Here is a 57,671-nt window from a genome sequence, read left to right as displayed (position 1 = left end):
CCGGCAAACCATGCCGCCATCGAGGACGCCTTGCAACAGCCTTCGCCAGAGGCGGTGGGCCGCCTCGCCGAGCTCCTCGAACGGGAGTCGCGCCGCGACGTGGCCTTCGGAGCCGAGCTGCGATCGCGGTGGTCGCAGGTCGAGGCCACCGTCGCCGAAGGTGTCGGCGGTGTAGCCAACTCGGTCTCGGGTGACGTGGACGGGCCGGTGGTGCAGGCACGTGACGTCCACGGCGGGATCCATCTTGGCGAGCGTCCCGCTCGGCGCTGACGCTGCGTACTGAGCTGATATCTTCCTGTGTTGTGGCGAGTGAACGTGAGCTGTCTTCCATGGACGATCTCCTGACCGAGACGCGTCGGGCGTTGGAAGCCGTGGGGTCCGGCCGCTCGGAAACCTTCGCCGATTCCCACGAGGTCCCTGCCGCCCATGGCAGCGCCGCAGATGGGCTGGTCACCGCCACCATCACCGGCGGCAGACTTGACTCGTTCATGATCGACCCGCGACTGATGCGCTTGCCCTCGTGGGAGCTGGCCGAGCATGTGATGACCGCCGTCAACGAGGCACTCGACGTCCTACGAGGAGGCCGGCCTGCCATCGGGCAGCCCGTCGACGTCGACGCCTTGGCGGGCGGCCTGCACAAGGTGCAGGACCAGTCGATCCGGCAGATGGCCCAGATGGGCCAGGCTTTGCAGGACGTTGTGGCGCTGCTACGTGAGCCGCGCCGATGAGACCGCTGGACGTCGACCCGGCTCAGCTACGGGAGGCCGGTGAGGCAGTGCGGACGGCGGCAGGTCAGCTCGGCGAGCGGTGGCAGCAACTTCGGGGGACGGCCGACGCGATGGGAGACATCTTCGGTGCGGACGATGTCGGTGGCTTGATTGGCGTGTCCTACCAAGCCGCCCACCAAATCGCAGAGCGATCGGTCACCTCCGTTCTCAACGCGCTGACCGGCTTCGCTGACGGCCTTGTCGGCATGGGCAACGCCTATGATCAGGTCGAGGAAGACAATGCCGATCTGTTCCGTGCGTTGGGCTGACCCACGATGGGCATCCAGATTCCGGGGGAGCTGTCCGGCCTGCTGAACGAACTCGGCTACATCTGGCCGGAGAGCGACGAGGAACGGCTTTTCGAACTGGGCCAGGCGTGGATCGCCTTCGCGGCGGAGGCCGACAGCGTCGCCTCCGCCGCAGGTCAGGCCGCCGCGATGCTCAGCGACAACCACGGGGAGGCGTTGGAGGCCTTCCGTGCCCAGTGGGCCCACACCGACTCGGCGCCGGAGGTGCTGCAGGGCATCGGAACCGGAGCACGCGCAGTCGGAGCCGCGCTGTTGGTGTGTGCCATGGCGGTGCTCGCTCTGAAGGTCAACGTCATCGTCCAGTTGGCTCTGCTGGCCATTGCGATCGCTCAGGCTATCGCCACGGCTGGGCCAACCCTGGGCGCCTCGTTGCTGGAGATCCCTATCTTCAAAAAGCTGATCGACATTGCCATCGACTTTCTGATCGGACAGGCGCTGGAGATCGTCCTTGGGTAGGCGCGGCCGGAAGGCGGGAAGCGAGGTCGCCTCCGGCATCATCGCCAAGGCCGCGTCAGCGTCGATGCGCGAGGCCAGGGAGGTCGGGCCGGGGGCCGCCGATGACGCAATTGATGCGGCCCGAAGAGCCATCCCCGGTCCAGCCGGCAAGATCCCTCTCAAGCCGCCGCATCCGCGGCACAATCTCGACAGCATCCGGCCAAAGAATCCCTCGAAGGAAGTCAACACCGTCGTCCTGCCCGGCACGGACGTCGCCAAGGACCTGGATGACATCGGAGCCGGTCGTGCCACCTGGGACCCAGAACGACAGCGCTATCAGGTCAACGGCCGCACCTACGCGGTCGAGCCGAGCGGCACGGTTTTTCCTGAGGCAGGTCCCGGCCTGGCGCAGTTGAACCGCGCCGAGTACGGCGCACTGAAGGAGTACATTGCCGCTGGCGGCGACATCGAGAAGGCAAAGGGCGCGATGGCCCGCAATCCGTTCCTGACCGAGGCCGCGCAGGAGCGGGCGCTGGATGTCTTCCGCCACCACAAGAGCTACCGGGGGTAAGTGTTGCGCTATCAGATCCACTTCGAGAAGGAACTGCCCGCAGCCGCTCTGCGGCGGATCCTCAAAGAGGATTACGGCATCTCAGCCGACGCCGTCTACGTCGGTCGAATCGAAGACCGAGCGGTCGATGACCCGCGGCCGATCGCCATGCTCAATCCCCCCGACGAGGATGAGGGATTCGGATGGATCCTGACCGGGGACACTGAGCTCGCCGACGCCACCGGCCAGGCGGAGCGGGAGTTTGCGGCGACACTCGCCCGAACCTTCGGGGTGCGTGCGCTGGTCGATGACGGCAGCATCCACCCCGACCGGTGGTTGCTGGTCAGCACCGACGGCAGCAGTGGGCGGGTCGTCACCGACGAGGACGCCGCAGCCGACGGGGACCTGCGGGTGATCCACGCCCTCGAACCCATCAGCGGTGAGCCGCAACTCGCCGTAGTGCCGCCACCCGACTGGGCCCGCGACTGGTGACCGACTAGCTCCAATCTCTCATTCGGGTAACCCTGCACGCCCGCTGTTCGACGGACCGGGTTCGCGACGCGTATGACGGTGTGCTGGCATGCAGACGGCCTGGGCTTCGGGGATCGGGTCGGTAAGTTTGGGGATTCCGCCTGCCTCCGATGACGCCAACCGGGTCCTGCCGGCTGTCAGACGATGACCGTGGCCACATCGGGCAGTAGGACGGTCAGATCGATCAATTCGACGCGAGCGGCGGGGCCGGCGGTGAAGTCGCGAATCGGAACGTCCAGCGGTCCGAACCGTTCCTCGAAGCGCTGCCGCAGTCGGGGCGAAGACCTGTTGAGTCCCCACGCCGCAGTGCTCCTCGCACCCCTCAGGAAGTGGATGGCTGGCGGTCCGGCGACGTAGAGCTGGGGTCGGCGACCTGACGTGTCGAGTGCCAGGTGGACCAGGTCGGCAAAGACGCCGCGCTTGCGCATGGCGTCCGCACCCTTCCATACCGACATCTTGAACTCGGCGATCCTCCGATCGGTTTCCAGATCATAGGGTCTGCTCAGGTCGTTGCCCGCCGCAAGCGACGGCCGGCAGACGACCCGTTCGCCGGCCTCCATGATTTGTGGCAGCACCAGGGTGATCGCCGCAGCGTGGATCACGTCGCTGAGACGGCCGGCGTGCTGGCGTACCAGGAGCGCGGCGCGCAGCAGCTCCGAGCCCATGCCCGCCTCCTCAATGAGCGAGGACGCCGCTCGACGGTCGGCTCCGTCGAGTTGCGCTTCCAGGTCGGAGATTCGGCCGGTCAGGTCAGCGGAACCGAGAAAGGCGAGCAGCATCGCGAAGGCTGCCGCCAGGTCTGGTCGAACCTCGGATGAGACCGACGACGGGTTCGTCCCAGCACGTGCATTGCCCTTCGTGCGAATGCTGGTCGGGAGTTCCAACGCGTGGAGGTGCCGCAGGGCGGTGTGTGAGGTGAAGGCGCTTCGGTGCAGACCCGTGACAGCGCCGAACACCTGCTTCACAGGCCAGCGGATGCCGTCGATCTCGACCCAGTGTTCGCGCAGGTCCTGGCGGTTCAGGTCTGCCAGCGCGACCCGGACTGCCTCGACATTGAGCGAGTAGGTCCGGCCGTCGAGCCGGAAGGTGTGAGTCTTCACGCGCGATACCGACGAACCAGGTCGAGGAAGTTCCGCAGCTTGGCCACGTCGGTGGGCTTGACCGGGTCGGGATTGAAGTGCATGACGTTGTTGCGGACGCGGCGTAGCCGATCGAGACGCTTGATGAAGACCTTCCGGTCGAGCGGCCACCCCAACTGCTTCCAGCAGTCCGGGTTGTCAAGCACCGCCTGGTACTGCCCGACGGACATCGACTCGAAGGATTTGAACGACAGTCCGGCCGACAGGCACGCCTGTTTGACGGTCTCCTCGTCGAAGGTGTTCTGCAGGAGCTGCCGCAACTCCTGGTCGATCTCTCCGATGAGGAAGAACGGAGTCGCCGTCTCGTCATACTTGCGCACCACGTCTGCGGCGGTGAGAATTCCGGTGATCTTGCGCTGGTCGTCTCGGACGAAGATGAATCCATCCTGCTGCAGTGTTCCCAGCACGTCGAGCAACCGTACGTCGTAGTCGAAGACTCGGGTAGCCGCGCGGCGATCGATCGCGTCACTGAACGTGGCAGTCCCGTCGCGGTGCTTGGCGGCCGCGATGGACTCCCAGCTCACCGCACCGTGCAGCGTGTACGGGTTGGCGAGCACCGCGATCTGGGAGAAGTCGTCGACCTGCATTGCAGTGATCGCCTCCTCGAAAGAGGCAGCCGGGGACACCCAGGTCAGTGACATGTCGTCGGGCAGGAGGTTACCCAGCGTCAACCCGACGTCGACGCTTTCCTCATCACTGGCGGAGGATGGCGGCTCGCTGTTGTCGGCACCGGGCTCGACCGTGACCGTGGGGTGGTCGCCTTCCGGCACCATGATCCGGATCGTTTTGTCCAAGCTGACGGTGCGGAAGTCGGGGACGGTCGTCAGCCCGTGGTTGGCCAGGTCGGCGTCGATCTGCACACTCGCGGTGCGGTCGCGGTCCTCGATGCCCCAGTGCTTGATGAACTCGCGGACGGTCAACGTACGTGGTCGACCCGCTTCGGCATCCGCCCGTGCCTCCTCGAGCAGCGTGAAACGGCGTCGTACCGCCTCCGCCTCCTCGTGCGGACGCGCGTGATCCGCCCCGACCTCCTCAGCGACATCCTTGAGTAGCTGTACCCGCAACTGGTGGAGCGTCTGCCCGCTGGGCTGGACCCGCCAGACCGCCCACCCGGGCACCGCGACGAGACCTGAGACCTCGACGGCGGCACGGGAGGGAGTGGCGAACTCTCGGCCGTCGGGAAGGCGAAGCTGTCCACGGGTTGTCACGGTGGCCCGGTACGGGGTCTCGCCGATCCGTTGTTGAAAGGTCAGCTCGGTGCCCGGAGATAGCAGCCCCGCGTCGAGCAGGTCCGAGATCCGGACACGGCGCCCGTTGATAAGAAGCTCTCGACGGCTTTGTCGGTACGGGTCGTTCGACATGTTGTCGCTTTCATCATCAGGGGTGGATGAGCCAGGGGTGGATGAGCCAGGGGTGGAAAAACCGGAGCCGTGGTCCTCGGAATCCTCACTATCCTCCGAGGTGTCGGAGTAGGAAACCAAGATTGGCTCAGCGTCAAGGGCGCTACTCGCGACCGCGAGCGCTCGTTCGCTCGCCGAGATCTTCGTGAGTTCGCTGGCACACCACTTCCATCCGAGGACGGAGAGTTCGTTGGCGGCGCGACCGAGCACGGTCTCCTCATAGCCATCCACCAGCCGTACTGCCACCCGATCGGCGTGTTCGTGGACGCGGGGCGCCAGAAACATCAACTTGGCCTTGCGCCCGGAGGTTCGATCAGAGCGGTCATAGCCGGTTGGGGCCGCAGTTAGGTCCCCCTGACGCCACGCGTTGACCACTTCAACGATGGCCGGGTAGTCAGTCACAACGGTCACCCGGTAGGTCGGCATGAGCCGGTGTAGCGCCCAGAACAGCGCCCGTGCCTCAGCCGCCAACTCACCGTCGCCGTCGAAGCGCCGCTGAGTGGTGGTCGCTCCGAACCCATAGTGGCCGTCGTCTGCGACGTAGCCCCAGCCTCGAGGATGCTGGTGTTCACTTGTCTGTAGCTGGTAGCAGCCGACAATGGCGACTTCGACCGGGCTGTCGGCGGGCAGGACGAGCTGCCGTAGCTGGGCCTCCCGTATCCATCGGTCGCGCCGGACGAGCTGCATACCGCCACGCTTCGCTTCCTGCGGTGTCGCCGGTCGCAGTGGCTCTGGCCCGTTACAGATTCGCCGGACCCTCAGACTGCGCCAGGGCTCGGGATGGATCCACCGATCGCCGTGCTGAGTGCAGATGACGCCACAGTGACGGCAGATGTGCTCGTCGGCGGTGATCGCGTCCGTCACGGAGGAGGCGCCAATCCCTCGGGTTCAAGTCGTCGCAGCGTAGGTGATGGTCGAGAGTGCAGGTGTCGCGAATCTGACGCGCGTGTGCTTCAGGACTGTCGGGCAGATCAGCCCGGAAAGGGTTTGGCGACGACTGCGGCCGGTGCTCGCGTACCCTCGCCCGGTTCGAAGTGGCCGGCGCGGCCTGCCGACCGTCGGGTACGGCTGCCCTGGTCTGCGACAGCGCCAGGAAAAGGACGAGTCGCGATCCGCCGCACCGGCGGGTAACCAATTGATACCCCCGACCCGGCGGTCTCAGCTGGATCGGGCCCGTACGGCCGGGGCCATCCCTACTGGTCGGGTGACCGCTAGGCTGGCCCTCCCTGGTCTCCCACCTGGAGAAACGCCCATGTCCGACAGCGTCTTCGCGCAGTTCACCGCCGACGACGACCAGCTCGAAGTCGGGCTGCTCGTGCAGCCGGCGATCAACGCAGCCCTGGTGCACAACCGGGTGCCGTTGGTGCGTCACCTCACGCTCGTCAACCGAGGTGCGGTGCCGCTGACCGATGTCACGTTGACGCTGGAGCTGCGAGGCCCGGACGGGGCGCTGACCGAGCCGTGGACGCGTACCCTCGCTGCGCCGTTGCGCCCTGGGGCCAGCACGAGCTGGGACGACTTCCGCGACTTCACGCCCGACCGCGTGCTCCTGTACCGCACCGATGAGGCGTTCCCGGTCGACTACACCCTTCGGGTGCAGGCGCAGGAGGAGGCACTGCGGCTGGTCGCGCCGTCACGAGTGTTGGCGCACAACGAGTGGTTCAACAGCCCTGCCCTGTACGACAGCTTGGCGGCCTTCGTGCAGCCGAACACGCGGGCTGTGGAGGCGGTTCTGCGGGCAGCCGCCCAGCTCCTGCTCGCGCGGACCGGCTCCGGCTCTCTGCAGGGCTATCAGGAGGGTTCGGAGCGGGCGGCCCTGATCGCCGGCGCCGTGTACGAGGCGCTGCGCCAACTCGAGATCACCTACCAGACCCTGCCGGCGTCCTTCGAGAACACCGGCCAGAAGGTTCGCACGACCGCGGCGGTGCTAGACGGCCGGCTCGGCAACTGCCTCGACCTGTCCGTCACGTACGCCGCGTGTCTGGAGGCGGCGGGGCTGCACCCGCTCATCTTCGTCAGCGCGGGGCACGCCTTCGGTGGCTTCCTGCTGGAGGAGGAACGGCTGGGCTCGGCCGCCGTGACCGAGACCAACCTGCTGATCTCGATGGTGGACTCCGGCCGGGCCGTGCCGGTCGAGCTGACCCGCATCGGGCCGGGCACACAGTCGGCGGCCTTCACCGAGGCTGTCCGCGTCGGGCTCGGCCACTTCCGCGGCGACGGCGAACGCACGCAGGGCGTCGTCGACGTCCACCTCGCCCATCGGTCGGGGATCCGCCCGCTGCCGTCAGCCGACGAACTGATCGTGCCCGCCGCGGTCGACGCCGAGGCGACGGCAGAGATAACAGCGTCCCTCGACCTTCCGCCCGGCGTCGCCGCCGCGAAACTGCGCCAGTTCGCCGACGAGGGCGAGGAGGTGCCGCAGCAGTCCGACGGGTCGCCGGCGCGCGTCCAGCAGTGGAAGAAGTCGCTGCTCGACCTGAGCCTGCGTAACCCGCTGCTCAACCTGCCCAAGCGTGGCCGTGGCCTGGATCTGCACGTGCCGGCGGGTGCGCTGGCACTGCTCGACGACCTCATTCACGACGGCCGTCAGGTGCAGGTCATTCCGCAGGACGACATCAGTCACGTTCACGAGCTGGCCGGAACGCGTCGGGCGCAGGACCTCGACGCCGAGATCCTGACCCGGGAGCTGCGAACCGATCGGCGTGTCTACGGCGCGGTCACCGACGCCCGCTACAAGACCGCGATGCGCGCGCTGCAGCGCGAGGCGCGCACAATGGAGCAGGAGACCGGCAGCAACTACCTCTACCTGACCATCGGCACCCTGGTCCACACCAAGACGACCGGGGGAGAGGCGTACGCGCCGCTGTTCCTCCTACCGGTACGCATCGAGGGCGGCAGCGGCCGTCGCCCGTACGCGATGGTCATCGACGGCACCGAGGTCGCCAGCCCGAACTACTGCCTGATCGAGTGGTTGCGGGTCAAGCACAGCGTGCGGATCCCGGAGTTGGAGCGACCGGTCCTCGACGAGCACGGCATCGACATCGCCAAGACCCTGGCCGCGATCAACACCGGGCTGCTCGACAACCGGCTCAACTACCGCATCGATGAGACCGCCAGCCTTCGGCTGGTGCAGTTCTCCACCTTCCAGATGTGGCGGGACCTCACCGACCACTGGCCTCGGTTCATGGAGAACCCGGTCGTCCGGCACCTGGTCGAGTCCTCCGGCGCCACGTTCGACGATCCCGCCCGCCCGGAGCACGACGTCGAGATCGCCGTCGACGAGGCCGACCTGCACCTGCCCATCCCGGCCGACGGGTCGCAGATGCAGGCCATCGTGCGCGCCGAGCGGGGCCACTCCTTCGTGCTGGAGGGCCCGCCGGGCACCGGCAAGTCCCAGACCATCACCAACATGATCGCCCGGGCGGTCAGCGCGGGCCGGTCGGTGCTGTTCGTCGCCGAGAAGCAGGCCGCCCTGGAGGTGGTCAAGCGCCGCCTCAAGCAGATCGGCCTCGGCCCGTTCGCGCTCGACCTGCACGGGCGCAAGCAGTCCCTCAACGCGATCCGCCAGCAGTTGCGCGACGCGCTCGACCAGTACGACCAGGGCGGCGACGGCACGTGGACGGCCGTCGAGACGGCCTACCGGACGCGGCTCGCCCCACTGACCGAGTACCCGGCCCAGGTGCACACCACCAACCCCGTCGGGATGTCGCTCTGGTCGGCCTACGAGCAAACCCTGGCGTACGGGGACGGACCGGTCGCCCCGATCCCGGTGGCCTACCTGCACGCACCCGCCCCGGCGCGCGCGCAGGTCGAGACGACCCTGCGGGAGTTCCCGGCGGCCGCACGATCGGCCCGACTCCGGGCGGCGCACCCGTGGGCGATCAGCGGCTGCCGCACCCTCGACGGGTTGCACGGCGCCGCGGTCACCGAGATCGCCGGTGAGCTCGAACGTCTCCGCGCCGACCTCGCCGCCCACCCGTACCTGGTCGAGTTGCTGCGGACGCTGCCCGCCCCGGAGACCGTGAGCGAGTTACAGGCGGGTGCCTGGCTGGCCGTACGCGGACTGCTGCCGGACCGGCAGACCACCCTGCACGCCAGCGACCGGCGGTGGGACGAGGCGGTCAATCGTCTTCAGGCGGACCTGGCGGCCTTCCGGCAGGGCTTCGCCGGTGAGCTGGCCACCTTCCGGCAGGACGTGTTCACTCGGCCGGAGCTGACCGCCTGGCACGGTGAGGCCCAGGAAGCGGCGAAGAAGCTGATCGGTAAGCGCAAGCGTCGGCAGGCCATCGTGGATCGACTGGCGGTGCACCTGGTTGCCGGTGCGACGCTCGACGTGGAGCGGGTGGAGGTTGCCACCGGTCGGCTGGTGGCCGCCCAGGCGCAGGCGGCGACCCTCTACCAGCATGTCGTTGCGGTGAGCGGGCTGCGGCTGTCGCAGTGGCAGCCCACGGATCCCCACGCGCAGGAGCGGCTGACCGAGGCGATCGAGGCGACCCGCGTCGGCCGGACGCTCCTGGCTCGGCACCCGCAGGCCTGGGAGCTGTTTCACGGCGGGTTCACCGATGTGGATGCGGTGCTCCTCGACCGGTTCGCCTCGCGGTGGCGGGCCTGGCGCGGAGTGCTGCGTTCCGGTGGGGCCGAGCTGGCGCTGTGGGCCGCCGGTTCGCACTGGACCGACGCCTGGCAGCGCGACGGCGCGGCCTGGCTGCACGAGTTGCAGAGCGAGGAGTTGTTCCCGCTGCGCCGATGGTCGACCGTCCTGGCCCACGCCGACGTTCTCGCCTCGGCCGGTCTCGCCGACTATCGGGACCAGCTGCTGCGCACCGAGGTGCCCGCGCATCTCGCCGAGGAGGTCTACCGGCGGGGAGTCGCTACGGCGTCCCTCGCCGAGCGGGTACGGGCCGGTGGCCTGCAGTACTTCGACCCGGAACTGCACGACGACGAGATCAGCCAGTTCGAGGCGGCCGCCAGTGAGCTGCGGTCCGCGCTGCCGACGCAGCTGCCGTCGGTGCTGGTGCGCCGCCGCCCCTTCAGCCCGGCCGACCGGCGTGGGCGCTTCGCTGACTTCGCGGCCGAGCTCCGCCGTAAGCGGGGCGGGCGGTCCTTCCGGGAGTTGTTCGAGCAGTACGCGGACGCGGTGCTCGCACTGACCCCGTGCGTGCTGGTCAGCCCCGCGTCCGCGGCGAACTTCCTGGCGCCGGGGAGCCAACGCTTCGACCTGGTCATCTTCGACGAGGCCTCGCAGATCCGCGTGGCGGAGGCGATCGGCGCGATGGGTCGGGGCAGCGCCGTGGTGGTGGTCGGCGACTCCCGGCAGATGCCGCCGAGCAGCATCATGCAGGCCAGCCACGGCGTGGACGAGGTCGACGAGGGCAACGGCCCGGTGCCGGAGGACCTGGAGAGCATTCTCAGCGAGGCCGTCGAGTCGGGACTGCCGCAACGGTGGCTCTCCTGGCACTACCGCAGCCACGACGAGTCACTCATCGCCTTCTCCAACCGCTACTACTACGACAACAAGCTCTCCAGCCTCCCGTCGCCCGGCGCCGCCAGCTCGGCGGGCGTCAGCTGGCGGCGCGTCGAGGGCCGGTACGACCGGGGCGGATCCCGCACCAACGAGGTCGAGGCGCGGGCGATCCTCGCGGACATCACCCGGCGGTTACATGATCCGGCGACCGCCACCCAGTCCGTCGGCGTGGTCACCTTCAACATCCAGCAGCGGGACCTCATCCTCAACCTGCTGGAGGAGAGCCCCGACCCGATCATCCGCGAGCACCTCTCCGGCGCGGTCGCGGAGCCGATCTTCGTCAAGAACCTGGAGAACGTGCAGGGCGACGAACGGGACGTCATCCTGTTCTCCCTGGCCTTCTCCACCAGCCTGGAGACCGGCCAGCTCCCACTGAACTTCGGCCCGCTCAGTCAGGTCGGCGGCGAGCGGCGGCTCAACGTGGCCATCACCCGCGCCCGCCGTCAGGTCGTCCTCTACTCGTCGTTCGACCCGTCCGACATCGACCTGTCCCGCACGTCCGCAGTGGGCACCCAGCACCTGCGGGCGTACTGCGAGATGGCCGCCGCCGGCGCGGAGCGCCTGGGTGACCTCGCCACCGACCGCACCGAACGGCGCAGTCGGATCCGCGAGGAGGTGGCCGCGGCGCTGCGCGACCGCGGCCACGAGGTCCGTACCTCGCACGGCCTCTCCGACTTCACAGTGGACATCGCCGTACGCAGACCAGGCTCGCCACGGTGGCAGGTGGCCGTCATGCTCGACGGCCCGGACTGGAGCGCACGCCCGACGGTGGCCGACCGGGACTCGGCACCGACGCTTCTCCGCTCGATCATGGGTTGGCCGGAGGTCGTGCGGTTCTGGCTGCCGGCGTGGATCCACGACCGATCGGCGCTGCTCGACCGGGTCGACGAAGCGGTCACCCGGGCCGACGCCCCCACCACCGCCGAGCCCGAGTCGTCACCGGTCGCAGCGGCGCCCGAAGCCGTCGAACTGCCGCAGCCACGCTCCGCAACGGATGCGGAGTCGCCGCGCCCGACACCGACCGCGGAGGTGCCGCAGCCGCGCCTCACGGTGGACGAGGAGCCCTTCCGGGGTCAATCGTCGACACCCGTCACCGCACTGGCCACCACGACCACGGCGACGTCGGACGCAGACACCATCACGGTGAGCCCATTCATCCCGTACGTCCCGACCCCGCTCGGCGACCAGGCCGACCTCGACCTTCTGGCCACCGACCGGCGCGTACGTGACCTGATGCGGAACGCGCTTCGCGAGATCATCGAGGCTGAGGGGCCCATCGAGCAGCACCGGCTCGCACGCCTCGCCCTCGCCCGGTTCGGTTTCCTCCGGACCCGGGAGGACCGGCGTACCGCCGTACTGTCGCTGGTCGACTCTCGCCGCGTGTACGCGCATCCGACCGTGAGCCGGTACGCCTGGCCCGAAGGCGCCGACCCGCAGAGGTACCGCGCGTACCGGGTCACGCAGGCCAGCAACGACCGCGCGTTCGAGGAGGTGCCACCCGAGGAGGTGGCTAACGCCTTCGTACACGTGCTCCAGGGCATGCCGAGCATGGACGAGGAACGGTTGCTGCGCGCCGGCCTGGAACGGCTCGGCTACCGCCGCCGCACCGAGAAAATCGACAAGCTACTCCGGTACGGGCTGCACGTCGCCGTGACCAGCGGTCGTCTGCGCTTCGACCAGGAGGGCCGCCTCACCCACGGCTGACGAGGGTCACCACTCACTTCGGCAAAAGGCGCGAGGTCTGGGCCGCTTCAGCCCAGGCCGTGCTCGTCAGATCGGGTGTTGAGGACCCAGGCGAGCGGCATGGTCGCACGGGCGACGTACTGGTCGCCGTCGAGACGGTGCATGGGGACGGTCTGCGCCGCGTCCTGGTCGACCACCCAATATTGGGGGATGCTGGCGGCGGCGTATTCACTGCGCTTGGTCACGGTGTCGACACCCTCGGAGTCGGGTGAGACGATCTCCATAACAAGGAGTACGTCGGCGACCGGCAGCCACACCGTCGGCCTGAGCCTTGCTCCACACGACTAAGTCGGGAATGCGTCCGCCGACGCCGCCGTCACGGCCCGGTATGCGTAGCCCGACTGCTTGGGCAATGTGTTCCGCTGGGACACCGCCCTGAGCGAGCCACACCATGAGCCGGGTCGCGATGATCGCGTGGTTGTACCCCGGCGGCGGCAGGATCGAGACGACTCCCTCGGGGCGACGCCCAGCACCTGCGGTGATGGGACCGTGCAGTGTCAGCGCCTACCAGGATTGCTCGATCCGGGGAACCCTGCTGAATAGGTTGCATCCACCAGTTCCTGAAGATGGCGGATGACGTCGACCTTGTGCTCGGTCTCCGGCAGTTGCCGCTCGCCAGCCGTCACCAGGTCGTTCCGCAAATGGGTGACGATCTCCAGCTGTGCTGCTGCGGACAGGTCGTCGATCCACAACGACCCGAGGTTGTTGTCGACAATCTCCTGCAGGTGGTTGGCGGTCTGCCTGTCCGCGAGGCGGGAGATCAGGAACTCCAGCGTCCAGTCGAACAACCCTCCGGTTGCGGTCCAGTCGACGCCGGGTTTCAGCACGATGAGGCCAGCCATTATTTCCCCACAGTGAATACTCGCGGACCGAGGCTCCGGTCCGTAATGAACTGCTCGATACGGGCAACCTGTTCCGGGTTGAACTGACCGACGTCCACCGGCACCAAGTCTGCTTTGTCTAGATGTCGCTCAATCTGATACTGCAGTTGCGGCCACTGACGGTCAAAGAACCGGGCCGGGAAGTTGCCCACCGCATCGTAGGTCCGTCCGGCCTCGTCGACCCAGTCGGCAGAGGAGTCCGCCGCTGCGCGCTGCAGCCTCACGCCCAACTCCTGCTCCAAGCTAACCGCCGTCTCCGCCTCGCCCGGACGAAACCTCCCGGTAGCGGGATCCATACCGAGATCGTGGACTCGTTGCTGCTCCGTCACCGCATGGCCTGGGGTCTCGTGAGGCAGCTCAGGCTCAGGGGTGTTCCGGCTCGGCGGCGATTCACCTCTCTGGAGCCGCCCGAGCGCCTGCTTGAGTTTCTCGATCAGGTCACCGAGCCGGCGCACCTCCGGCATCAACCGCCGCAGGCTGGCGAGCAACCCTCGCAGCAGCCGCGCGATCCGCGCCGCCCACGAAGCCACCAGCGTCGTGACCTGTTCCACGACCAGCGGTGCGGCCAGTCCGCCGGTGACGACGAGTTCGCCCGCGTACACGATGAGGCGGGACACGCAGGTGGCGATGGCGTCGCGGACCAGGAGTCGGACGGCGGCGACCAGGCCGGCGGCGCCTTCGGTGATCGCGGCCATGGTGTCGGCGCCCTGGGCGAGGCCGGTGATGGCCTGCTGTTGTTCGGCGGCCCAGGCGCGGTAGGCGGGGCCGGCGCTGCCGCCCCAGCCGGCGACGTCGGTGCGGACGGCGCGGGTCAGCGCGCCGGCCTCGTCGCGGAGCGAGGCGGCGACGTTGCGCCAGGTCTGGGCGTGTGCGGTGATCTGCGCCGGGTCGCCGGCGAGCCAGTCCAGCGCCTCGCTGAGCGGCTTGACGTGCTCGATGAGCCAGGCGATCCCGTACTGGAGCAGGGCGCCGACCGGGTCGGAGACGAACGCGAGGGCGTCCAGGCCGGCGCTCACCACGCCGAGGCTGCCGTCGATCCAGCTGCCATTTTGTACGCCCTGGGCGATGAGTTCGATGTCCTCGCAGATCCAGATGCCCGCCCAAGCGCTGGGTGGGCTGTCCGCTGCTGCGGCGACGAGGGGATTGGACGTCACTGGCGCTGCCGCACCTCATCAAGGTGCTGCTGCCGTACCCCGTCGAGCAGTTGCTGCGCGCGGGCGTCGGAGCTTCGGTAGCGGTCTGCCCCGACCCGTAGCTTGCCTGCGGTGTCCCGCAGGGACGCGGCGGCCGCGCCGATGCCGTCGACCAGGGTCCGCTGGAGGCCGTCGAGCAGTGTCGGCATCAGCGCGCAGAGCTGACCGTAGGCGTCGGCGCCCAACCGGACGTGCTGGCCTGCCTGTCGGGCGGTGTCGAGACTGCCGGCGCAGCGGTCGAGACGGGTGGCGTGGGCGGTCAGCTCGTCCGGGTCGACGTGGATGCCGTCACCGGTCGGCATCGTTCGAACCCTGGTCACCGGCCAGTCGGCTGCGGTACGAGTCGATGATGGCCCGGGCGCTCGCGTCGTCGCCGAGGGCCTCGACGGTCAGTTCGCGGACCTGGCGCAGCAGGTCGGTGCGCGCGGCTGCGGTGGTCTCGAGGATCTGCTGGGCGGTGCGCGCCGCGGGTTGCTGCCGGATGCGTTCGTCGAGCCACAGGCCGATCAGCAGGCCGGAGCATTCGACGGTGACGCCGACCGTCCGGTCGGTGTTGGTGGCGGTGCCGGTCAGCTCCTGCATCCTCGCCGAGAGCGTCTTGGCCCGTGCCGCCCGTTCGGCGAGCGACGACTCCCACTCGTCGAGCCGGCGTCCGGCGGCGTCGAGCGCAGCGTCGTCCGCCCACATGTCGACCCTCCCCAGGGGACCGCCGCCGACGACAGCCGGCAGGATCACCCGCACGTTACCAACCGGTGGCGCTCCGTGTATGCCCGCCAAGTGGTCGGTGCCTTTCTGAAGAAGGGCGGGCCGGCTGGTCCACCGCCGCCACTGGGGGGCTGCCGTCCGTATCATCTCGGCATGGTGCTGACCCCGCAGGTGCGGTTCAGCCGGCGGGCGGCACTCCTGGCCGCCGGAGGGCTGCTCGTCGGCTGCTCACCGCAACCGGCGCCGGAGAGGGTCCACCTGCGGCTGGCCACCGGGCCGGCGGGCGCGGTCTACCGGCGCATCGGTGGCGCGCTGGCCGCACACATCTCCGCGCAGGTGGCCGGCGCGACGGTGACCACCGTGCCGAGCGGGGCGTCCACCGACAACATCCGGATGCTGCGGGCCGGCGAGGTGCACCTGGGGTTGACCAGCCTGGACGCCCTGATCACGAGCGATGGCAGTGCGCCCGGGGGGCTCTCGGCGATCTGCCGGCTCTACGACAGTCACCTGCATCTCGTGGTGATGGCCGGGTCGGCGATCGGCGAGTTCCGGGACCTTGAGGGCAGGCGCGTGTCCCTCGGCGCCCACGACTCGGGCACCGAGTTCACCTCGCTGCGGGTGTTGAAGCTCGGCCCGGTGAAAGCCGACGGCCGGTACCTCAGCCAGGCCGAGTCGGCGGCGGCGCTGCGCGACGGCACGATCGACGCGATGTTCTCCCTGACCGGCGTTCCGACGCCCGCCATCACCGAGCTGGCGCGGCGGCACCCGATCCGGCTGCTTCCGCTGGACGTGGAGGCGGACGGGCTCTTCGCGGCGTACCCGGGGCCCTATGCTCCGGCCACCATCCACGCGGCTGCCTACGCCGGCGTTCCGGCCACCCGCACGGTGGCCGTGCCGAACGTGCTGCTCGCGCGCAACGACCTGCCCGACGACCTGGTCTACGCCATCACCGACACGATCTTCACGCACACCAGCTCGATCACCTCCGCCGGCCGCGACGACGCCGAGGCACTTCCCGAGGCGTGGCAGATCAACGTTCGCACCGGGATCTCCACCGCGTCGGTGCCGCTGCACCCGGGCGCCGCGGCCTGGTTCCGCGACCGCAAGCGCTGACCCGGGACGCGGGTCGTCACATCGGCGCGGGAGCGCCGGACCGCGCCGCGACCCGCGGGACGACGGGCAACGCCACCACCGCGGCGAAGCCGTGCCCGGATCCGTCCGGACGCGGCAGGCCCTCCTCCAGCCGCAGTTGGCCCCCGGCCGCACCGATCAGGTCGGCGCAGATCGCCAGCCCCAGGCCGGTCCCGGGCACGTTCTGGTGCCGCGGCGACCGCCAGAACCGTCGCAGCGCCTGGGCGCGCTCGGAGACGTCCAATCCCTGGCCGTCGTCCCGAACGGCGACGGTGACCACGGCTCCGTCGCCCACACCAGCGCGCGCGACGACCTCCACGACCTGCGCGTCGGACAGCCGTAACGCGTTGCTGACCAGCTCGTCCAGGATGCTGCCCAGGCCGCCCGTCGGCTCCAGCAACCGCAGCCCCGGCGGCACGTCGACCGTCAGTGTCTGCCCGGCCGTGGCCGTCAGGGCCCGCCACCGGTCGACCCGGGTCGCCAGGACCTCGTCGAGATCCACCGGCGACGTGGTCCGGATGCTCTCCATCCGCGCACTGGCCTGTAGTGAGTTCAACATCCGCTGCATCGCCTTCAGCTCGTCGACGGCGATGTCGTACGCCTGCCGCCCGTCGCCGTCGGGGCGCAGGTGCGGTGCGAGGCTCTCCACCGCGAGCCGGAGGCTGGTCAACGGGTTGCGTAACTGGTGCGACGCGTCGGAGACGAACGCCCGCTGCCGCTGCACGGCGTTCTCGACGGCGTCCATCATGGTGTTGAACGACTCCGCCAGCCGCCGCAGCTCGATCGGGCCGGCCTCGGCGTCGGCGCGGATCGTCAGGTCGCCCTCGGAGATCCGCGAGGTCGCCGCGTCCAGTTTCCGCACCGGCCGCAGCACCCACGCCGACACCGGCCAGGCGACGGCCGACAGGGCGATCAACGGCAGCAACCCGAGCCCGGCCAGACGGGCCCAGCGGACGAGGATGGCGTCGCGCGTCTTCGACAGGTCCGAGATCGTCACGACGGCGCCGACGACCTCGCTGTCCCGTCCCACCGGCTCCGCCACGACGAGTGCGGAGTCGTCCCACGGCGCCCACTCCCAGGACGGTTCGGAGCGCGCGCCGGCCAGTGCCGCGGTCACGATCCGGGGCAACGCCGGCTCGGCGCGCGCCGCCTGCTCGTACGCGTCGGTCGGCCCGAGCAGCACCGTGCCCGACGTGTCGATCAGCGCGACCGGAATGCCGTAGAGCTCGTGGTATCGCGTCAGCTCCTGCTGGAGCGCCTCGGTGCGCCCGGTCGACAGCGCGGTCTCCGCCAGCGAGGCGAATCGGCCGACGTCGCCCAGCCGGTTGACGTACGTCTCCTGCATCTCCCGTTCGGCCACGGTGACACTGAGCGGCACCCCGAGGGCCGCGACGAGCAGCACGGCGAGGGGGACCAGGACGACGAGCAGTCGGCGGTGCACGGCGCGTCAGCCGATCAGCTCCGGCTGGTCGGCCAGCAGCCGATAGCCGACGCCGTGGACCGTGCGGATGACCACGTCCGGCCCCAGCTTGTGCCGCAGTGCCGCGATGTGGGTGTCCAGGGTGCGGCTCGACGACTCCCAGGTCGCACCCCAGATCTGGTCGAGGATGACGTCGCGGCTGACCACGTTGGGCGCCCGCCGGGCCAGGAGCAGGAGCAGCTCGAACTCCTTGCGGGTCAACGGCACGGGCGTGCCGTCGACGGTGACCTCGCGGGTCCCGACGCCGATCCGCATCGGGCCGAGGAGGATCGGCTCGTCGGCCTGACCGAGGGCACGAGCGGCCCGGGTCCGGCGCAGGACGGCGTCGATCCGGGCGAGCAACTCCGGGATGCCGAACGGCTTGACGATGTAGTCGTCGGCGCCGGCGCGCAGGCCACGGACCCGCTCGTGCTCCTCGGACCGCGCGGTCACCGCGATGACGGCGGTCTCCGGGTGGTCACGCAGCCTGCGGATCACGTCGAGCCCGTCGCCGTCGGGCAGACCCAGGTCGACGAGGACCACGTCGGACGGCGCGGCGCGAACGGCTTCCGCGGCGGTGGCGACGCGGTGGACCTCGAAGCCCGCCTGGGTCAGAACGGTCACCAGACCCCGCGCCACGCGGTCGTCATCCTCGATGACGGTTATCCGCATACCAGCGGATTGTACGGCCCGGGCCGGCGCTCGTGCCGGCCCTGCTTCTTGGGATTTCTCTGACACCATTCGCGCCCCGACCAACCGAGACTGGGGGCCACCCACGCACCGATGAGGGTCCATGCGCTGACAGGGAGGCCGCCGAATGGGAACGACCAGCAGGTACCGGGCCACCGCACGGGTGATCGCCGCGATCGGCGTCGTCTCGCTCGTCGCCGCCTGTTCCGGTAACGGAGGTGGCGGAGGCGACGCCGCCAGCTACCCGGACCAGAACATCACGATCGTCGTGCCGTTCAGCGCGGGCGGCCCGACGGACACGGTCACCCGCATGATCGCCGAGCCGATGGCCGCGAAGCTCGGCGGCAAGATCGTCGTCCAGAACGTCGAGGGTGCCGGCGGCACGGTCGGCGCCGGCGATGTGGCACGGGCCAAGCCGGACGGCTACACGGTGCTCATGCACCACATCGGCATGTCCACAGCGCCCGCCCTCTACAAGAGCCTGGGCTACAAACCGCTCGACGACTTCGAGACGGTCGGGCTCGTCACCGAGGTGCCGATGACGATCGTCGCCCGCAAGGACTTCGCGCCCGCGACGCTCCAGGACCTGGTGACCCACGTGAAGGTGAACGCCGGCAAGGTCACGCTGGCCAACGCCGGCATCGGTGCCGCGTCCCACCTGTGCGGCCTGCTGTTCCAGAGCACCACCGGTGTGAAGCTCCAGGAGGTCCCGTACCAGGGCACCGGCCCCGCGCTGACCGACCTCGTCGGCGGCCAGGTCGACTTCATGTGCGACCAGACGACCAACACCAGCGGCCAGATCGCCGCCGGGAAGGTGAAGGCGTACGCGGTCACCACGCCCGAGCGGGTGAAGAGCCTTCCCGACCTGCCCACCACGGCCGAGGCCGGGCTGCCGCAGCTCAAGGTCAGCGTGTGGCACGGCCTGTACGTCCCGGCCGATACCCCGCAGGAGATCGTCCAGAAGCTGTCCGAGGCGCTGAAGGTGGCGCTGGCCGACCAGGGGGTCATCGACCAGATGGCCAAGCTCGGCACCGCCCCGGTCCCGGCGCAGGACGCGACCCCGGAGGCGCACCGGGCCAAGCTCGACGAGCAGCTCGGCACCTGGGCGAAGATCATCGCTGACTCCGGGGTCAAGGTCTCCTGAGGTGGAGCGCCGTCGGTCGTTCCCGGACGTCCTCGCCGGGGGAGTCTTCGTCCTGATCGGTGGCGCATTCGTGGTGGGGGCGCTCGGCTACGAGCTGGGCACCCCCACCCGGATGGGCCCCGGCGCGTTCCCGCTGCTGGTCGGCGCGTCCGTGGTCGCCCTGGGCCTGGCGATCGTCGGCAAGGGACTCGTCGCCGGTGAGGTGATCTCGTTCGGGCCGGTCCCGTGGCGTGCGGTCGCCGCCATCGTGGTCGCCGTCCTGTTCTTCGGGTTCACCATCCGGCGACTCGGGTTCGTACCGACGACGGCGGTGACCGCGCTGCTCACCACGCTGGCCAGCGCACGCGTACGGCTGCTCACGGCGCTCGCCGTGGCCGCCGGACTGACCGTGGCCAGCACCCTCATCTTCGTCGTCGGACTTCAGCTGCGGATCCCGTTGTGGGGCCCGTGGCTCGGGTTCTGACGCGGCACCCGGATTGAGACATGGAACTCCTCGACAATCTCGCGCTGGGCTTCTCGACGGCCCTCCTGGTCCAGAACGTCCTCTATTGCTTCGTGGGAGTGCTGCTCGGGACCGCGGTCGGCGTGCTGCCCGGCATCGGGCCGACGGCGACGGTGGCGATGCTGCTGCCGATCACGTTCAGCTTCGAGCCGGTGACGGCGTTGATCATGCTGGCCGGTATCTACTACGGCGCGCAGTACGGCGGTTCGACGACCGCCATTCTGATCAACCTGCCCGGTGAGTCGTCCGCGGCGGTCACCGCGCTGGACGGGCACGAGATGGCCCGCCAGGGCCGCGCCGGCCCGGCCCTGGCCGCCGCGGCGATCGGGTCCTTCGTCGCGGGTACGGTGGCCACTGTCGTACTGGCCGCCGCCGCCCCGCCACTGGCCAGCGTCGCGTTGAAGTTCGGCCCGGCCGACTACTTCTCCCTCGTGCTGTTCGGCCTGATCGTGTCGATCGCGCTGGCGCGGGGCACCGCGCTCAAGGCACTGGCGATGATCGCGCTCGGCGTGCTGCTCGGCACGGTCGGCCAGGACATCTACACCGGAACGCCCCGCTTCGTGTTCGAGCAGCGCGAGCTGTACGGCGGCATCGACTTCGTGTCGGTCGCCGTGGGCCTGTTCGGGGTGGCCGAGATCCTGCGCAACCTGGAGAACGAGCAGACCCGCACGGCGATCGTCAGCAGGGTGACGAACCTCTGGCCGACCCGCGAGGACCGGCGTCGGATCGTCGCACCGATCCTGCGGGGCACCGGTCTCGGCGCGGCGCTCGGTGTCCTGCCCGGCGGCGGGCACGTGCTCGCCTCGTTCACGTCGTACGCCGTCGAGAAGCGGATCTCGAAGCGGCCGCAGGAGTTCGGGCGGGGCGCGATCGAGGGCGTCGCCGGCCCCGAGTCGGCGAACAACGCCGCCGCGCAGACGTCGTTCATTCCGCTGCTCACCCTGGGCCTGCCCGCCCACCCCGTCATGGCACTGATGATCGGCGCGTTCATCGTCCACGGCATCACGCCCGGCCCGAACGTCATCAACGACGAACCGGCGCTGTTCTGGGGCCTGATCGCGTCCATGTGGATCGGCAACGTGCTCCTGCTGCTGCTGAACCTGCCGCTGATCGGCCTCTGGGTGCGGATGCTGCGCATCCCGTACCAGGTGCTGTTCCCGATGATCATCCTGTTCGCGGCGATCGGCACCTACTCGCTGAACTCCAACGCGTACGACGTCTACGCGATCGTGTTCTTCGGGATCCTCGGCTATGTCCTGATCAAGTGCGGCTGCGAGCCGGCGCCACTGCTGCTGGGCTTCGTCCTCGGCCCGCTCCTGGAGGAGAACCTGCGGCGGGCGCTCATCATCTCCCGTGGTGACCCGTCGGTCTTCGTGACCCGACCGATCTCCGCGGCGCTCCTCGCTCTGGCCGTGGCGGCGCTCGTCGTCGCCGTCCTCCCGACGATTCGTCAGCGCCGCGCGGCCGTGTTCACCGAGGAGGAGTAGGACAGCGCACAACCGGTGCTCGGATCGGCCGGTCGCCATGTGCCCAATCCGAACCAACCGGCGACCAGGTCAACGAAGATTGTCCCCGTGACCAGCGACAACCCGCACCGGGGATGGACGAGCCGAACCGCCTGGGAGGGTCGGTTCAACGCTCCGCTGCGCTCGTTCCTGCGCACCGAGACCGGCGGCGCCCGGGTGGTGCTCGTCGCCGCGGTGGCGGCTCTGGTGTGGGCCAACCTGCACGTGTCGTCGTACGAGTCGGTGTGGGGGACCTCGCTCTCGGTTCGGCTCGGCCACTGGTCCGTGGCACACGACCTGCGTACCTGGGTCAACAGCGGGCTCATGACGTTCTTCTTCCTGGTCGCGGGGCTGGAGCTGCGCCGGGAGTTCGACATCGGCGAGCTGCGCGAGAGGCGTCGACTGGCCCTGCCGATGCTGGCCGGGTTCGGCGGCATGCTCGTGCCGATCGCGATCTATCTCGCGTTCAACGCCGGGCAGACCACCGCCGCAGGCTGGGGAGTGGTGATGGCCACCGACACGGCGCTCGCGCTCGGCGCGCTGGCCGTCTTCGGGCCGCGTTTCTCGGATCGGCTGCGAGGCTTCCTGCTGACCGTCGCCGTCGTCGACGACGTGGTCGCGATCGCGGTGCTGGCACTCGCGTACCCGCATCATCCCTCACTGTCGGCGCTGCTCGTCGCGGTGCTGATCTTCGGTGTCGTCCTGCTGGTCCGGGCCCTGGGTGTGCGGTTCGGGCCGGTCTACGCGCTGCTGGGGGTGGCGGCCTGGGTCGCGGTCTCGGAGTCCGGTGTCGACCCGGTCGTGGTGGGTCTGGTGATGGGGTTGCTGACCTACGCCTACGCTCCCGGCCGCGGCGACCTGCAGCGGGCAAGCGACCAGTTCCGCCTCTTCCGGGAACAGCCCACGCCGCAGCTGGCCCGGATGGCCCGCGCCGGGCTCACCTCGGCGCTGTCGCCGAACGAGCGGCTACAGACGCTCTACCACCCGTGGGCGAGCTACGTGGTCGTACCGCTCTTCGCGCTGGCCAACGCCGGCATCGTGATCGACGGGGACCTTCTGGCCAGGGCCGTGGTCTCCCCGGTCACGCTCGGCGTCGTGGTCGCCTACGTCGTCGGCAAGCCGGCCGGGATCGTGGCTGTCTCCTGGCTGGTGGCCCGGCTGAGCGGTAACCGGTTCCGGCCACCGGTCGGCTGGATCGCCGTGGTGGGGGTCGGCACGGTCTCCGGCATCGGGTTCACCGTCGCGCTCCTCATCGCCACCCACGCCCTCAGCGGCCCCGCCCTGGACGAGGCGAAGCTCGGCATCCTCGTGGCGACGCTGGGGGCGTCCCTCGTCACCTGGCTGGTGTTCCGCTCGGTCGGGCGACTGTCGCCGGCACGGCGGGCACGCGCGCTGCTGGGCGTCACCGAAGGGATCGTCGACCTGATGCTGCCGGTCGACGCGGAGCGCGACCACATGCGCGGGTCGCTCGACGCGCCGGTGACGGTCGTGGAGTACGGCGACTTCGAGTGCCCCTACTGCGGGCAGGCCGAGCCGGTGGTCCGGGAACTGCTCGCCGACTTCGCCAACGTCCGCTACGTCTGGCGGCACCTGCCGCTCACCGACGTCCACCCGCACGCCCAACTCGCCGCCGAGGCCGTCGAGGCGGCGGGGGAGCAGGGCGCGTTCTGGGAGATGCACGACCTGCTGCTCGCCCACCAGGACGCCCTCGACCCCAACGACGTGCTCGGCTACACCGAACAGCTCGGCCTGGACGTCGACCAGTTCCGGGAACACATGGTTAAGCGCATGGGCGTCGACCGGATCGCCGAGGACGTCGACTCCGCCGACCTCAGCGGCGTCACCGGCACCCCCACCTTCTTCATCAACGGCCGGCGGCACTACGGCGCGTACGACATCACCGCGCTCTCGGCGGCGGTGAAGGGGGCGTTCGCCAGCGCCAAGCTCCGCCCCGAGTACCACCCCCGGGATCCCGGGCCGCGCGAGGGCGGGTCGGCCAGCTGACCGCGAGGGTGCGTTGCCACCACGCGCCCGTCGTCCCGGGTGGTCCCGCCCAGTCGTTCAGTTGGCGGGGATCGCGGCAGGCCGGCCGCTGCGACGCCCCGCGACGACCACGGCGACCGCCAGGGCCAGGGCGATCAGGAAGAAGACGTCCGCGCCGGTGAAGGCCGCGTGGAAGCCGGCGGTCGGGTCGGAGGCCGAGCTGGCCCGGGTGTACGCGATGGTGAGGATCGCGATGCCGAGCGAGCCGCCGAGTTGGTGGGCGACGTTGACGAGGCCGGACGCGGCGCCGGCGTCCTGCGGTTCGACTCCGGCGACGCCGCCCTGGGTCATCAGGATGATCGCGATGCCCTGGCCGATTCCGATCACCAGCAGTGGCAGCAGGACGTCCGGGACGTAGCTGGAGCCGGTCGAGATCCGGGACAGCCACGCCATGCCGACGAGTGCATTTCCCCGCGCCGAGCAGCGCGATCACGTGCTCACCATCGCGTTGGACGGCTTCCGGGCGCAGCCGGAGCGGCCTGCCTGACGCGGTGTGTCCGACATGGATCAACATCGCGCCGTCTCCGTGGGATCACGATCGACGCCGGGTCTTGACTCTCGGGAAACATGCGGCCACGATCTGACAACGTTGTCTCAGACCCCGTCGGACAACGTTGTCATGTCTGGAGGCAAGATGTCCGAGCTATCGCCCCTGTCGCGGCGTACCTTCCTCTCCGCCGGTGCCACGCTGCTGGCCTCGGTCGGGGTGGCCGCGGTCCTACCGGACGCCGCCGCGGCCGCCGCTCCGGTGACGCCGGCTGCCACCCCACCGACCGCCGACCTCGCCCGGTACCGCCCGGTCGCGGTCTCCTCGACCGACTACGCGCCGACGCCCGGCACCTTCGCGGTGGATGGTCTGCCGCAGGTCGGCGTCCGGGGGAGCGGCTGGCGGGCCGCCGCCAATGACGATCCACAGTGGATCTCGGTGGATCTGCAGGCCCTCTGCCGTGTCGAGGCCGTCACCCTGGTCTTCGAGGCCACGCTCACCGACGGGCCGTTCGACGGCAACTACACCGACACCGACGGCGACGAGATCCTCTCCAGCGCCGCCACGGCGTACCGGATCGAGGTCTCCACCGACGGCCGCGACTGGCGGTCGGTGTACGAGACCACCGAGGGTCAGGGCGGCGTGCAGGACATCAAGCTGCCGGAGCCGGTCTCCGCCCGGTGGATCCGCATGACGGCCACGAAGCGATCGAACAGCAACCCGGTCGGCCTCAACAGCTTCCAGGTCTACGGCGTGCCGCTGGCCGGCCGCCCGAAGGCCGAGGGCTGGACCAGCTGGGAGGACGGCAACATCGGCCCGGCGCCCGCGCTCACGGTCGCCGCCGACGGTACCGTGCCGCTGGAGTCGGGCTGGTCGCTGACGATGGACGACTTCGCGGGCACCGCCGACGGTGCCGAGCTCTCCCGTGCCGGCGTCGACGTCCGGTCCTGGCTGCCGGCGACGGTGCCCGGCACCGTGCTGGGCACCCTGGTCGAGCAGGGCCACCTGCCCGACCCTGTGGCCGGTTTCAACAACATGCGCATCCCGGAGGCGCTGTCCCGGCACACGTGGTGGTACCGGCGCGCCCTGCGGCTGCCGCGCGACCTGGACACCTCGGCCGGTCGCCGGATCTGGCTGGAGTTCGACGGCATCAACCACGAGGCCACCGCCTGGGTCAACGGCGTGCAGGTCGGCAGCGTCAAGCACCCGTTCGCGCGGGCGGCCTTCGACATCACCGACGCCCTGGCCGGTCACCGGGGCGAGCACGTCCTCGCCGTCCGGGTCACCCCGATGCCGCACCCGGGGACCCCCGGCGACAAGGGACCCGACGGCCGTACCTTCCTCCAGTCGGCCCACCACTACCTCGACGCGCCGACCTACCTGGCCGTGTCCGGGTGGGACTGGATGCCCGCCGTGCGCGACCGGGTCACCGGTCTCTGGGACCACGTCCGGCTGCGCAGCACCGGCGCGGTGGTGGTCGGCGACCCGCACGTGCAGACCACGCTGCCCGACCTGCCGGGAACCGACACCGCCGAGGTCACCATCCGGGTACCGGTGCGCAACGCGGCGGCCACCGCCACCACGGTCACCGTCCGCGCGGAGTTCGACAAGGTACGCGTCGAGTCCACGGTGACCATTCCCGCCGGCGCCAGCAGCACGGTCACCTTCGCGCCGGATCGCTTCCGCGCGCTGCGGCTGCGCAACCCCCGGCTCTGGTGGCCCAACGGCTACGGCGACCCCCACCTGTACGACCTCACGCTCACCGCTACCGTCAAGCGCGCTGTCAGCGACCGGCGCCAGCTCCGCTTCGGTGTGCGCGAGTTCGCCTACGACTGGCACCAGCCGATCGTCGTCTCGCCACCCGGAAAGCCCGCTTTGGAGTTCCTCGACGGTGCCGCGACCCAGACCGTCACGTTCGCCCGGCAGCACGCCCGGCACGTCCGCATCCAGGGCGGCCAGCGCGCCACCGGGTGGGGCATCTCGATGTTCGCGCTGTCGGTGGCCGACGGCACCGGCCCGGATCTCGCCGTGGGCCGCGACGCGACCGCGTCGTCGTCGGAGAACGACGGCAACGGCCCCGGCAGGGCGGTCGACGGCGACGCGGCGACCCGCTGGGCCTCCCAGGCCGAGGACAACCAGTGGATCCAGGTCGACCTGGGCGCGGCGGTCGACTTCGACCGGGTCACCATCGTGTGGGAGCAGGCGTACGCGCTGGACTACCGCGTCCAGGTCTCCGCGGACGGGGGTGCCTGGAGCGACGTGACGTCGGTCAGCAACGACACCCCGCTGGGCAGCCGCGCCACCCAGGTCGAGACGTTCGCCAGTCAGACCGCACAGCACCTGCGCATCCAGACCGGAGCGCGGGTGACCTCGTGGGGCGTGTCCATGTGGGCGCTGTCGGTGCAGCGGCAGGCAGAGCCGGACGTCGACCTGGCCCTGCGTCGGACGGCCACCGCGTCGTCGTCCGACGGCGACTCCAACGGTCCGGACCGGGCCGTCGACGGCAACCCCCGGACCCGCTGGTCGTCGGCGTTCGAGGACAACCAGTGGATCCAGGTCGACCTCGGCGCGCCGGTCAGCTTCGACCAGGTCACCATCGTCTGGGAGCAGGCGTACGCCCGCGACTTCGTCATCCAGGTCTCGGACGACGGTCAGCGGTGGACCGATGTGAAGTCGGTCAGCAACGCCGTCACCCAGCTCAAGATCAGCGTGAACGGTGTGCCGGTGTTTGCCCGGGGCGGCAACTGGGGCTGGGACGAGTTGCTGCGTCGGGTGCTGCCCGACCGGCTGGCCGACACCGTCGAGATGCACCGCGACATGAACTTCACGATGATCCGCAACTGGCTCGGCAGCAGCAACCGCGAGGAGCTGTACCAGGCCTGCGACGAGCAGGGCATCCTGGTGTGGAACGACTTCTGGCAGGCGGGCGCGTTCCTACCCAACCCGCCCGGCTACGTCGACATCGCCGCCGACACGATCCGGCGGTTCCGCCACCACCCGAGCATCGTCGTCTGGTGTGGCGCGAACGAGGGCGACCCGCCGCCGATCGTGGACGCCGGGCTCAAGCAGGCCGCGGCCACCGAGCACCCGGAGATCCTCTACATCCCCAACTCGGCCGGCGGCATCGTCAGCGGCCACGGCCCGTACCACTGGGTGGAGCCGGCGACGTACAACAACAAGAACACCTACGACACCGGCGCGTTCGGTTTCCACACCGAGATCGGCATGCCGGTGGTGTCGGTGGTGGAGAGTATGCGCAACCTCGTCGGGGACGCGCCGGCGTGGCCGATCGGCGAGGTGTGGAACTACCACGACTGGTCGACCATCGGTAACCAGCGGGTCGGCACGTACCAGGCGGCGATCGACGCGCGGCTCGGTGAGTCCGACTCGCTCGACGAGTTCGCCACCCGGGCGCAGTTCGTCAACTACGAGAGCCACCGCGCCATGTTCGAGGCGTGGAACGCGAACCTGTGGCAGGACGCCACCGGTCTGCTGCTGTGGATGTCGCACCCGGCGTGGCACAGCACGGTCTGGCAGACCTACGACTACGACCTCGACGTGAACGGCGCGTACTACGGCGCCCGCAAGGGCTGCGAGCCGGTGCACGTCCAGGCCGACCCGGGCACCTGGCAGGTCCGGGTGGTCAACCACACCGCCGCGCCGCTCAGCGGGGTCACCGTGAGCGCCCGACACTATGACCTGAGCGGCCGGTCACTGGGTACGCCGCAACGTCAGCGGGTGGACGTCGCCCGTTCGGCCACCACGGCGGTCTATCCGCTCGCCGCGCCGGACGGCGGCGGGCTGCATCTGGTCCGGCTGGAACTGCGCGACAGCCGCGACCGGCTGCTCGCGGAGAACACCTACTGGCGATACGACAAGGCCGAGCAGATGCGGGCGCTCAACGACGTGCCGAGCACCCGACTGTCGACGTCGTCGAGCACCGTGCGCGTCGTGGACGGGCGCAACACCGTCACCACGACGGTCCGCAACCAGGGCCGTACGGTCGCCGCGCTGGTGCGGCTCGCCGTGCGCGACCAGCGTGGTGACCGGGTCCTGCCGGCCCGCTACGACGACAACTACTTCTGGCTCCTGCCGGGGGAGACCCGTGAGGTGCGCATCTCCTGGCCCGCGCGGTCGGGCGTCGCCCGCCAGGTCAGGGTGACGGCGCAGGCGTACAACTCGGCCAGCAGCTAGGGCTCGTGGTGGGCGGCGGTACCGCGGTCGCCGCCGCCCACCACGCGCCACCTGATACGGGCGTTTAGGGCCGATACCGCACCTCGGCTCAGGACCGACACCCCATGCTGTACGAGTGACACGGTCGACGTCCGGCGCGGTACGGGTCGCCTTCGCCTTCTGGATCACGCTCGTGGGCACCACCGTGCCGACCCCGCTCTACCCGCTGTACGAGATGCAGTTCGGCTTCTCGTCGTTGACGGTGACCGTGGTCTACGCGTTGTACGCGCTGGGCGTGGTCGTCGGGCTGCTGGTGTTCGGGCGGCTCTCCGACCAGATCGGCCGACGTCCGGTCATCCTCGCCGCGCTGCTGTTGTCCGTCGCCGCGGACGCCGTCTTCCTGTTCGCCGTGGACCTGGCGATGATCATCGTGGGTCGGCTCCTCGCCGGTCTGTCCGCCGCGCTGATCATCGGTGCGGCGACCGCGGCGCTGGCGGAGTTGATCGACCGGCGGCATCCGAAACGCGCCGCCACTGTGTCGATCTTCGCGAACCTGGGCGGTCTCGCCACCGGCACCCTGCTGGCCGGGATCGTGTCGGACGTGGCGCCCGAGCCGATCCGGCTGCCGTGGGTCATCGTGCTCATCCTGGCGGTGTTGGCGATCATCGCGTTGCGGGGTGTGCCGGAGACGGTCCGGGAGCGCTCACCGGTGACCCTGCGGGTGCAGCGCCTGCGCGTCCCGGCGACCATTCGCGGCGCGTTCGTCCGCTCGGCGATCACCGCCGGCGCGGGCTTCGCCGCGCTCGGGGTGCTCACGGCGGTGAGCGGGCTGTTCCTCGGCACGACCCTGCACGAGACCTCGCACACGCTGGCCGCGCTGGTGTCCTTCGTGGCCTTCACCGGTGCCGCGTTCGGTCAGCTGCTGACCCGCGTGCTGTCCTCGCGCGCCGCGCTGGCCAGTGCCTGCGTCGGCCTGATCGTGGGGTCCGGTCTGCTCGCGTTCAGCATGTGGATGGCGCTGCTGGCGACGCTGCTCGTCAGTGCGGCTCTCATCGGGGTCGCGTCCGGGGTGGCGGTCGGCGACGGCATCGCGACCATCACCACGAGGACCGAGCCGCAGCACCAGGCCGAGGCGGTGTCGACCTTCTTCGCCATCCTGTTCGCCATGCTCGGCGTGCCGGCGGTCGGGGTCGGTGTGCTGATCCAGACGACAGGTCTGCGCCCCGCCGGCGAGATCTTCAGCGCTGTGGTGGCGGTGCTCGCGCTGGTCGTGCTGCTCAGCCTGGCACGGGGCGACCGGACGAGGCCCGCGAGCTGATCACCGGGCGGGCTCGTTTCGGGGCAACCGGGGTGCCCCGAAAGCCCGTTCGCGGAGGTCTTGCGGCGGTCATCGTATACAACATACGCTCCCCGAATCGCCCACTCGAGGAGCTCTCCATGACGAACCTCTCCGCCAGCGAAACGCGCCTGCCCCGCCGCCGCGTGCTCCGGGCCGCGGTGGCGGCGGCCGCCGCTGTCTGCACGGTCGTTGCCTGCTCACCGGTGTCGAACAGCGGCGGCGACACGTCCGGCGGCAACCAGTCGGCCGGCCAGGACTCCTTCGGCACGCCGGCAGACCCCGCCGCCGTCAAGCAGGGCGGCAAGCTGGACATCGCCCTCTCCGCAGAGCCCGACGCGCTGGACCCGACACTGTCGAGAAGCCTCTACTCCCGCTACGTCTTCCAGGCGATGTGCCAGAAGCTCTACGACGTCGACGAGAAGGCGCAGGTCGTACCGCAGCTCGCGACCGCGCTGCCCACCACGAGCGGCGACGGCCGGGCGGTGACCATCCCGCTGCGACCGGGCGTGCGCTTCGCGGACGGGACGGCGTTCGACTCGGCCGCGGTGAAGGCCACCCTGCAACGCCACCTCACCAACGCCCGGTCGGCGCGCAAGAGCGAACTCGGACCCATCGACGGCGTCGACACCCCGGACGCGCAGACCGTCGTCCTTCGACTGAAGCAGCCGTTCGCGCCGCTGCTCGGTGCCCTCGCCGACCGCGCCGGCATGATCATGAGCGCTCAGGCGCTGCGGAGCCTGGGCGACAACTTCGCCTCCGCGCCGGTCTGCGTCGGCCCCTTCAAGTTCGCCAAGCGGGTGCCCCAGAACTCGATCGAGGTGGTGAAGGACCCGAACTACTACGAGGCGAGCAAGGTGCACCTCGACAGCATCTCGTGGCGAATCCTCACCGACGCGAGCATCCGCGCCGCCAACCTGCGCTCCGGCGACGTGCAGGTCGCCGACAGCGTCTCCACCCAGGACTTCGCCGCCCTGCGCCAGGACGCCGCGGTCTCCGTCCTCCAGTCGCAGTCCCTCGGCTACCAGGGTCTGACGATCAACATCGGCAACGTCGACGGCATCGGCACGGCACCCAAGCCCATCAACCGCCCCCTCGCGCAGAACGCCAAGGTGCGGCAGGCCTTCGAGCACGCCATCGACCGCAAGGCCCTGGTCGACGCGGTGTTCAACGGTCTGCACGCCGTCGCCTGCTCACCGATCTCGCCCGCCAGCGCGTTCTCGTCGCCCGAGGCGCAGACCTGCCCGGCGCACGACCCCGCCAAGGCCACGCAGTTGCTGGCGGAGGCGGGCGTGCAGACGCCGTACACGGTGACCATGCTGGCCTCGAACACACCCGACACGCTGCGTCTCGCGCAGGCGCTCCAGTCGATGGTCAAGGACGGCGGGTTCGATCTGAAGATCAACCCGGTGGAGTACTCGTCGCTCCTGGACGAGCAGGACCGCGGCAACTTCGAGCTGTTGCAGCTCGGCTGGAGCGGGCGGATCGACCCGGACGCCAACATCACGAACTTCGTCGGCACCGGAGCCAGCCAGAACGTCGCCGGCTACAGCAACCCGCAGCTCGACACCCTGCTGACCCAGGCCCGTCAGGCCGGCGACGTCGAGGAGCGCAAGAAGCTGTACGGGCAGGCGGTCACCCTGCTCCAGCAGGACGACGCGCTGATCTACCTCTACCGGCAGCGCAACCTGACGGCCGTGAGCAAGCAGCTCCAGGGTCTGCAGGTCTTCCCGGACGGTGTGCTCCGGGCGGCCTTCGCCGGCTTCGCCAAGTAGGTCACCGTGGCCCGCTACCTGCTCACCCGCGCCTGGCAGTCGGCGCTGACCCTGTTGTTGTCGACGATCGTGGTCTTCGTCGGCGTGCGGGCCCTGCCCGGTGACCCGGCCCTCGCGCTGGCCGGGGAGGACCGCTCACCGGAGGCGCTGGAGGCCATCCGTCGGCACTACGGGCTGGACCAGCCGCTGCCGGTCCAGTTCGCGCAGTACGTGGAGCGCATGGCGCAGGGCGACTTCGGGGTGTCGATCCGCACCGGCACGCCGGTGTCGTCGATGCTCACGACCGCCCTGCCGGTGACCGTCGAACTGTCCGTGCTGGCGATCCTGATCGCCTCGGCGCTCGGGGTCGGCGCGGGCGTGCTCGCGGCGGTGCGTCGCGGGCGGCCGGCGGAGTGGCTGGCCAACGGCCTGGCCCTGGTGGGTCTGTCGGTGCCGCACTTCTGGCTCGGGCTGCTCGCGATCCTGTACCTGTCCGTGGCGACCGGGCTCTTCCCCGCCTCCGGCTTCGTGCCGATCCTGGAGGACCCGGTGGACAACCTGCACCACATCATCCTGCCGGCGGTGATCCTCGGCACCGGCCTCGCCGCCATCATCATGCGGCAGACCCGGTCGGCGATGCTGGACTCGCTCTCCTCCGACTACGTGCGCACGGCCAAGGCGAAGGGCCTGCGACCGCGCGCCGTCATCACCCGGCACGCACTGCGCAACAGCCTCATCGTGGTCGTCACCGTCGTGGGTCTCCAGCTCGGCGGCCTGATCTCGGGCGCGGTCGTCACCGAGCAGATCTTCGGGCTGCCGGGCTTCGGCAAGATGACCATCGACGCGGTGTTCCAACGGGACTACCCGGTGATCCAGGCCGTCGTCCTGCTCACCGCGACGGCCTACATCGTGATCAACTTCTTCGTCGACCTGCTCTACTCGGTCATCGACCCCCGCATCCGGGTGACGGGAGATCCGGCATGACCGTCCTCACCGTACCGATGGCGGAGACCACGGTCAGCGTCACCCGGCGCGCACGGGTGCTGCGACGGTTGCGCCGCAACCCACTCGCCGTGGTGAGCTTCGTCGTGCTCGCGCTGGCGGCGGCCACCGCGCTGCTCTCGCCGTGGATCGCGCCCTACTCCGTCGACCAGACCGACTTCGCCCGTACGTTCGCACCGCCCGGCACCCCCGGGCACGTGCTCGGCACCGACGACCTCGGCCGGGACGTCCTCTCCCGGATCATGCTCGGCGCGCGGGCGTCGTTGCAGGTGGGGCTCCTGGCGGTGGCCACCTCCCTGGTCATCGGGGTGCCACTCGGCCTGGCGGCCGGCTACTTCCGGGCCTGGGACGCCGTGATCTCACGCTTCACCGACCTGCTGCTGGCCTTCCCGTTCCTGATCATGGCGGTGGGGCTGGCGGCCATCCGGGGTGCCAGCCTCGGCAACGCGGCGGTGGCCATCGGCATCGCCCAGATCCCGGGGGTGATCCGGGTCGTCCGCTCGGACACGCTGCGGCTCAAGTCGCTGGACTTCGTCGCGGCGGCCGTGGTCGACGGGGCCAGCGACCTTTGGGTGCTGGCCCGGCACATCCTGCCGAACGCGACGTCGGTGATCCTGGTGCAGGCCACCGTCGCGATCCCGGCCGCGATCCTCGGTGAGGCGGTGCTGTCCTTCCTCGGCCTCGGCATCCAACCCCCGGCGCCGAGCCTGGGCACCATGCTGGCCACCGCCCAGCAGTTCGCCGCCCGGGCGCCGTGGGCCGCCGTCCTCCCCGGTGTCGTGATCATGGGCCTGGCGCTGGCGTTCAACGTCTTCGGTGACGCCCTGCGCGACGCCCTCGACCCGAAGGAAGACCGCCGATGACCACGCCCTCCGCGCCCGTCCTGGAGATCCGCGACCTGTCGGTGTCGTTTCCGACCGAGACCGGCACCGTCTCGGCGGTGGACGGCGTCAGCCTGGACCTCGCCCCCGGGGAGATCGTCGGGATGGTGGGCGAGTCGGGGTGCGGCAAGAGCGTCACCGCGATGAGCATCGCCGGCCTGCTGCCCGGCAGCGCCCGGATCACCGGCTCCGTACGCCTCGACGGCGCCGAACTGGTCGGCGCCCGCGAGTCGGCGCTGCGTCGGGTACGCGGCCAGGAGATCGCCTACATCTTCCAGGAGCCGATGACGTCCTTGAACCCGGTGCTCACCGTCGGGCGGCAGATCGGGGAGGTGCTCCAGGTCCACGAACGGATGTCCCGACGGGCCGCCCGGGCCCGGGCCGTCGAACTGCTGACCCTGGTCGGGATCCCGTCCGCGGCCCAGCGGGTCGACACCTACCCGCACCAGCTCTCCGGCGGTATGCGGCAGCGCGTGATGATCGCGATGGCGGTGGCCTGCGGCCCGAAGGTGCTGGTGGCCGACGAGCCGACCACCGCGTTGGACGTCACCGTCCAGGCCGGCATCCTCCAGGTGCTGCGGGACCTGCGCGACCGGCTCGGCACGAGCATCCTCATCATCACGCACGACCTCGGCGTGATCGCCGACATCGCCGACCGCGTCGTCGTCATGTACGCGGGCCGGGTCGTGGAGCGCGCGCCGGTCGACGACCTCTTCGCTCGCCCCCGGCACCGGTACACGGCCGGGCTCCTGTCGGCGTCACCGCAGCCGGGCCGGCACGCCGGCACGGACCGGTTGACCGAGATCCCCGGGCTGGTGCCCGTGCTGTCGACCCAACCCGACGCGTGCACCTTCGCGGACCGCTGCCCGGCCGCCGACGCGACGTGCCGCGACGCGGCCCCGCCGCTGGAGGGCATCGGTGGCACGGACCACGTCGCGGCCTGCTGGCATCCCTGCTCGACGGCACCCCAGGAGGCGACCCGATGACGCCGCAGCCCAACGCCCTGGAGATCGAGGACCTGGTGATGCACTTCGGCCCGGTCCGCGCCGTGGACGGGGTGTCCCTGACGATCCCGAGAGGCCGGGTCACGGCGCTGGTGGGGGAGAGCGGCTCCGGCAAGTCGACAGTGGGCCGGTGCGTGGTGCGGCTGGTCGAGCCGACCGCCGGGACGGTCCGGATCGCCGGGACGGACGTCACCCACCTGTCCCGACGGCGACTGCGCCCCCATCGCGGCGCGGTGTCGATCGTCTTCCAGGATCCGGCCGGCTCCCTGGACCCGCGCATGCTGGTGGGCGACATCGTGGCCGAGCCGCTGCGGCTGGCCGGCAAGCGGATCTCCCGGCGCGACCGGGACGCCCGAGTCGCCCCCCAACTGGAACGGGTGGGCCTGCGCGCCGAGGTGGCGCGTCGCTATCCGCACGAGCTGTCCGGCGGGCAACGCCAACGGGTCAGCATCGCCCGGGCCCTGATCTCCGAGCCCATGCTGCTCATCGCCGACGAACCCACCAGCGCCCTCGACGTGTCCGTGCAGGCGTCGGTGCTCAACCTCCTCGCCGACCTGCAACGCGACATCGGGTTCGCCTGCCTCTTCATCACCCACGACCTGTCCGCGGTCGAGTACCTGGCCGACGACATCGCCGTCATGTACCTCGGTCAACTCGTCGAGCAGGGCAGCCGCGAGCGGATCTTCGCCCGGCCCGCCCACCCGTACACGCAGGCGCTGCTGTCCGCCGCGCCGGTGGCCGACCCGGTGCGCCAACGCGAGCGTCAGCCGGTGCTGCTCGGCGACGACCTGCCGTCCGCGCTCGACCCGCCGTCCGGCTGCCGGTTCCGCACCCGGTGCCCGCTCGCGTTCGACCGGTGCGCGACGGAGGTGCCGGCGCGGACGGCGATCGGTGACGGCATGGCCGCGTGTCACCTGGTCCGACCGGACGGCACCGGTCCCGACGTTCGCACCGCAGATCCCAGTGAGGTGTTGTCATGACGTTCACCACCCGACCCACGCTCCAGGGCACCTTCGGCATGGTGTCCTCGACGCACTGGCTCGCCAGCCAGTCGGCGATGGGCATCCTCGAACGCGGGGGCAACGCCTTCGACGCCGCGGTCACCGCCGGGTTCGTCCTGCACGTCGTGGAGCCGCACCTCAACGGGCCGGGCGGCGAGGTGCCGGCCATCGTGGCCACCGCGGCGGACCCGACGCCGAAGGTGCTGTGCGGGCAGGGGCCCGCACCGGCCGGTGCCACCATCGCGCACTTCCGGTCCCTCGGCATGGACCTCATCCCCGGGGCCGGGCCGCTCGCGGCGGCCGTACCCGGCGCGGTGGACGCCTGGCTCCTGCTGCTGCGCGAGCACGGCACGCTCACCCTCGCCGAGGTGCTGGAGCCGGCGATCGGCTACGCCGGCGCCGGGCACCCGCTGGTGGGTCGGGTCGGTGACACCGTGGCGGCCGTGCGGTCGTTGTTCGAGGAACACTGGCCCACGTCCGCCGCGCTCTGGCTGCGCGGCGGCCGGCCACCTTCCGCCGGGGAGATGGTCACCAACCCGGCGTACGCGGACACCCTGCGCCGGCTGGTCCAGGCGGGCCAGGCGGCCGGTGCGGACCGGGAGGCCCAGATCGAGGCCGCGCGTCGCGTCTGGAGCACGGGCTTCGTCGCCGAGGCGATCGAGACGTTCAGCCGCCAGCCGTTCCAGGACTCCAGCGGTCGGCCGAACGCCGGGCTGATCACCGGTGACGACCTGGCCGCGTACTCGGCGACCTGGGAGGCGCCCGCCACGCTCGACTGGCACGGCTACTCGGTGGCGAAGACCGGTTTCTGGGGCCAGGGCCCGGTGCTGCTGGAGTCGCTGGCCACCCTCGACGCGCTCGACGACCCCGCCGCGTACGACCCGTCGACCGCCCGGGGTGTGCACGCCCAGGTCGAGGCGCTCAAGCTCGCCTTCGCCGACCGGGAGGCCTGGTACGGCGACGACGTCGAGGTGCCCGCCAAGGCGCTGCTCTCCCGGGAGTACGCGCGGGAGCGGGCAGCCCTGGTCGGTGACCGCGCGTCGGGGCAGTTGCGGCCGGGGCGTCCCGACGGGGCGCAGCCACGGCTGCCGGTCCACGTCCGGCCCGGCGCCGCCCGGCGTACCGACCCGACGGACGCGACGACGGGGGAGCCGACCGTGCAGTCGGACGGGGTGACCCGGGGCGACACCTGCCACGTGGACGTGGTCGACCGCTGGGGCAACATGATCTCCGCTACCCCGAGCGGTGGCTGGTTGCAGAGTTCGCCGACCATCCCGGAACTCGGCTTTCCGCTGGGCAGCCGGTTGCAGATGTTCTGGCTGGAGGAGGGGCTCGCCTCGTCGTTGGCCCCGGGCCGCCGGCCGCGGACGACGCTGAGCCCGACGATGGTGCACCGCGACGGGGAGCCCGTGCTGGCCTGTGGGACACCCGGCGGTGACCAGCAGGACCAGTGGCAGTTGCCGTTCCTGCTGCGGCACCTCGTCGGCGGTCAGTCCCTCCAGGAGGCCATCGACGCGCCGGCGTGGCACACGCTCAGCCTGCCGGGGTCGTTCTACCCACGGGACATGGAGCCCGGTGTCCTGGTGGTGGAGGACCGGTTCGACGAGACCGTGCTGGCGGCCCTGCGGGCGTACGGGCACGAGGTGCGGGTCACCGACTCATGGAGCCTCGGTCGGCTCTGCGCGGTGAGCCGCGACCCGGCGACGGGCGTGCTCTCCGCCGGGGCGAACCCCCGGGGGATGCAGGGCTACGCGTGCGGGCGTTAGGGCCTGCCGTAGCCGCCCTCGGCGTTCTCGTGGGCGGCGGCGGACGCCGCGTCGAGATGGTCGAGGGCGGCCCGCTCGGCGCGGTCGCCGTCGCCTGACTCGATGGCGTCCACGAGTTGGATGTGCTCGGCCCACGAGTGTGGCGCGCGTTGCGCCGCCCCGAGCCGGAACACCCACTGGACATGGAGGTAGAGCGACTTGGCGATCGACGACAGCCAGGGGTTTCCGCTGATCTGGAGGATGCGCAGGTGCAGGGTGCTGTTCAGCTCGGCGACCCGGGCGAGATCCTGCCGCTGCGTCGCCTCGCGGCCCTGGTCGAGCAGGGCGCGCAGGGCCACCACGTCGGCCGCGGTCGCCCGCTCGGCGGCCAGCCGGGCGGCCAGCGTCTCCAGGCGTACGCGGACGGCGAACATGTCGGCGATGGTGCCGCTGCTCGGTGAGGCGACGACCGCTCCCCGGCGGGGGAGGATCACGACGAAGCCTTCCGCCTCGGCGACGCGCAGGGCCTCCCGGACGGGGTTGCGGGAGACACCGAAGTCCTCCGCCAGCCGGTCCTCGGTGAGCCGTTCACCGGGAAGGTAGTTGCCGTCGATGATGGCGGTGCGCAGGGCGGCGAGGACCTGATCGCGTAGCGGCAGGTGTTGCGCGCCGAGCTTGTCCCGCAGATCTTCAGCCACCTGGTTCGCCTCTCCGTGAACATGTCCGGACAAAGTGTATACGAAGAACAATCCCTGGAGGGTGGCCGACAGTGTCGAGCACAGTGCCCAGCGTCATCCAGCCCCGCCCCGCGGCTCAGCAGGACCCGCGCCTCCTGCGTCGACGGCACGCCCTCGTCGTCGTCCTCACCTTCCTGACCGGCTGTGCCGACGCCATCGGGTTCCTCTCTCTCGGTGGCGCCTTCGCCAGCGTCATGACCGGCAACATGGTCCTCCTCGGACTCTCGGCGGGCCGAGGTGACGCCGAGCTGGCCCTGACGTCGGGCTGCGCCATCGTCAGCTTCATCGTCGGCGTCCTCGCGGGCGCCCGCGTCGTCGGCTCGGCACGACCGGGCGACCCGGTCTGGCCCCGGCGGGTCACCTGGGCGCTGGTCCTGGAACTGCTGGTGTTCGTCGTGTTCCTCGTCGTCTGGGAGGTCACGCTCGACGCGCCCGGCGCGCGTGTCCATCTCGCGCTGCTCATGCTGTCGGCGGTCGCGCTGGGCGTGCAGAGCAGCGCGATCCAACGATTCGGCGTGCCCGGCCTGTCCTCCACGTACCTGACCGGCACGCTCACCAGCCTGATCGCCGGCGTCGCCGCCCGCAGCCCGTGGGGCAGCCTGCGCCCCAAGGCTCAGGTGTTGCTGGCCCTCATGGTCGGTGCCGCCGTCGGCGCACTGGTCGCCCTGCACCTGCCGGTCGTCGCACCGGCGCTGCTGATCGTGCCGCTGGTTCTCGTCATCGTCGTGTCCCTGCGGATGCGGACCTGACGTCAGACGCCTCGGGCGAACAGGGCCAGGCGTACCCGGTTGGGGCTGTCGGTCTTGGTCATCAGGCTGGTGATGTGGGTCTTGACCGTGGTGACGCCGATGTGGAGGCGCTCGCCGATCTCGGTGTTGGACAGGCCCTCGGCGACCAGGTTCAGCACCTCCTGCTCGCGGGCGGTCAGGCCCTGCGCCGGCCGTGGTGTCTCGGGGCGGGCGTGCACCGCGCGCTGCACGAGGCGTCGCAGCACCTCCGGGCTGAACGGGCTGTCACCGACGGCGGCCCGGCGGATGCCGTCCAGCAGCTCGGTCGGGGGCGCGTCCTTGAGCAGGAAACCGCAGGCGCCGGCGGTCAGGGCAGGGTAGAGGTGGTCGTCGTCGCCGAACGTGGTCAGCACCAGGATGCGGGTGGCGGGGCGTTCGGCGAGGATCCGGCTGGTCGCGGTGATCCCGTCGACGCCGGGCATGCGCAGGTCCATGACGACCACGTCGGGGAGGAGCCGGGCGGCGAGTGTGATCGCCTCGCGGCCGTTGTCGGCCTCGCCGACGACCTCGATGTCGGGTTGGGCCGCACAGAGCATCCGCAACCCGGCCCGGATGAGGTGCTGGTCGTCGACCAGCAGCACCCGGATCACACCGGCTCCGGTGCGGGGGCTTCGGCCGGGGCCTCGCGTTCGCCGGGCACCGACCGGACCGGCGCCCGGTCGGCGGCGGCGACCACGGCCGGGAGCGCAGTGCGCACCCGCCAACCGGTGCCGGACGGGCCCGCCTCCAACCGGCCACCGAGGACCTCGACGCGCTCACGCATTCCGGTGATGCCGTGCCCACCGCCGGTCGGCACGCCGCCCAACGCGCTCTCGCCGGTCGGCCCGCCGCCCAACACGCCGCCGCGGCCGGTGTCGGCGACCTCCCAGTGCACGACGCCGTCGCGGACCGCGACCACGAGGTGCGCCACAGCGGACGTACCGGCGTGTTTGGCCACGTTGGTCAGGGCCTCCTGGGTCAGCCGCAGCACCGCCATGCCGCGTACCGCGTCGAGCGAACCGATCTCCGGGGCCAGGTCGGCCTCCACGGTGATGCCGGCCTGACGGGCCCGGTCGATCGCCGCGCCGATCGCCGCCGGCAACGCGGAGGGCTCGATCGCGGTCAGCGCCGCGTCGCCGCGTACCCCCTCGGGGTCACGCAGCACCGCGACCAGCCGGCGCAGCTCCGCCAGGGCCGCGGTGCCCGTGCCGTGCACGTCGTCGAACACCTCGCCGACCCGGGGGTCCAGGTCGCTGAGCACGTGCCGGGCCACGCCCACGCGCAGCACCATCGACGCGACGTGGTGCGCGACGACGTCGTGCAGCTCGCGGGCGATGGCGCTGCGTTCGTCGGCCCGTGCCGCGCGGTTCTCCGACTCGTGCTGTCGTTGCTCGGCGGCGGCGCGTTCCTGGGCCTGTCGGGCGAGATTCCAGTTGGCCCGGATGACCAGGCCGAGCAGCAACGGTATGCCGACCTCCAGGGCCAGGCCGACGACGCCGGCCGCGACCCGGTCGGCCGGAGCGCCGATCGTGCTGGTCAGGTCGACCACGGCCAGCAGCCCGGCGGACAACCCGATGGTGCGGGCGCGGTACGCCCCGATGGTGATCTCGATCAACGCCCAGCTGGCACCGACATGATTGATCATGATGTCGTCGAGCAGGGCGATCGCCGCCGCCAGCAACGCGGCCTGCACCACCATGTTGGCGACCGGTCGACGGTGCAGCAGCAGCGCCGCGGCGAACGCGCCCACCGCGAGGATCCACTGTGTCACCGTCGGCGGGCGCCCCGCCTGGGTGCAGAAGACCAGGTAGCCCACCCCGGCGAGGTCGAGCAGCGTCAGCCGCACGAGTGTGTCGCGCGTGTTGAACAGCCGCCCCAGCCAGCGCACCGGCTCAGCCTAGGTGCTGCGGGCCGGTGGCAGCGACCGCCGGCCGTCGCCACCGGGTGCGGACCGCGAGGTAGGCGGCCAGGCCGAGCGGGCCGAGCAGGATGGTCAGCAGCAGCACCGGAGCCATCACCAGCGCCGGCACCCCCCGTTCGCGGCTGTCCAACCACGCCCAGCGCCCGACGAACAGGTCGAACGCGATCATGTGCGCCCAGCCCGCCGCCGCCCCGTCGGACGTGCCGAGCAGGTCGCGCACGCCCGCCAGAGTCGGCGACGTCACGGCCGGCAGCACGTCGCCGAACGCCGGGATCACCAGCAGCGCGTAGATCACCACCACCGGCAGCACGATCAACGGCGAGGAGATGACACGGGCGGTCCAGGACCAGCGCGGTAGCAGGATCATCATGGCCCAGAACGGCGCGGCCAGCGCGAACGTCAGGGTGAACAGGGTCGCGGTCACGCGGCCAGCGCCAGGTCGGAGCGGCGTCGGCGAGACAGCACCAGAGCGGTGGCGGTCGCCGTCACGACCACCAGGGCCGCGACCGCGGCGAGGGTGACGGCATCCGGGCGCAGCAGGGCCTGCCCGCGCAGGGCCTGCCAGGTCAACATCACCGTGAGTACGCCGTACGCCGCGCCCGCCACGACCACGAGCCGTGCCCGGGTGCGCTCGTCCAGCCGCGTCGCGAACCGGTTCAGCAGGATCGCCAGGACCGGCAGCGCCTGGAGCGCGTGCAACCCCACGAAGTGCCCGATCCGCAGGTCCCCACCCATGGTGCTCCATCCAACCAGCGGCAGACCCGCCCCGCCGTCCGGCACACCCACGCTGTGCGCCCCGGTGACACCCTCGATCCCCGGGTCCTGACCGGGCAGTGCCATCGGCACCGCCGCCACCATGCCCAGCAACGACAGTCCGAGACCCCAACCGACCGCGCGGCGGGCCACCAGGTCGGGAATCCGCCGGATCAACACCACGATCCCGATGACGAGGTGCGCGACGAACAGCACGGCGATCGCCGCGCCCATCGTCGCGAAGATGGCGGTGTTCAGCGGGGTGCTGTCGTTGAAGTGGCTGGTCTGCCCCCGCACCACCTGTCCGACGATCAACACGTTCTCGACCACGGCGACGGCGACGAGGAGGGTGGCCATCCGCTCCGCGAGCCGGCTCCGACGGGGCAGCAACGAGAGCATCCACGCGAGGGTCACGCCGTACAGCACGAAGGACACCGCGAACTTGAACGGCTTCAGCCAGATCGGCGCACCGACCAGGACGCGCGGGTCGACGACGATGCCGACCGCGCAGACGACGGCGAGCGCCGCCATCGCGTACACGAGGAACATCAGTGGGCGGTGCCAGCGTGCCGCCCGGCGCAGATCGATTGTCATGTCTGTAGATGGTCGTGACCGCGCCCGCCGGCCGCGTCCGACCGCGAGCCCCGGTTGTGGCCGGTGGTCGGAGCGGGGCCTCCTCCCTGGGTAGGAGGCGAATCCGCCGGGGACCGTCGCCAGCGCTGGCACAATGGCCGGCTACCGCGCCGGGGCGTCGCGGTTCAGCATCGTCGACCCGTCGGGCAACAGCATCGTCTTCATCCAGCGCGACGAGCCGAAGGATCTGGAGTACGGCGGGTCGACGGAGTTGCAGGGCCTGGCGCGGGTGCTCGACAACGCGCGGATCCTGCGCGAGTTCAAGATGGACGACCGGGCGGCCTACCGGGCGCTCGACTCGGGCATGCGCCGGCGTGCCGACGACGCGCCGGTGGTCGAGCAGGCGATGGCGCTGGCCGCCCTGATCGAGCTGTCGGTGGCGTTGGAGAAGGCGGAGCGCGTCCCCGAGTGGGGCGCCCGCCTCCAGGCGCTGACCCTGACCGAGCCGGAGCGTGCGCAGGTCAAGAGCTTCGTCGCCGACCCGGCCCTCATCACGCCGTGGCTGGCCGACCCGACCTGATCCTCCGACGGCGTTGCTCAAGGGCGCAGACTGCCGTCATCGTCGAGGACAGCTTCTGCCAACCGCTCCGGGAACATCCGACGCACGCTCGGGGGGTATTCACTCCCGTCGCCGGGCTGTGTGACGCGGTCGCCATCCACCCGTACCGGTGTCGAGATGCCGGAGACGGGCGCTGCGCCCAGTGCGGCGCAGTGTGCCCAGGCGAACGAGGTCGAGGCGTCCCGCCCGAGCAGGCGGACCTTGCAGGTGCCCGGGCCGCCGAGCAACACGCTGGGGAGGAGCGCCGCGAGACGTTCCTCCTCGGCCTGGACGTCAGTCGCGCTTCGATCCGGGAATCGGTACGGCGGCTCGGAGCAACCGGCGAGCAGCCCGATAGCCAAGCCAAGCCAGACGAGGTGTCGACTGCTCACCCGTCGAGCGTCCCACCCGGTGGCCCGGGAACGCCACCATCTCCGCCAGCGTGCCGAGCCGGAGCGCAACACCCATCGCATCGGCCAAGATCCGCGCAGCTTCAGGCCCCGCGCCGGGAGGGCGTGCGGGGGCGGGTTCCGGTGCTGCGGCGGAACAGCACGGCGACGCCGGTGAGCATGACCAGCAGCAGCCCGGTGAACCAGGTCATCGCCGTGACGGTGCTGACGGTGCGGGTGGCGATCCCGATACCGACGGCCGGCAGGCTCAGCCCCAGGTACGAGATGAGGAACAGCCCGGCCAGGGCCTCGCCCCGCCTGGCCGGTGCGGCCATCGCGGCGACCGTGCCGATGGCGGCCTTGAGCAGCACGCCGGCGCCGACCCCGGCGAGCACGCCGCCGACCAGGAACGCGGTCAGGTCGGCGGTGTGCATCCCGAACAGCAGGGTGGGTACGCCGACGGCCTGGCCGAGCAGCCCGAGCCGCACCTTCGTCGGGGCGGGGAGTCGGTTGGTGAGGGTCTGCGCCACGGCGGCCGCACCGAACACGGCGAACACGACCGCGCCGGCCAGCAGACGCGACGGCAGGTGCAGGGCGCCGCCGACGAAACCGGGGGCCACGGAGGTGAACAGGCCGAACACGGCGAACGACGCGAACCCGGCGGCCGCCGCGGCCACGTACCCGGCCTGGTCGCCATGGTCGGCGCTGATCCGCTGCGGCCGGTAGGTGGGCCGGACCAGCCGCTCCTCGACGGTCTCCGGGGTCAGCGCGACGGCCGCGATGCTCGCCAGCAGCAGGACGACGAACACCAGGTACGGGGTGCGCAGCGGCGCGTCGACGTACTGGGCCAGGAACCCCGCGATCAACGGGCCGATGCCGAGGCCGCCGATGTTGGCGGCGGTGGAGACCACCTCGAAGCGCTGGCGGGACGCGCCGGGTCGGTGTGCGGTGTGCAGTTCGTGCAGGTAGGCGGTGGCGGTCGCGGTGACCATGCCGATGCCGAGGCCGGTGACCAGCCGGGCGAGCAGCAGCACCGGCAGGGTGGGGTCGCTCAGGAACAGCGCGGCGGCGACCACCTCCAACGCCAGCGCCGGGATGAGGATCTTCTTGCGGCCAACCCAGTCGGAGACGTGCCCGGCCAGGAGCAGGCTGATCACCACGCCCACCGCGTACGCCGCGAAGACCACGGTGACCATGAACGTGGAGAAGCCGTCCCGCGCCATGTAGAGCGGGTAGAGCGGGGCCGGCACGGTGGAGAACGCCATCGCGGTCAGGAACGCCAGGGAGATCAGCCAGAAGCCCCGGCCGTGCCGGTGGGTCGAGCCCTCGGTGCGGGTGGGAGCGGTGATGCGGGGTGACAGGGTCGACGACGACATGACCTCACTGTTGCCCCGCCCAGGCATCAGGTCCAACGAAAGTTGACGCTGGCAACGATCGCGATCAGTGATACTTGCGGCGTGGAACTCCGCCAACTCGAATACTTCGTCGCGGTGGCCGAGGAGCAGAACTTCACTCGTGCCGCGGCCCGACTGCACGTCGTGCAGTCCGCCGTCTCCGCGGCGGTCAAGACCCTGGAACGGGAACTGGGCGCCTCCCTGCTCGACCGGAACTCCAAACGCGTACTCCTCACCGACGCCGGCGCCGCGCTGCTGCCGCGCGCCCGGGTCGCCCTGGACGCGGCCCGCGACGCCCGCGACGCGGTCGCCGAGGTGCGCGGTGGCCTGCGCGGCACGGTGCGCATCGGCACGATGACCTCGATCAGGCTCCTGCACCTGCCGGCCCTGCTCGGCGAGTTCCACCGCCGGCACCCCGGCGTGCTGCTCCAGACGAGCGCCGCGCCGTCGGGCTCGCAGGGGCTCATCGACGCGCTCGCCGAGCGCCGGCTCGACCTCGCGTTCGTCTCGCTTCCGGGCGCTGCCCCCACCGACATCCACCTCACCGAGTTGGCCCGCTCGGTGATCGACCTCGCCGTGCCGGACGACCATCCGCTTGCCAGCCGGACGTCGGTGACGCTGGGCGAACTCGCCGGGCTGGACTTCATCGACTCTCCGGTCGGCTACGGCAACCGGGCGGTGACCGACCGGGCGTTCGCCACCGCCGGCCTGTCCCGGCGCGTGACGATCGAGATCCCGGACATCGCCACCGGCGCCGACCACATCCGTCACGGGCTCGGCATCGCGTTGCTGCCGCGCTTCGTCGTCGCTGACGCCGACGGCGTGAGCACTCTGACCGTCACCGACGCCGACCTGGACTGGACGCTCTCGCTGGCGATCCCGGTGGATCGCCCGGTCGGCGCTGCCGCCCGCGCACTGATCGACCTGACGGCTGAGTTCCTGCCGTAGACGGCCGGTAGGCCCGCCGATGTCCTATCCCATTTCCGGACGTACGTCTGCGCGTTCGATGGAAGGGCGCGAAGTTACCGCTTTAGGGTAAGTGTGCCGAGAGCGACTACATCCTCCGATAGCTTTCGAAGCAGAGGAAAACTCGTATTCCTCCCTTCGTGTGCGTAAGGAGCCCAATGATGAAGCGCAGCGTGGCCCTCGCGGCAGCCCTCCTGGCGGGTCTGACCAGCGTCGGATCGATCCCTGGGACCGCCTTCGCCGACGGTGGCGGCCCTGGATACCACGACGACCGCAAGGGGGGTGAGCACCACCACGGCGACGAGGGCGCGGTCTTCGTCCAGACCAACAAGGCCGAGGGCAACACCATCAAGGTGTACGACCGCGACGAGGACGGCCGTCTCACCAAGGCGGGGGAGTACGAGACCGGCGGCCTGGGCGGGTTCACCATCGGCGCGCCGCTCGACGCGCTGGCCTCGCAGGGGTCGCTGACCTACCACAAGGGGCTGCTCTTCGCCGTGAACGCCGGCAGCAACACCGTGACGGTCTTCGGTGTCGAGGGCACCAGGCTGCACAAGCTCCAGGTCATCTGGTCCGGAGGCCTGCTGCCGGTCAGCGTCGCGGCCCGGGGCGACCTCGTCTACGTCCTCAACGCCGGTGGGGAGGGGTCGGTGCAGGGCTTCGAGCTGCACAAGGGCCGCCTGTCCCGGATCGAGGACGCCAACCGCTCGCTCGGGCTGCACAACGGCAACCCGCCCGCGTTCGGCACCGCCCCGGCGCAGATCAAGATCGACCCGGACAGCGAGTTCGTCCTGGTGTCGACCAAGGCCAACAACGTCATGTTCAGCTACGAGATCGGTCGCCACGGCGAGCTGGCCCGCAACCCGGTGATCAGCGACGCGGGCAACGCCCCGTTCGGCTTCACCTTCGACACCGACGACACGCTGCTGGTCACCGAGTCGGGTGCCAACGCGGTCAGCCGGTTCGAGCTGGAGGACGACGGCGGCCTCGACCAGATCGGGCCGTCGGTGCCCAACGGTCAGCAGGCGACGTGCTGGATCCAGCGCGTCGGCGACTACTTCTTCGCCGCCAACGCCGGCAGCTCCACCATCAGCTCCTACCGGGTCAACGACGACGGCAAGCTCGAACTGGTCAAGAACGTCGCCGCCGACACCAACGGCGGGTCGATCGACATGACCGCCAGCGACGGTTTCCTGTACGTGCAGAACGCCACCGCCGGCAACGTGCAGGGCTACGAGGTGAACAAGGACGGCTCGCTGAGGCTCGTCACCACAGTGGAGGGCCTGCCGAAGTTCGCCGACGGCATCGGCATGGAGGGCATCGCCGCCTCCTGAGCGCGTCTCCCGCTGGTCCCGGTCGCTCGCCGACCGGGGCCAGCTCCTTGTGGTGCCCGCCGTCGCCGGAGTCGGACCCTTAGGAGGCCAGCCGCTCGATCGTGTCGTGACCTGATCCCGCCAACCCGGCCCCGTCGCCGGAGTGGTTGATCTCCGACCACACCGCGTCCAGGGAGAGGCCGAGGACGTCGGCGATGGCGGCGATGGTCGGGAAGGCGGGGGTGGCGATGCGGCCGGACTCGATCTTCCGGAGGGTTTCCGGTGAGAGACCCGCCTCCAGTGCGGTAAGGAGCATCGAGCGCTCCCCCCGGGCTCGACGCAGGAGGGCGCCGAGCCTTTGTCCGCGTTCGACCTCTTCGGGAGTGAGCGGCAACCTGACCATGGCCCGATTCTAGTACCGGGATAATATGGCCGGGATAGTTATTGGAAGTGCGAGGGAAGGCGCTGCATGATCGAGATCCTGACCCCCACCGACCTGCTGCGAGCGAAGGATTCCGGTGCCCTGGTCGCCGACATCCTGCGAACGCTGAAGAGCCGCAGCGCGGTCGGCACGAACCTCCTGGAGATCGACGCGTGGGCACGCAGCATGATCATGGAGGCCGGGGCGCAGTCCTGCTACGTCGACTATGAGCCGTCCTTCGGGCGCGGGCCGTTCGGCCACTACATCTGCACGTCGGTCAACGACGCCGTGCTGCACGGCCTGCCGCACGACTACACCCTCGCCGACGGCGACCTGCTGTCGCTCGACCTCGCCGTCTCCCTGGGCGGCGTCGTCGCCGACTCCGCCATCAGCTTCGTCGTGGGCGACGTACAGCCCCCGGAGAGTGTCGCGCTGATCGACGCGACCGAGCGCGCACTGAGGGCGGGGATCGCCGCGGCCGGCCCGGGCGCTCGCATCGGTGACCTCTCCCATGCCATCGGCTCGGTCCTCACCGCGGCGGGATACTCGGTCAACACGGAGTTCGGCGGACACGGCGTCGGCTCGACCATGCACCAGGACCCGCACATCTCCAACACCGGAAGGCCCGGTCGCGGGTACCGGCTGCGCCCGGGCCTGCTGCTGGCGCTGGAACCATGGGTGATGGCGGACACCGCCCAGCTCGTCACCGACGCCGATGGCTGGACGCTGCGCAGTGCGACCGGCTGCCGGACGGCGCACAGCGAGCACACGATCGCCATCACCGACGACGGCGCCGAGGTGCTCACCCAGCCGTTGCCCTGATCCCGACCCTAGGAGCCAGCGGCCCGCCGGATCGCGGCAGCCATCTCCACCGCGCTGTGGTCGGCGTCGACCCCCTCGACGAGGATCGCGTCGCCAGCCAGGTGGCGCGTCCGCAAGGGCTTGATCTCCTGGTACGCATCGGAGTCGTACCAGGAGCGGGCCCTGGCCGAGTCGGGAAACTCGATGACGACCAGGTCGCCCGGCCAACTGCCCTCCAGCACCTCGACGGGCCCACCGTGGACGATGAACCGGCCACCGAAGGGCGCCAGGGTGGCATCGATGCGCTCCAGATATTCGAGCACCTCGGCATGGACGGGTGCCCTGCGCAGATGAGCAAGCGCGTACGCGGTCACGAACTCTCCGATCGTTGGGGACGCCTTCCGTGAACATGGTCGCGAGCACTGGTGCGCCCTGTCGATTACGTCGCAGGTAATGGGGCGTACCCCGGTGTGGTCACTAGGGTCGAAGGGGTGACGACCAGGACCAGCCCGGGCCGACCGGTGGGGGAGCTGCTGCGCGACTGGCGTCGAACGCGCGGGATGAGCCAGCTCGACCTGTCGATCGAGGCGGGCGTGTCGGCCCGGCATCTCAGTTTCGTGGAGACCGGGCGGTCCCGGCCGAGCCCGGATCTGATCCTGCGGCTGGCGGAGCGGCTCGACCTGCCGCTGGCCGAGCGCAACACGATGCTGCTGGCCGGCGGTTACGCCCCCGCCTACCCCCGCCACGAGCTGACCGATCCGGAACTGGCCCCGTTCCGGGCCGCCGTACGGCAGATTCTCGACGGGCACAGCCCGTACCCGGCGGTGCTCGTCGACCAGCACTGGCACCTCGTCGAGGCCAACCCCGCCGTCGCGCTGTTCACCGGTGACGCGAAACCTCACCTGCTCACCCCACCGGTCAACGTGCTGCGGCTCAGCCTGCACCCCGACGGCATGGCCCCGCGAATCCTCAACCTCACCGAGTGGCGGGCCCACCTGCTCGCACGGTTGCGCCAGCAGGCCGTGACGACCAACGACCCGGTCCTGTCCGACCTGCTCGAAGAGCTTCGCGGCTATCCCGGCGGCGACGACGTCGTGGCACCCGGCAGCGATGACCTGTCGCGGGTCGCCATCCCACTGCGGTACCGCCACGGGGACCGGCAGTTGTCCTTCATCAGCACGACCACCCTCTTCGGCACCCCGCTGGACGTCACCGTCGCCGGGCTGGCCGTCGAGGCCTTCTTTCCCGCCGACCCGGTGACCAGCGCCACGCTGCGCGCCCTCGTCGCGCCCGCGGCCGGCTGACCCCCGTCGCGTCCGTGGTGCCGGCCGGCACACCCGGGCCGAGGCCTCCGCGTCCAGCCTGGCGGTTTACGTTTCAGAATGAACCGATCGGTCATATTTTCCGTGTTCACGGTGAGGTCACACACCAGATTCGCGGAGGCACGATGTCAACGGTTCGAACTGGTCCGCTCATCGGACTGATCGTGCAGACCGCCGTGCTGGCGGTGCTCGCGGGAACAGTCGGTCTGGGTCCGGCGGGATGGTTGGCGGGGCTGGCCTACGGGGTTGGCCTGTGCGTCCTGCTCAGCCGGGGGATGTCCCGCTCTGCCGCGCCTGGTCTGAGCCCGGCCGATCGCGTGACGCTGAGCCGGGCGATCCTCGTCGGCGGCGTGACGGCCCTGGCAGCGGAGTCGTTCACCCGACCGGCGCCGGTGGCGTTGATGGTCGCTCTCACCACCGTGGCGCTGGCCCTCGACGCGGTGGACGGTTACACGGCCCGACGCACCGGGACGACCAGCGAGCTCGGCGCGCGCTTCGACATGGAGATCGACTCTTTCCTGGTGCTGGTGCTCTGTCTCCACGTGGCCCCCTCGGCCGGCGGCTGGGTGATCGCGATCGGCGCGATGCGCTACGTCTTCGTCGCCGCGAGCTGGGTGCTGGGATGGATGCGCGGGTCGCTGCCGCCGCGCTACTGGCGCAAGGTCGTCGCGGCCATCCAGGGCGTGGTGCTGACGGTGGCGATGGGTGACGCGCTGCCCGGGCCCCTGACGACTGCCGTCCTGGTGGTGTCCCTGGCGCTGCTGATCGAGTCGTTCGGGCGCGATGTCACGTGGCTGTGGCTGACCCGTCACCTCCGCCGAACCCCCAGCTACGACCCACCGGCCACGGTGGACCACGCGAGCAGCCAGCTCACCCACAGCACCCACAGCGCCGGCCCTGCTCTGGGCGGGTCGTGCGCGGGGATGGCGGATGGGCTGCCCTGGCAGGAGCGCCCGACGGTGACGGTCGCCCGCAGCGGGATCGCCCGCGTCTGAGCCGCCCGCACGCCGCACCCGTCAGTGATCATGGAAGGATCCCCGGTTGTCGCTCTTGACACGAGTACGTGAGCTGCCGAGCCAGGGACGGAAGGCGATGAGGGGCGAACTCCCCGGCGTTACCGCCGACGACAGCACCCCAGGTGAGGGCCGGCCGAAGCGCTCCATCCCGGCCCGACTGGCGACCGTCCTGGCCGCGCTGCTGGTGCTGCTCGTGCTCACCGCGCCGTACGACTTCGGTCGCCTCACCCCGGCGGCGTTCGTGCGGATCCCCCTGGAGGCGCTGCTGGTCGTGGCCCTCCTGCTCGCGTTGCCGTCGCGCGGGAGCAGGCTGGTCGCGACGCTCACCGGCGTGGCCCTCGGTCTGCTCGGCCTGCTCAAGCTGCTCGACCTGGGGTTCTCCGCCGCGCTCAGCCGGGCGTTCGACCTCGTCCTCGACTGGGCCCTGCTCGACGAGGCGTTCGCCTTCCTCAGCGAGTCGTACGGCCGGCCCGCCGCCATCGGCGCCGCGATCGCCCTGGCGGTGGTGGCCGTGGGCCTGCCCGTCCTGGTCACGCTGTCGGTGCGGCGACTGCGTCGGCTGGTGATCGGGCACCGCACCGCGACCACCCGGATCGTGGCGGCGCTGGTGGTCGTCTGGGTGGCCTGTGCGGCGTTCGACGTGCGGGTGGTGCCGGCCGTACCGGTTGCCGACACGTCCGCGACCACCCTGGCCAACGGCCACGGGTTCCAGGTGCGCCTGCGTCTCGACGACCGGAAGACGTTCTCCACCCAGATCGAGGCCGACCGGTTCGCCGACACCCCGGGCGACCAGCTGCTGACCGCGCTGCGGGGCAAGGACGTGGTCATCTCCTTCGTGGAAAGCTACGGCCGCGACGCCGTCGAGGACCCTGAGTTCGCCCCGCAGGTCGGCGCGGTCCTCGACGGCGGCACCAGCCGGTTGCAGGCGGCGGGATTCGCCGCGCAGTCCGGCTTCCTCACCTCGCCGACGTTCGGCGGTGGCAGCTGGCTCGCGCACGACACGTTGCTCTCCGGCCTGTGGATCGACAACGACCAGCGGCACCGCACCCTGCTGGCGAGTGACCGGATGACCCTCAACGGCGCCTTCCGACGGGCCAACTGGCAGACCGTCGGCGTGATGCCCGCCGTCAGCCGGGCGTGGCCGGAGGGCGCCTTCTTCGGCTACCAGCGGTTCTACGATGCCAAGGCGCTCGGGTACCGCGGCCCGAAGTTCAGCTTCGGCACGATGCCCGACCAGTACACGCTCTCCAGCTGGCAGCGCCTGGAGCAGGCGAAACAGGACGGCCCGGTGATGACGGAGATCGCGCTGGTGTCGAGCCACGCGCCGTGGACGCCCGTGCCGCGGCTGGTCGACTGGGCCACCGTCGGCGACGGGGCGATCTACCGTGGCACCGCTGGCGATGAGGACGAGCGGCGGCGCACCACCGGCCAGATCCGGGCGGACTACCGGCAGTCCATCCAGTACACGCTGAGCACGCTCATTTCCTACGTGCAGACCTACGGCGACGACGATCTCGTGTTCATCTTCCTCGGCGACCACCAGCCGGCCACGGTCGTCACCGGTGAGAACGCCAGCCGCGACGTCCCGATCACGATCATCACCCGGGACCGGGCCGTCCTGGACCGGATCTCCGGGTGGGGCTGGCAGGACGGGCTCAAGCCCGGGCCACGGGCGCCGGTCTGGCGGATGGACACCTTCCGGGACCGCTTCCTGACCGCCTTCGGGCCGTAACCCCCCTCACCGACTGGACGGCAGACAGATGACGGCTACCACCGAGGCCAGGATCGCGGCGCTCCGCACCGATCCGGCCATGTCCCTCCTGCACCGGTCGCTGGATGTCTACTACGGCGACCCGCAACGGGACGCGAGGATGGACGCGTTCTACTCCCGGTTCGTCGCGGCGGGGGACCTCGTCTTCGACATCGGCTCCCACGTGGGTGACCACATCGGCAGCTTCCGTCGCCTCGGCGCCCGGGTCGTCGCCGTGGAGCCGCAACCGTTGTGCCTGCGTGCCCTGCGGGCGATCTACGCCGACGACGACCAGGTGACGCTGGTCGAAGGGGCATGTGGGGCGGCCGCCGGGAGCACCCGGTTGCACGTCAACTCCGCCAACCCCACCGTGTCGACCGCCTCGCCCGACTTCGTGCGGGCGGCGCACGGTGCGGGCGGTTGGGAGGGCGAGGTGTGGGACGCGGACATCGAGGTCCCGGTGGTCACCGTCGACGCGCTGATCCAGGAGTACGGCGTACCGACCTTCACCAAGATCGACGTGGAGGGCTTCGAGGACGAGGTGCTGGCCGGCCTGAGCCGACCCCTGCCCGCCCTGTCGTTCGAGTTCACCACGATCGCGCGCCCGGTCGCCTACCGGTGTCTCGACCGCCTCACCGCGCTCGGCTTCGACGGGTTCGACGTCGCGCTGGGCGACGACAAGTCGATGACCTTCGAGACGTGGCTACCCGCGAGCGACGTGGCGGCACACCTGCGCGACCTGCCGCACCTGGCCAACTCCGGCGACGTGTACTGCGTGTCCCGCAGCGTGGGTCAGAAGGGCCACCGCTCGTGAGTGCCAGCCTCGATGAGCGGGATCATCGCGTACGCGGCGTCGGACAACCCGCCGAAGGTGTGCCGGTTCGCTGTGGTCGGCGTGTGCCCAACCCGGTATCCGGCCAGGTTCCAGGTGTACACGGGAACCTCAGCGGGCACCGCTGCGGCGACGTCCGTCGCGTTGTGCCAATGGGCCTGCTCATCGGTGAGGATGACCACCCGGTCGTGCCGGTCGTAGTGCTTGCGCACCGCCTTCTCGGTGTCGGTGCCCATGCCGAAGAAGTAGCCGTCGTCCTTGAACCGCCGTACCGCCGCGAGTACCGACTCGCCCGCCGACGACGGAAACACCCGACTGTCGTTGGAGAACGACACCACCGTGGCCGCCTGCGCCCGGGAGGCCAGCGCCAGGCCGAACACCGTGGCGCCGTCCCAGCAGAGCAGCGTGCCGTCCTTGCTGAACGGGCTTCGCATCGAGCCTGACGTGTCGATGAGGATGAGGGTCCGTCCGCTCAGGGCGGGCACGTTGGCCAGGGCATGCTGCAAGGCCTTCTCCAGCGGGTACGCCCACCGCAGGCTCGGTGCCGCGTTGTACGCCGACAGGAAGCGCATCGGCAGCACCCGGGAGGCGGCAACCTGGCCCGGATCGGAGAGCTTGGCCGCCACCGTCTCCGCCACGCTGTCGCTGACCCCGACCTGGTCGAAGTTGCGCAGGTTGCGCAGCAACGCCAGATAGCCCATGGTCGGGATGACGGACTCCCATGCCGAGGCGTCCATCGCGCTCTGTCGCCAGCCGGCCAGGGCCTCCCACGTCATGCCGGCCGCGCCCAGCACCGCCGGATCGGTGACCTCCCTGCGCTGCTCGACGGGCACCGCCATGAGTGCGTCCCGTGCCGCCAGCATCCCGAGTGACGCCGGCAGCGGAGTGTCGCGCCGGTGTCGTCGATCGAGCGCGTGCCGGAACAGGTCGCCCTGCCGCTCGTCCTTCGCGGTGGGGTGCGTCAGGTCGATGACGTCGCCGTAGCGCACCTGGCTGCCGACGGAGTCGTACTTGAGCAGACTCCGCTCGGTGTACAGCCGGACCGCCGCGTCGGCGATGCCCCGCTTCACCGGCTTGGGTAGCGCCCGTCCATGGCGAGCGAGCCAGTACGCCAGAGCCTCTGCGGGCTCGTCCGCACGCTGCAACGCGGCGTCCACGATTGCCCGCGAACCCGGAATCTGGGCGGCGACCTGGGCGCGAGCGCCCTCGACAGCCGCCACCACGGACGCCGAGCGCAGCATGGCACCGGAGCGAAGCCACGGCACGAAGCGAGCGAACCAGCCCGGATCGGCGACGGCGACGGTGGCGACCAGGTCTCGGAAACGAGCGTCCCGGTCCGTTGCGCCCTCGTAGAAGGTGTCCTCGCCGACCATGGTGGAGACACCGAGCAGGAAGAGTTCGACGCGCGGCTCACGGGCGAAACCGGGCGCGCCCTGGGCGGTCACCGGCTGCTGACGGCCCTTGCGCAGCTTGATGTTGAACTTGGCCATGACGTCCCCCACGTCAATCAGCTCGGAAAACGCCACCTCACCGCACACCCGAGATCAAGATCGGCCACGGACTGGTCCGTAGTTCTGTCCGTTGAACTAATCACCCGAAGGCGGCGGAGGACTCGAACCTCCATCTGCGGACCCCTGAAGTAACCGTTGCCTGCGCACCGGGTGTGTGGTGTGGTCGCGCTTCCCGAGTTCCAGGTCGGCGACGGATGGTCCTTCACCGGGGTCGAAACCCCTCCAGATGTAACCGTCGCCTGCGCACCGGGAAGTGCGGGCACGACCGTAGCGATGGCGGCGACAGCGAGGCAACGGATTTTGCGATCTTGCAAGCAGGAAGGTGCTCACGCCGCGCGCCAGAGACCAGATCGGACACGGTGCAGCGGGCTCGAACCGCGGGTCCCTTGCGGGACCTTCACCAAGAAGTAACCGTGTCCGTCGCACCTGGCGTGCGGCGTGAGTGCATCTTCCGAGATCAGGGCGGCGACGGCGACTGGCCCTTGCGGGCCAAGGTGACCTGGGCCGCTGGTCGACACCACCTGAGGTGGCGGTGGGATTCGAACCCACGTCTCCCCGTTCGGAGCGGAAGTAGCCGTTGCCTGCGCACCGGAAGGCGCCTGACGACGATAGGCCCGCACCGACGCGTGGACAAGCTGTTTCGGCGCCCGCGACCCGGTCGGTCGGTGCCCCCGCGCATCGTCGACGACGAGCACGTCGGTCGGGTGAATCACTGATGGCGGTGGGACACGTCGCCGGGGCATGATCGGGGTTCGTCTCGACGGAGAGCCGGGCCACGCGATCGGGCGGGGAAGAGGGTGACGCCGATGACCCCGACGCAGCTGCGTGCGTACGTCGCCGTGGTCCGGCTGGGCTCCGTCAAGCAGGCCGCCGCGGAGCTTCAGGTCTCCGAGTCGGCCGTGTCGCTCCACATCGCCCAGTTGCGCAAGGAGTTCGGCGACAGACTGTTCTCCCGGACGGCGGGTGGCCTCGCCTTCACCCCTGGTGGGCTGCGGCTGGCCAGTCGCGCGGCGGAGCTGCTGGGGCTCCAGGACCGGACGATCCGGGAGGTGAGCGCCGCGACGCGTGGCCGACGCCTGCTGCGGGTCGCCGCGTCGAGCCTGTTCGCCGAGTTCGCCGCGCCGGGCCTGATCGAGCTCTTCGCCAAGCGGGCTGCCGACCTCGACGTTGAGCTGAGCGTCTGCAGCCCGGGTGCCTTCGGGTCGCTGCTGCTGGCCCGCGCCGTGGACATCGCGATCGGCCCGCAACCGCCGGTGGTGGACAGCGCCACCGCCAGCCGGCCGGTGATGAACTACCGCCTCGTGCTCGTCGTCGGCCCGGGCCACCCGCTGGCCGGTGTGCCGGCGTCCCCCGGTCAGCTGCGGGAGCAGACCTGGCTGCTCGGGCCGTCCGCGACCACGGACCTGGGTGGGGTGCCGGCGATGCTGCGTCGCCTCGCCGTGCCGGACGAGCGGCAGCAGATCTTCCAGAGCCACGCGGCGGCGCTGGGGGAGGCCAAGCGGGGCAAGGGCGTCTCGCCGGCCCTCGCGTTCACCGTCGCGCCGGAGGTCCGCCAGGGGCATCTTCTGCAGGTGGCGGGGCCGCACGCGACGATGGAGGCGGTGTGGCACTCGCAGGTGCTCGCCACCCCCGACGCGATGTCCGCCGCCGACGAGCTGTCGCGCTTCTCGTCGACGCCGAGGGCGATTCAGGCGATGATGCGCGGCGCGGGCGTCAGCGTCGGCCACTTCCGGCCGTCGGTGCACGTGACGCTCTGGAGCTGACGGGCGACGACCAGCAGATCCCCGAAGGTGCCGGCGGGCAGCATCCGGTCGCAGTAGGGGAGAGCGGCGGCCATGCCGCCGACCCGGGGGGCGAAGCCGGGTGCGCCGGCGCGGGGATTCAACCAGACGATCCGGTACGCGCGGCGGCTCAGCCGGGCCATCACGGCCGCCAGCTCGCCCGGCGGGTCGCTGTCCCAGCCGTCCGACCCGATGACCACCACCGCGCCCCGCACGGCGTCCGCGTGGTGGGAGGTGAGCAGGGAGCGCAGGTTGGTGGCGATCCGGGTGCCCCCGTACCGGTCGGTCACGGCGGCACTGGCCTGCGCCACCGCCTCGGCCGCCGACGTGTGTCGCAGTACCACGGTGAGCCGGGTCAGAGTCGTCGCGAACGCGAAGACCTCCGCGTCGGCGACCACCGCGAACGCCCGCATCAGATGCAGGTACGCGGTCGCCTGCGCCCGCATCGACTCGCTGACGTCGCAGAGCAGCACGACCCGGCGTGGTCGTCGTACCGGCCGCTCACGGACGACCTCGACGGGTTCCCATCCGGTGCGGCGGGCCCGGCCGATGGTGGGCCGCAGCGCGACCCGGGCACCGGCCGCACCGACGGCGAACCGCCGGGTACGCCGGGTCGGCCAGCCGGCGACGGCAGCGCGCAGGGCGTCACCGAGTTGTGCCACCTGCGCGGTGTCGAGTTCGTCGAACGGGCGGTCGGAGAGCCCGGTGAGGGCGCTGGGGCGCCGCTCGGGCAGCCGCAGCGCGGTGTCGTCTGTCGGTGTCTCCGCCACGGCCGGCGGCAGCGTCGCCCACGGCAGCCCCCCGCCTGACCCGGAGTCGTCGGTGTCGGCCGGCACCCGCGCGTACACGTCGTCGTGACCGTCGGGTGGGGACGCGGACCGTGCCGGCCGGGGCAGCGGCGGGGGATCCGCGAAGATCGCGGCGAAGACCCGGTCGAACGCGGCGAGGTCGCTGTGCCGTCGGACCAGGCAGATCCGGGCCGTCCAGTAGAGCGACGACATCGAGTCGGGTGGGCTGGCGGCGAGCGCCCGGACGAAGTCCTCGACGTCGGTGAGCCCGGCCGGGACGCCGGCTCGTCGCAGCCGCCCGGCCAGCGCCACCGCGAACGCGGCCCGGTCGACCCCGCGCAGCACGCCCGGGCTCACCGGCGCGAGGCCAGCCAGGCGATCACCGCGCCGACGGCGACGAGACCGACAACGACGGGTACGAGCCGCTTGGTGATCGAACCTCCGGCGATGCTGAGCAGGTCGAGGGCCTCCGGCTCGGCAGCCGCCGCCACTCGTGCGGAGCCGTCGGGTGACCCGACGGTGGACGTCGACGGCAGCGACGGCGAGACCGGCGACGATGCCGACGTCGGAGAGGCGGACGACGGCGCGGTGGGTGACGGGTCGATCGGCGACGGGTCGGTGGGAGACGGGTCGATCGGCGACGGCTCGATGGGCGAGGGCGCGACGGCGGCGGTCTTGGGCGTGGTGGCGACGGCCGTCGCGGACGCGGCGGCCGGCGCCTCGGGCGGCGTGACGGCCGGGGGCGCGACGGGTTCGGCACCCGCGGCCGGGGACGGCACGGTCGCGTCCGGGGATGGCACGGTCGCGTCCGGGGATGGCACGGTCGCGTCCGGGGATGGCACGGTCGCGTCCGGGGATGGCACGGTCGCGTCCGGGGATGGCACGGTCGCGTCCGGGGCTGGCACGGCCGTGGTCGGCTGGTCGGCCGCGAGCCTGGCCTCCAGGTTGGCGACGAACTGGGCCACCAACTTGCCCGACACCTCTTTGATCATGCCGCTGCCAGCC

General features: G+C 70.8%; 50 protein-coding genes, 1 tRNA gene and 2 pseudogenes (1 of these 53 running past the window's edge). 30 read left to right on the top strand and 23 right to left on the bottom strand.

What is annotated here, in order from left to right:
• The 6 genes in view from LADH09A_RS17285 to LADH09A_RS17260 are tightly spaced (at most 59 nt apart) and all read left to right on the top strand, a layout consistent with a single transcriptional unit that may run on beyond the window.
• Nucleotides 1-270, top strand: the 3' portion of a protein-coding gene (locus LADH09A_RS17285; protein WP_238646346.1) for a hypothetical protein. Its footprint begins 129 nt before the window's first position; 270 of the gene's 399 nt are visible here — the last part of the coding sequence; its start codon lies off the left edge, out of view; its stop codon occupies nt 268-270.
• A 59-nt stretch (nt 271-329) separates the two neighbouring features.
• Nucleotides 330-728, top strand: a complete 399-nt coding sequence (locus LADH09A_RS17280) for a YbaB/EbfC family nucleoid-associated protein (protein WP_238646344.1) — start codon at nt 330-332, stop codon at nt 726-728.
• Nucleotides 725-1,036 carry a WXG100 family type VII secretion target gene (locus LADH09A_RS17275; RefSeq protein ID WP_238646342.1) on the top strand — a complete coding sequence of 104 codons (312 nt, stop codon included), beginning with the start codon at nt 725-727 and terminating at the stop codon, nt 1,034-1,036. The genes LADH09A_RS17280 and LADH09A_RS17275 overlap by 4 nt, the downstream gene beginning before the upstream one ends.
• A gap of 6 nt (nt 1,037-1,042) precedes the next feature.
• Nucleotides 1,043-1,531, top strand: coding sequence for a WXG100-like domain-containing protein (locus LADH09A_RS17270; protein ID WP_238646340.1), 489 nt, complete (start codon nt 1,043-1,045; stop codon nt 1,529-1,531).
• Nucleotides 1,524-2,081, top strand: coding sequence for a hypothetical protein (locus tag LADH09A_RS17265; protein WP_238646338.1), 558 nt, complete (start codon nt 1,524-1,526; stop codon nt 2,079-2,081). The genes LADH09A_RS17270 and LADH09A_RS17265 overlap by 8 nt, the downstream gene beginning before the upstream one ends.
• Complete coding sequence (locus LADH09A_RS17260) at nt 2,082-2,552, top strand: hypothetical protein (RefSeq protein ID WP_238646336.1); 471 nt, start codon at nt 2,082-2,084, stop codon at nt 2,550-2,552.
• 176 nt (nt 2,553-2,728) lie between these two features.
• Here LADH09A_RS17260 and LADH09A_RS17255 read toward each other — a convergent pair whose 3' ends face one another.
• Nucleotides 2,729-3,691, bottom strand: a complete 963-nt coding sequence (locus tag LADH09A_RS17255) for a hypothetical protein (protein WP_238646334.1) — start codon at nt 3,689-3,691, stop codon at nt 2,729-2,731.
• Entirely contained in the window at nt 3,688-5,817 is a 2,130-nt protein-coding gene (locus LADH09A_RS17250) for a restriction system modified-DNA reader domain-containing protein (protein ID WP_238646333.1), read from the bottom strand. The genes LADH09A_RS17255 and LADH09A_RS17250 overlap by 4 nt, the downstream gene beginning before the upstream one ends.
• Nucleotides 5,818-6,382: 565 nt before the next feature.
• On the opposite strand from LADH09A_RS17250, the gene proA reads away from it, so the two are divergent.
• Nucleotides 6,383-12,358: an anti-phage protein ProA gene (proA, locus tag LADH09A_RS17245; protein ID WP_238646332.1), complete on the top strand. Its 5,976-nt coding sequence runs from the start codon at nt 6,383-6,385 to the stop codon at nt 12,356-12,358.
• A gap of 47 nt (nt 12,359-12,405) precedes the next feature.
• On the opposite strand, the gene LADH09A_RS17240 is transcribed toward proA, so the two are convergent.
• The 5 genes from LADH09A_RS17240 to LADH09A_RS17220 form a co-directional block, all read right to left on the bottom strand.
• Nucleotides 12,406-12,621, bottom strand: a complete 216-nt coding sequence (locus tag LADH09A_RS17240; protein ID WP_238646330.1) for a Uma2 family endonuclease — start codon at nt 12,619-12,621, stop codon at nt 12,406-12,408.
• 273 nt (nt 12,622-12,894) lie between these two features.
• The gene (locus tag LADH09A_RS17235; RefSeq protein WP_238646328.1) at nt 12,895-13,239 is read right to left on the bottom strand and encodes a hypothetical protein; all 345 of its coding nucleotides are present in this window, start codon (nt 13,237-13,239) and stop codon (nt 12,895-12,897) included.
• The gene (locus tag LADH09A_RS31945) at nt 13,239-14,432 is read right to left on the bottom strand and encodes a WXG100-like domain-containing protein (protein WP_238646326.1); all 1,194 of its coding nucleotides are present in this window, start codon (nt 14,430-14,432) and stop codon (nt 13,239-13,241) included. The genes LADH09A_RS17235 and LADH09A_RS31945 overlap by 1 nt, the downstream gene beginning before the upstream one ends.
• The gene (locus LADH09A_RS17225; protein ID WP_238646324.1) at nt 14,429-14,773 is read right to left on the bottom strand and encodes a type VII secretion target; all 345 of its coding nucleotides are present in this window, start codon (nt 14,771-14,773) and stop codon (nt 14,429-14,431) included. The genes LADH09A_RS31945 and LADH09A_RS17225 overlap by 4 nt, the downstream gene beginning before the upstream one ends.
• A complete protein-coding gene (locus LADH09A_RS17220) occupies nt 14,760-15,158 on the bottom strand; it encodes a YbaB/EbfC family DNA-binding protein (RefSeq protein ID WP_238646322.1) in 399 nt (132 codons plus the stop codon). Before LADH09A_RS17220 ends, LADH09A_RS17225 begins: the two co-directional genes overlap by 14 nt.
• A 171-nt stretch (nt 15,159-15,329) precedes the next feature.
• Here LADH09A_RS17220 and LADH09A_RS17215 point away from each other — a divergent pair, with 171 nt between their 5' ends.
• Nucleotides 15,330-16,289 (top strand): TAXI family TRAP transporter solute-binding subunit, encoded by a 960-nt coding sequence (locus tag LADH09A_RS17215; protein WP_238646320.1) that lies wholly within the window; start codon nt 15,330-15,332, stop codon nt 16,287-16,289.
• A gap of 16 nt (nt 16,290-16,305) precedes the next feature.
• On the opposite strand, the gene LADH09A_RS17210 is transcribed toward LADH09A_RS17215, so the two are convergent.
• Together LADH09A_RS17210 and LADH09A_RS17205 are read right to left on the bottom strand one after the other, a co-directional pair.
• Entirely contained in the window at nt 16,306-17,748 is a 1,443-nt protein-coding gene (locus LADH09A_RS17210) for a sensor histidine kinase (RefSeq protein WP_238646317.1), read from the bottom strand.
• A 6-nt stretch (nt 17,749-17,754) separates the two neighbouring features.
• A complete protein-coding gene (locus LADH09A_RS17205) occupies nt 17,755-18,438 on the bottom strand; it encodes a response regulator transcription factor (protein WP_238646315.1) in 684 nt (227 codons plus the stop codon).
• Between the two features lie 145 nt (nt 18,439-18,583).
• Between LADH09A_RS17205 and LADH09A_RS17200 the strand changes: the two genes are divergently transcribed.
• The 4 genes from LADH09A_RS17200 to nhaA all read left to right on the top strand — a co-directional run bounded on the left by LADH09A_RS17200 (nt 18,584) and on the right by nhaA (nt 23,611).
• On the top strand, nt 18,584-19,600 hold the full coding sequence (locus LADH09A_RS17200; protein ID WP_238646313.1) for a tripartite tricarboxylate transporter substrate-binding protein: 1,017 nt from the start codon (nt 18,584-18,586) through the stop codon (nt 19,598-19,600).
• Between the two features lies 1 nt (nt 19,601).
• Entirely contained in the window at nt 19,602-20,063 is a 462-nt protein-coding gene (locus tag LADH09A_RS17195) for a tripartite tricarboxylate transporter TctB family protein (protein ID WP_238646311.1), read from the top strand.
• A gap of 20 nt (nt 20,064-20,083) precedes the next feature.
• Nucleotides 20,084-21,589: a tripartite tricarboxylate transporter permease gene (locus LADH09A_RS17190; protein ID WP_238646309.1), complete on the top strand. Its 1,506-nt coding sequence runs from the start codon at nt 20,084-20,086 to the stop codon at nt 21,587-21,589.
• An 87-nt stretch (nt 21,590-21,676) separates the two neighbouring features.
• Nucleotides 21,677-23,611, top strand: coding sequence for a Na+/H+ antiporter NhaA (gene nhaA / locus LADH09A_RS17185; protein ID WP_238646308.1), 1,935 nt, complete (start codon nt 21,677-21,679; stop codon nt 23,609-23,611).
• Between the two features lie 57 nt (nt 23,612-23,668).
• On the opposite strand, the gene LADH09A_RS17180 is transcribed toward nhaA, so the two are convergent.
• Nucleotides 23,669-24,043 carry an MFS transporter gene (locus tag LADH09A_RS17180; protein WP_238646306.1) on the bottom strand — a complete coding sequence of 125 codons (375 nt, stop codon included), beginning with the start codon at nt 24,041-24,043 and terminating at the stop codon, nt 23,669-23,671.
• A gap of 241 nt (nt 24,044-24,284) precedes the next feature.
• On the opposite strand from LADH09A_RS17180, the gene LADH09A_RS17175 reads away from it, so the two are divergent.
• The 8 genes from LADH09A_RS17175 to LADH09A_RS17140 all read left to right on the top strand — a co-directional run bounded on the left by LADH09A_RS17175 (nt 24,285) and on the right by LADH09A_RS17140 (nt 37,054).
• Complete coding sequence (locus LADH09A_RS17175) at nt 24,285-28,331, top strand: discoidin domain-containing protein (RefSeq protein WP_238646304.1); 4,047 nt, start codon at nt 24,285-24,287, stop codon at nt 28,329-28,331.
• A 115-nt stretch (nt 28,332-28,446) separates the two neighbouring features.
• On the top strand, nt 28,447-29,628 hold the full coding sequence (locus tag LADH09A_RS17170) for an MFS transporter (protein ID WP_238646302.1): 1,182 nt from the start codon (nt 28,447-28,449) through the stop codon (nt 29,626-29,628).
• Between the two features lie 119 nt (nt 29,629-29,747).
• A complete protein-coding gene (locus tag LADH09A_RS17165; RefSeq protein WP_238646300.1) occupies nt 29,748-31,421 on the top strand; it encodes an ABC transporter substrate-binding protein in 1,674 nt (557 codons plus the stop codon).
• Nucleotides 31,422-31,427: 6 nt separating this feature from the next.
• Nucleotides 31,428-32,384: an ABC transporter permease gene (locus tag LADH09A_RS17160; protein WP_238646298.1), complete on the top strand. Its 957-nt coding sequence runs from the start codon at nt 31,428-31,430 to the stop codon at nt 32,382-32,384.
• The gene (locus LADH09A_RS17155) at nt 32,381-33,265 is read left to right on the top strand and encodes an ABC transporter permease (protein ID WP_238646297.1); all 885 of its coding nucleotides are present in this window, start codon (nt 32,381-32,383) and stop codon (nt 33,263-33,265) included. Before LADH09A_RS17160 ends, LADH09A_RS17155 begins: the two co-directional genes overlap by 4 nt.
• Nucleotides 33,262-34,269 carry an ABC transporter ATP-binding protein gene (locus LADH09A_RS17150; protein ID WP_238646295.1) on the top strand — a complete coding sequence of 336 codons (1,008 nt, stop codon included), beginning with the start codon at nt 33,262-33,264 and terminating at the stop codon, nt 34,267-34,269. The genes LADH09A_RS17155 and LADH09A_RS17150 overlap by 4 nt, the downstream gene beginning before the upstream one ends.
• The gene (locus LADH09A_RS17145) at nt 34,266-35,267 is read left to right on the top strand and encodes an ABC transporter ATP-binding protein (protein WP_088948700.1); all 1,002 of its coding nucleotides are present in this window, start codon (nt 34,266-34,268) and stop codon (nt 35,265-35,267) included. Before LADH09A_RS17150 ends, LADH09A_RS17145 begins: the two co-directional genes overlap by 4 nt.
• Nucleotides 35,264-37,054 carry a gamma-glutamyltransferase family protein gene (locus LADH09A_RS17140; RefSeq protein WP_238646292.1) on the top strand — a complete coding sequence of 597 codons (1,791 nt, stop codon included), beginning with the start codon at nt 35,264-35,266 and terminating at the stop codon, nt 37,052-37,054. The genes LADH09A_RS17145 and LADH09A_RS17140 overlap by 4 nt, the downstream gene beginning before the upstream one ends.
• Here LADH09A_RS17140 and LADH09A_RS17135 read toward each other — a convergent pair.
• Nucleotides 37,051-37,731 carry a GntR family transcriptional regulator gene (locus LADH09A_RS17135; RefSeq protein WP_238646290.1) on the bottom strand — a complete coding sequence of 227 codons (681 nt, stop codon included), beginning with the start codon at nt 37,729-37,731 and terminating at the stop codon, nt 37,051-37,053. The genes LADH09A_RS17140 and LADH09A_RS17135 overlap by 4 nt on opposite strands.
• A gap of 71 nt (nt 37,732-37,802) precedes the next feature.
• On the opposite strand from LADH09A_RS17135, the gene LADH09A_RS17130 reads away from it, so the two are divergent.
• Entirely contained in the window at nt 37,803-38,519 is a 717-nt protein-coding gene (locus tag LADH09A_RS17130) for a YoaK family protein (RefSeq protein WP_238646288.1), read from the top strand.
• 2 nt (nt 38,520-38,521) lie between these two features.
• Here the strand turns inward: LADH09A_RS17130 and LADH09A_RS17125 are convergent, their stop codons facing one another.
• From LADH09A_RS17125 to LADH09A_RS17110, 4 genes are read right to left on the bottom strand one after another with little or no spacing between them, the layout of a single operon-like run.
• A complete protein-coding gene (locus LADH09A_RS17125; RefSeq protein ID WP_238646286.1) occupies nt 38,522-39,148 on the bottom strand; it encodes a response regulator transcription factor in 627 nt (208 codons plus the stop codon).
• Nucleotides 39,145-40,425: a sensor histidine kinase gene (locus tag LADH09A_RS17120; protein WP_238646284.1), complete on the bottom strand. Its 1,281-nt coding sequence runs from the start codon at nt 40,423-40,425 to the stop codon at nt 39,145-39,147. Before LADH09A_RS17120 ends, LADH09A_RS17125 begins: the two co-directional genes overlap by 4 nt.
• A 4-nt stretch (nt 40,426-40,429) precedes the next feature.
• The gene (locus LADH09A_RS17115; RefSeq protein ID WP_238646283.1) at nt 40,430-40,882 is read right to left on the bottom strand and encodes an ABA4-like family protein; all 453 of its coding nucleotides are present in this window, start codon (nt 40,880-40,882) and stop codon (nt 40,430-40,432) included.
• Nucleotides 40,879-41,805: a hypothetical protein gene (locus tag LADH09A_RS17110; RefSeq protein WP_238646281.1), complete on the bottom strand. Its 927-nt coding sequence runs from the start codon at nt 41,803-41,805 to the stop codon at nt 40,879-40,881. The genes LADH09A_RS17115 and LADH09A_RS17110 overlap by 4 nt, the downstream gene beginning before the upstream one ends.
• Before the next feature lie 133 nt (nt 41,806-41,938).
• On the opposite strand from LADH09A_RS17110, the gene LADH09A_RS17105 reads away from it, so the two are divergent.
• Complete coding sequence (locus LADH09A_RS17105) at nt 41,939-42,364, top strand: DUF8817 family protein (RefSeq protein ID WP_238646279.1); 426 nt, start codon at nt 41,939-41,941, stop codon at nt 42,362-42,364.
• Nucleotides 42,365-42,381: 17 nt separating this feature from the next.
• Here the strand turns inward: LADH09A_RS17105 and LADH09A_RS17100 are convergent, their stop codons facing one another.
• Together LADH09A_RS17100 and LADH09A_RS17095 are read right to left on the bottom strand one after the other, a co-directional pair.
• Nucleotides 42,382-42,774, bottom strand: a complete 393-nt coding sequence (locus LADH09A_RS17100; protein ID WP_238646276.1) for a hypothetical protein — start codon at nt 42,772-42,774, stop codon at nt 42,382-42,384.
• Between the two features lie 101 nt (nt 42,775-42,875).
• Nucleotides 42,876-44,147 carry an MFS transporter gene (locus LADH09A_RS17095; RefSeq protein WP_238646275.1) on the bottom strand — a complete coding sequence of 424 codons (1,272 nt, stop codon included), beginning with the start codon at nt 44,145-44,147 and terminating at the stop codon, nt 42,876-42,878.
• An 81-nt stretch (nt 44,148-44,228) separates the two neighbouring features.
• Between LADH09A_RS17095 and LADH09A_RS17090 the strand changes: the two genes are divergently transcribed.
• Entirely contained in the window at nt 44,229-45,113 is an 885-nt protein-coding gene (locus tag LADH09A_RS17090) for a LysR family transcriptional regulator (RefSeq protein WP_238646274.1), read from the top strand.
• 179 nt (nt 45,114-45,292) lie between these two features.
• Complete coding sequence (locus tag LADH09A_RS17085; RefSeq protein WP_238646272.1) at nt 45,293-46,465, top strand: lactonase family protein; 1,173 nt, start codon at nt 45,293-45,295, stop codon at nt 46,463-46,465.
• Nucleotides 46,466-46,544: 79 nt separating this feature from the next.
• Here LADH09A_RS17085 and LADH09A_RS17080 read toward each other — a convergent pair whose 3' ends face one another.
• Nucleotides 46,545-46,847, bottom strand: a complete 303-nt coding sequence (locus LADH09A_RS17080) for a helix-turn-helix domain-containing protein (RefSeq protein WP_238646270.1) — start codon at nt 46,845-46,847, stop codon at nt 46,545-46,547.
• Nucleotides 46,848-46,913: 66 nt separating this feature from the next.
• Here LADH09A_RS17080 and map point away from each other — a divergent pair, with 66 nt between their 5' ends.
• Nucleotides 46,914-47,687: a type I methionyl aminopeptidase gene (gene map / locus LADH09A_RS17075; RefSeq protein WP_238646268.1), complete on the top strand. Its 774-nt coding sequence runs from the start codon at nt 46,914-46,916 to the stop codon at nt 47,685-47,687.
• 8 nt (nt 47,688-47,695) lie between these two features.
• On the opposite strand, the gene LADH09A_RS31940 is transcribed toward map, so the two are convergent.
• Complete coding sequence (locus LADH09A_RS31940; protein ID WP_238646267.1) at nt 47,696-48,040, bottom strand: DUF1330 domain-containing protein; 345 nt, start codon at nt 48,038-48,040, stop codon at nt 47,696-47,698.
• A gap of 117 nt (nt 48,041-48,157) precedes the next feature.
• On the opposite strand from LADH09A_RS31940, the gene LADH09A_RS17065 reads away from it, so the two are divergent.
• The 4 genes and pseudogenes from LADH09A_RS17065 to LADH09A_RS17050 all read left to right on the top strand — a co-directional run bounded on the left by LADH09A_RS17065 (nt 48,158) and on the right by LADH09A_RS17050 (nt 52,568).
• Nucleotides 48,158-48,970 carry a helix-turn-helix domain-containing protein gene (locus tag LADH09A_RS17065; RefSeq protein ID WP_308194594.1) on the top strand — a complete coding sequence of 271 codons (813 nt, stop codon included), beginning with the start codon at nt 48,158-48,160 and terminating at the stop codon, nt 48,968-48,970.
• Nucleotides 48,971-49,113: 143 nt separating this feature from the next.
• A pseudogene (locus tag LADH09A_RS32190) lies at nt 49,114-49,806 on the top strand (CDP-alcohol phosphatidyltransferase family protein); the annotation flags it as partial.
• A gap of 274 nt (nt 49,807-50,080) precedes the next feature.
• Nucleotides 50,081-51,736, top strand: coding sequence for a sulfatase-like hydrolase/transferase (locus LADH09A_RS32185; RefSeq protein WP_238646265.1), 1,656 nt, complete (start codon nt 50,081-50,083; stop codon nt 51,734-51,736).
• 28 nt (nt 51,737-51,764) lie between these two features.
• Nucleotides 51,765-52,568 (top strand): FkbM family methyltransferase, encoded by an 804-nt coding sequence (locus LADH09A_RS17050; RefSeq protein ID WP_238646264.1) that lies wholly within the window; start codon nt 51,765-51,767, stop codon nt 52,566-52,568.
• Here the strand turns inward: LADH09A_RS17050 and LADH09A_RS31935 are convergent.
• Nucleotides 52,547-54,088, bottom strand: a complete 1,542-nt coding sequence (locus LADH09A_RS31935) for a TROVE domain-containing protein (protein ID WP_238646263.1) — start codon at nt 54,086-54,088, stop codon at nt 52,547-52,549. The genes LADH09A_RS17050 and LADH09A_RS31935 overlap by 22 nt on opposite strands.
• A gap of 536 nt (nt 54,089-54,624) precedes the next feature.
• Nucleotides 54,625-54,687 (bottom strand) — tRNA-OTHER (locus tag LADH09A_RS17040).
• Between the two features lie 216 nt (nt 54,688-54,903).
• Here LADH09A_RS17040 and LADH09A_RS17035 point away from each other — a divergent pair.
• Entirely contained in the window at nt 54,904-55,860 is a 957-nt protein-coding gene (locus LADH09A_RS17035; protein WP_238646261.1) for a LysR family transcriptional regulator, read from the top strand.
• Here LADH09A_RS17035 and LADH09A_RS17030 read toward each other — a convergent pair.
• Both LADH09A_RS17030 and LADH09A_RS17025 read right to left on the bottom strand, forming a co-directional pair.
• On the bottom strand, nt 55,785-57,023 hold the full coding sequence (locus tag LADH09A_RS17030; protein WP_238646259.1) for a vWA domain-containing protein: 1,239 nt from the start codon (nt 57,021-57,023) through the stop codon (nt 55,785-55,787). The genes LADH09A_RS17035 and LADH09A_RS17030 overlap by 76 nt on opposite strands.
• Nucleotides 57,020-57,671, bottom strand: a pseudogene (locus LADH09A_RS17025) (hypothetical protein); the annotation flags it as partial. The pseudogene LADH09A_RS17025 and the gene LADH09A_RS17030, both read right to left, overlap by 4 nt.

Origin of the sequence: Micromonospora cabrerizensis (genome assembly GCF_022230955.1) — a bacterium.
Taxonomy (GTDB): domain Bacteria; phylum Actinomycetota; class Actinomycetes; order Mycobacteriales; family Micromonosporaceae; genus Micromonospora; species Micromonospora cabrerizensis.
The sequence above is the reverse complement of the archived record's forward strand: the minus strand, read 5'-3'. Positions and strand labels throughout refer to the sequence as shown.

Coding starts and splice junctions, on each gene's coding strand:
- LADH09A_RS17280 (WP_238646344.1), top strand. CDS start 330: ATGGACGATCTCCTGACCGAGACGCGTCGGGCGTTGGAAGCCGTGGGG.
- LADH09A_RS17275 (WP_238646342.1), top strand. CDS start 725: ATGAGACCGCTGGACGTCGACCCGGCTCAGCTACGGGAGGCCGGTGAG.
- LADH09A_RS17270 (WP_238646340.1), top strand. CDS start 1,043: ATGGGCATCCAGATTCCGGGGGAGCTGTCCGGCCTGCTGAACGAACTC.
- LADH09A_RS17250 (WP_238646333.1), bottom strand. CDS start 5,817: ATGCAGCTCGTCCGGCGCGACCGATGGATACGGGAGGCCCAGCTACGG.
- proA (WP_238646332.1), top strand. CDS start 6,383: ATGTCCGACAGCGTCTTCGCGCAGTTCACCGCCGACGACGACCAGCTC.
- LADH09A_RS17240 (WP_238646330.1), bottom strand. CDS start 12,621: ATGGAGATCGTCTCACCCGACTCCGAGGGTGTCGACACCGTGACCAAG.
- LADH09A_RS17235 (WP_238646328.1), bottom strand. CDS start 13,239: ATGGCTGGCCTCATCGTGCTGAAACCCGGCGTCGACTGGACCGCAACC.
- LADH09A_RS17225 (WP_238646324.1), bottom strand. CDS start 14,773: ATGCCGACCGGTGACGGCATCCACGTCGACCCGGACGAGCTGACCGCC.
- LADH09A_RS17220 (WP_238646322.1), bottom strand. CDS start 15,158: ATGTGGGCGGACGACGCTGCGCTCGACGCCGCCGGACGCCGGCTCGAC.
- LADH09A_RS17215 (WP_238646320.1), top strand. CDS start 15,330: ATGGTGCTGACCCCGCAGGTGCGGTTCAGCCGGCGGGCGGCACTCCTG.
- LADH09A_RS17205 (WP_238646315.1), bottom strand. CDS start 18,438: ATGCGGATAACCGTCATCGAGGATGACGACCGCGTGGCGCGGGGTCTG.
- LADH09A_RS17200 (WP_238646313.1), top strand. CDS start 18,584: ATGGGAACGACCAGCAGGTACCGGGCCACCGCACGGGTGATCGCCGCG.
- LADH09A_RS17190 (WP_238646309.1), top strand. CDS start 20,084: ATGGAACTCCTCGACAATCTCGCGCTGGGCTTCTCGACGGCCCTCCTG.
- LADH09A_RS17180 (WP_238646306.1), bottom strand. CDS start 24,043: ATGGCGTGGCTGTCCCGGATCTCGACCGGCTCCAGCTACGTCCCGGAC.
- LADH09A_RS17175 (WP_238646304.1), top strand. CDS start 24,285: ATGTCCGAGCTATCGCCCCTGTCGCGGCGTACCTTCCTCTCCGCCGGT.
- LADH09A_RS17165 (WP_238646300.1), top strand. CDS start 29,748: ATGACGAACCTCTCCGCCAGCGAAACGCGCCTGCCCCGCCGCCGCGTG.
- LADH09A_RS17155 (WP_238646297.1), top strand. CDS start 32,381: ATGACCGTCCTCACCGTACCGATGGCGGAGACCACGGTCAGCGTCACC.
- LADH09A_RS17150 (WP_238646295.1), top strand. CDS start 33,262: ATGACCACGCCCTCCGCGCCCGTCCTGGAGATCCGCGACCTGTCGGTG.
- LADH09A_RS17145 (WP_088948700.1), top strand. CDS start 34,266: ATGACGCCGCAGCCCAACGCCCTGGAGATCGAGGACCTGGTGATGCAC.
- LADH09A_RS17140 (WP_238646292.1), top strand. CDS start 35,264: ATGACGTTCACCACCCGACCCACGCTCCAGGGCACCTTCGGCATGGTG.
- LADH09A_RS17110 (WP_238646281.1), bottom strand. CDS start 41,805: ATGACAATCGATCTGCGCCGGGCGGCACGCTGGCACCGCCCACTGATG.
- LADH09A_RS17105 (WP_238646279.1), top strand. CDS start 41,939: ATGGCCGGCTACCGCGCCGGGGCGTCGCGGTTCAGCATCGTCGACCCG.
- LADH09A_RS17095 (WP_238646275.1), bottom strand. CDS start 44,147: ATGTCGTCGTCGACCCTGTCACCCCGCATCACCGCTCCCACCCGCACC.
- LADH09A_RS17085 (WP_238646272.1), top strand. CDS start 45,293: ATGAAGCGCAGCGTGGCCCTCGCGGCAGCCCTCCTGGCGGGTCTGACC.
- LADH09A_RS17080 (WP_238646270.1), bottom strand. CDS start 46,847: ATGGTCAGGTTGCCGCTCACTCCCGAAGAGGTCGAACGCGGACAAAGG.
- map (WP_238646268.1), top strand. CDS start 46,914: ATGATCGAGATCCTGACCCCCACCGACCTGCTGCGAGCGAAGGATTCC.
- LADH09A_RS32185 (WP_238646265.1), top strand. CDS start 50,081: ATGAGGGGCGAACTCCCCGGCGTTACCGCCGACGACAGCACCCCAGGT.
- LADH09A_RS17050 (WP_238646264.1), top strand. CDS start 51,765: ATGACGGCTACCACCGAGGCCAGGATCGCGGCGCTCCGCACCGATCCG.
- LADH09A_RS17035 (WP_238646261.1), top strand. CDS start 54,904: ATGACCCCGACGCAGCTGCGTGCGTACGTCGCCGTGGTCCGGCTGGGC.